The sequence below is a fragment of the Nocardioides sp. ChNu-153 genome (genome assembly GCF_030466625.1).
Lineage (GTDB): Bacteria > Actinomycetota > Actinomycetes > Propionibacteriales > Nocardioidaceae > Nocardioides.
Map to the genome: position 1 here is coordinate 1 of NZ_JADEVT010000015.1, position 41,454 is coordinate 41,454.

At 75.7% G+C, this 41,454-nt stretch carries 41 protein-coding genes and 1 pseudogene; 5 read left to right on the forward strand and 37 right to left on the reverse strand.

The window, feature by feature from the left end; all coding sequences use genetic code 11:
- Both INN71_RS15410 and INN71_RS15415 read right to left on the reverse strand, forming a co-directional pair.
- A pseudogene (locus INN71_RS15410) lies at nt 1-613 on the reverse strand (hypothetical protein); the annotation flags it as partial.
- Between the two features lie 271 nt (nt 614-884).
- Complete coding sequence (locus INN71_RS15415; protein ID WP_301801056.1) at nt 885-1,766, reverse strand: hypothetical protein; 882 nt, start codon at nt 1,764-1,766, stop codon at nt 885-887.
- Between the two features lie 95 nt (nt 1,767-1,861).
- On the opposite strand from INN71_RS15415, the gene INN71_RS15420 reads away from it, so the two are divergent.
- On the forward strand, nt 1,862-2,317 hold the full coding sequence (locus INN71_RS15420) for a DedA family protein (protein ID WP_301801058.1): 456 nt from the start codon (nt 1,862-1,864) through the stop codon (nt 2,315-2,317).
- Between the two features lie 5 nt (nt 2,318-2,322).
- The gene (locus tag INN71_RS15425; protein WP_301801059.1) at nt 2,323-4,125 is read left to right on the forward strand and encodes a DUF429 domain-containing protein; all 1,803 of its coding nucleotides are present in this window, start codon (nt 2,323-2,325) and stop codon (nt 4,123-4,125) included.
- A 52-nt stretch (nt 4,126-4,177) separates the two neighbouring features.
- Here INN71_RS15425 and yidD read toward each other — a convergent pair whose 3' ends face one another.
- The 11 genes from yidD to INN71_RS15480 form a co-directional block, all read right to left on the reverse strand.
- The gene (gene yidD / locus INN71_RS15430) at nt 4,178-4,618 is read right to left on the reverse strand and encodes a membrane protein insertion efficiency factor YidD (RefSeq protein ID WP_301801061.1); all 441 of its coding nucleotides are present in this window, start codon (nt 4,616-4,618) and stop codon (nt 4,178-4,180) included.
- A gap of 26 nt (nt 4,619-4,644) precedes the next feature.
- Entirely contained in the window at nt 4,645-5,322 is a 678-nt protein-coding gene (locus tag INN71_RS15435; protein WP_277501109.1) for an XRE family transcriptional regulator, read from the reverse strand.
- Nucleotides 5,323-5,385: 63 nt separating this feature from the next.
- Complete coding sequence (locus INN71_RS15440) at nt 5,386-6,648, reverse strand: allantoate amidohydrolase (RefSeq protein WP_301801063.1); 1,263 nt, start codon at nt 6,646-6,648, stop codon at nt 5,386-5,388.
- Nucleotides 6,645-7,760 (reverse strand): FAD-dependent oxidoreductase, encoded by a 1,116-nt coding sequence (locus INN71_RS15445; protein ID WP_301801065.1) that lies wholly within the window; start codon nt 7,758-7,760, stop codon nt 6,645-6,647. Before INN71_RS15445 ends, INN71_RS15440 begins: the two co-directional genes overlap by 4 nt.
- On the reverse strand, nt 7,757-8,404 hold the full coding sequence (locus tag INN71_RS15450; RefSeq protein ID WP_301801165.1) for a HutD family protein: 648 nt from the start codon (nt 8,402-8,404) through the stop codon (nt 7,757-7,759). Before INN71_RS15450 ends, INN71_RS15445 begins: the two co-directional genes overlap by 4 nt.
- Nucleotides 8,380-9,723, reverse strand: coding sequence for an FMN-binding glutamate synthase family protein (locus tag INN71_RS15455; RefSeq protein WP_277501106.1), 1,344 nt, complete (start codon nt 9,721-9,723; stop codon nt 8,380-8,382). Before INN71_RS15455 ends, INN71_RS15450 begins: the two co-directional genes overlap by 25 nt.
- A gap of 21 nt (nt 9,724-9,744) precedes the next feature.
- The gene (locus tag INN71_RS15460) at nt 9,745-10,467 is read right to left on the reverse strand and encodes a hypothetical protein (protein ID WP_301801067.1); all 723 of its coding nucleotides are present in this window, start codon (nt 10,465-10,467) and stop codon (nt 9,745-9,747) included.
- On the reverse strand, nt 10,455-11,381 hold the full coding sequence (locus INN71_RS15465; protein ID WP_301801068.1) for a hypothetical protein: 927 nt from the start codon (nt 11,379-11,381) through the stop codon (nt 10,455-10,457). The genes INN71_RS15460 and INN71_RS15465 overlap by 13 nt, the downstream gene beginning before the upstream one ends.
- 53 nt (nt 11,382-11,434) lie before the next feature.
- Nucleotides 11,435-12,775 carry a type III glutamate--ammonia ligase gene (gene glnT, locus INN71_RS15470; protein WP_301801069.1) on the reverse strand — a complete coding sequence of 447 codons (1,341 nt, stop codon included), beginning with the start codon at nt 12,773-12,775 and terminating at the stop codon, nt 11,435-11,437.
- 205 nt (nt 12,776-12,980) lie between these two features.
- A complete protein-coding gene (locus tag INN71_RS15475; protein WP_301801070.1) occupies nt 12,981-15,911 on the reverse strand; it encodes a lamin tail domain-containing protein in 2,931 nt (976 codons plus the stop codon).
- A 146-nt stretch (nt 15,912-16,057) separates the two neighbouring features.
- A complete protein-coding gene (locus INN71_RS15480; protein WP_301801072.1) occupies nt 16,058-16,306 on the reverse strand; it encodes a hypothetical protein in 249 nt (82 codons plus the stop codon).
- A 79-nt stretch (nt 16,307-16,385) separates the two neighbouring features.
- On the opposite strand from INN71_RS15480, the gene INN71_RS15485 reads away from it, so the two are divergent.
- Nucleotides 16,386-16,556, forward strand: a complete 171-nt coding sequence (locus tag INN71_RS15485) for a hypothetical protein (protein ID WP_277501100.1) — start codon at nt 16,386-16,388, stop codon at nt 16,554-16,556.
- 67 nt (nt 16,557-16,623) lie between these two features.
- On the forward strand, nt 16,624-16,845 hold the full coding sequence (locus INN71_RS15490) for a DUF3099 domain-containing protein (protein WP_301801074.1): 222 nt from the start codon (nt 16,624-16,626) through the stop codon (nt 16,843-16,845).
- Here the strand turns inward: INN71_RS15490 and INN71_RS15495 are convergent.
- From INN71_RS15495 to sigE, 17 genes are all read right to left on the reverse strand, one after another.
- Entirely contained in the window at nt 16,842-18,356 is a 1,515-nt protein-coding gene (locus INN71_RS15495; protein ID WP_301801075.1) for a PepSY domain-containing protein, read from the reverse strand. The genes INN71_RS15490 and INN71_RS15495 overlap by 4 nt on opposite strands.
- Nucleotides 18,357-18,503: 147 nt before the next feature.
- Nucleotides 18,504-19,121: a hypothetical protein gene (locus tag INN71_RS15500; RefSeq protein ID WP_301801077.1), complete on the reverse strand. Its 618-nt coding sequence runs from the start codon at nt 19,119-19,121 to the stop codon at nt 18,504-18,506.
- 83 nt (nt 19,122-19,204) lie between these two features.
- Nucleotides 19,205-20,569, reverse strand: a complete 1,365-nt coding sequence (locus INN71_RS15505; RefSeq protein ID WP_301801079.1) for an ammonium transporter — start codon at nt 20,567-20,569, stop codon at nt 19,205-19,207.
- Nucleotides 20,570-20,609: 40 nt separating this feature from the next.
- On the reverse strand, nt 20,610-21,608 hold the full coding sequence (locus INN71_RS15510) for a DUF3445 domain-containing protein (protein WP_301801082.1): 999 nt from the start codon (nt 21,606-21,608) through the stop codon (nt 20,610-20,612).
- Entirely contained in the window at nt 21,605-22,687 is a 1,083-nt protein-coding gene (locus INN71_RS15515) for a PDR/VanB family oxidoreductase (RefSeq protein ID WP_301801083.1), read from the reverse strand. Before INN71_RS15515 ends, INN71_RS15510 begins: the two co-directional genes overlap by 4 nt.
- Entirely contained in the window at nt 22,684-23,235 is a 552-nt protein-coding gene (locus tag INN71_RS15520; RefSeq protein ID WP_301801085.1) for a dimethylamine monooxygenase subunit DmmA family protein, read from the reverse strand. Before INN71_RS15520 ends, INN71_RS15515 begins: the two co-directional genes overlap by 4 nt.
- A 148-nt stretch (nt 23,236-23,383) precedes the next feature.
- The gene (locus tag INN71_RS15525) at nt 23,384-24,427 is read right to left on the reverse strand and encodes a DUF3445 domain-containing protein (protein WP_301801087.1); all 1,044 of its coding nucleotides are present in this window, start codon (nt 24,425-24,427) and stop codon (nt 23,384-23,386) included.
- The gene (locus INN71_RS15530; RefSeq protein WP_301801089.1) at nt 24,427-25,434 is read right to left on the reverse strand and encodes a PDR/VanB family oxidoreductase; all 1,008 of its coding nucleotides are present in this window, start codon (nt 25,432-25,434) and stop codon (nt 24,427-24,429) included. The genes INN71_RS15525 and INN71_RS15530 overlap by 1 nt, the downstream gene beginning before the upstream one ends.
- Nucleotides 25,431-25,985: a dimethylamine monooxygenase subunit DmmA family protein gene (locus tag INN71_RS15535; RefSeq protein WP_301801091.1), complete on the reverse strand. Its 555-nt coding sequence runs from the start codon at nt 25,983-25,985 to the stop codon at nt 25,431-25,433. Before INN71_RS15535 ends, INN71_RS15530 begins: the two co-directional genes overlap by 4 nt.
- 22 nt (nt 25,986-26,007) lie before the next feature.
- Nucleotides 26,008-26,403, reverse strand: coding sequence for a hypothetical protein (locus tag INN71_RS15540; RefSeq protein ID WP_301801092.1), 396 nt, complete (start codon nt 26,401-26,403; stop codon nt 26,008-26,010).
- A 184-nt stretch (nt 26,404-26,587) separates the two neighbouring features.
- Entirely contained in the window at nt 26,588-27,985 is a 1,398-nt protein-coding gene (pntB, locus tag INN71_RS15545; protein ID WP_301801094.1) for a Re/Si-specific NAD(P)(+) transhydrogenase subunit beta, read from the reverse strand.
- A 3-nt stretch (nt 27,986-27,988) separates the two neighbouring features.
- Nucleotides 27,989-29,548 (reverse strand): Re/Si-specific NAD(P)(+) transhydrogenase subunit alpha, encoded by a 1,560-nt coding sequence (locus tag INN71_RS15550; protein ID WP_301801096.1) that lies wholly within the window; start codon nt 29,546-29,548, stop codon nt 27,989-27,991.
- A gap of 291 nt (nt 29,549-29,839) precedes the next feature.
- Nucleotides 29,840-31,231: a hypothetical protein gene (locus tag INN71_RS15555; RefSeq protein ID WP_301801098.1), complete on the reverse strand. Its 1,392-nt coding sequence runs from the start codon at nt 31,229-31,231 to the stop codon at nt 29,840-29,842.
- A gap of 83 nt (nt 31,232-31,314) precedes the next feature.
- The gene (locus INN71_RS15560; RefSeq protein ID WP_277501433.1) at nt 31,315-31,563 is read right to left on the reverse strand and encodes a helix-turn-helix domain-containing protein; all 249 of its coding nucleotides are present in this window, start codon (nt 31,561-31,563) and stop codon (nt 31,315-31,317) included.
- Nucleotides 31,564-31,630: 67 nt separating this feature from the next.
- Nucleotides 31,631-33,115 carry a S1C family serine protease gene (locus tag INN71_RS15565; protein ID WP_301801100.1) on the reverse strand — a complete coding sequence of 495 codons (1,485 nt, stop codon included), beginning with the start codon at nt 33,113-33,115 and terminating at the stop codon, nt 31,631-31,633.
- Nucleotides 33,112-33,645, reverse strand: coding sequence for a hypothetical protein (locus tag INN71_RS15570; RefSeq protein WP_301801102.1), 534 nt, complete (start codon nt 33,643-33,645; stop codon nt 33,112-33,114). The genes INN71_RS15565 and INN71_RS15570 overlap by 4 nt, the downstream gene beginning before the upstream one ends.
- Nucleotides 33,646-33,649: 4 nt before the next feature.
- Complete coding sequence (gene sigE, locus INN71_RS15575) at nt 33,650-34,342, reverse strand: RNA polymerase sigma factor SigE (protein WP_277499768.1); 693 nt, start codon at nt 34,340-34,342, stop codon at nt 33,650-33,652.
- A gap of 272 nt (nt 34,343-34,614) precedes the next feature.
- On the opposite strand from sigE, the gene INN71_RS15580 reads away from it, so the two are divergent.
- Nucleotides 34,615-35,253, forward strand: coding sequence for an O-methyltransferase (locus tag INN71_RS15580; RefSeq protein WP_301801167.1), 639 nt, complete (start codon nt 34,615-34,617; stop codon nt 35,251-35,253).
- An 80-nt stretch (nt 35,254-35,333) separates the two neighbouring features.
- On the opposite strand, the gene INN71_RS15585 is transcribed toward INN71_RS15580, so the two are convergent.
- From INN71_RS15585 to dapE, 7 genes are all read right to left on the reverse strand, one after another.
- Entirely contained in the window at nt 35,334-37,010 is a 1,677-nt protein-coding gene (locus INN71_RS15585; RefSeq protein ID WP_301801107.1) for a M17 family metallopeptidase, read from the reverse strand.
- A gap of 15 nt (nt 37,011-37,025) precedes the next feature.
- A complete protein-coding gene (locus INN71_RS15590; protein ID WP_277499770.1) occupies nt 37,026-37,193 on the reverse strand; it encodes a DUF3117 domain-containing protein in 168 nt (55 codons plus the stop codon).
- A 161-nt stretch (nt 37,194-37,354) separates the two neighbouring features.
- Complete coding sequence (locus tag INN71_RS15595) at nt 37,355-38,173, reverse strand: M14 family zinc carboxypeptidase (protein ID WP_301801108.1); 819 nt, start codon at nt 38,171-38,173, stop codon at nt 37,355-37,357.
- 267 nt (nt 38,174-38,440) lie between these two features.
- Nucleotides 38,441-38,884, reverse strand: a complete 444-nt coding sequence (locus tag INN71_RS15600; protein ID WP_301801109.1) for a hypothetical protein — start codon at nt 38,882-38,884, stop codon at nt 38,441-38,443.
- A gap of 6 nt (nt 38,885-38,890) precedes the next feature.
- Nucleotides 38,891-39,241, reverse strand: a complete 351-nt coding sequence (locus INN71_RS15605; RefSeq protein WP_301801168.1) for a DivIVA domain-containing protein — start codon at nt 39,239-39,241, stop codon at nt 38,891-38,893.
- 75 nt (nt 39,242-39,316) lie between these two features.
- On the reverse strand, nt 39,317-40,051 hold the full coding sequence (locus INN71_RS15610; RefSeq protein ID WP_301801170.1) for a TIGR00730 family Rossman fold protein: 735 nt from the start codon (nt 40,049-40,051) through the stop codon (nt 39,317-39,319).
- Nucleotides 40,052-40,254: 203 nt separating this feature from the next.
- Complete coding sequence (gene dapE, locus INN71_RS15615) at nt 40,255-41,361, reverse strand: succinyl-diaminopimelate desuccinylase (RefSeq protein WP_301801110.1); 1,107 nt, start codon at nt 41,359-41,361, stop codon at nt 40,255-40,257.
- Between the last annotated feature and the right edge of the window lie 93 nt (nt 41,362-41,454).

Sequence of the window (41,454 nt, forward strand, 5' to 3'; positions counted from 1 at the left end):
GGGACGGGGGCGGCGCGTGAGCGGCAGTGGGGACGGGGGCCGGCGGCCCGACGGGGGTGGGCACGTCGCGGCGCGGCGGACCGAGCCGCGACGTGCGCCGAGCCGGTTGCGCCGGCCCGTGGTGCGCGACGGGCGGCGGTGCCGGGGCGGCGGCTGGGGCGACGGGTACGACCGCAGGCGCAGGCGCAGGCGCAGGGGCAGGCGCAGGGGCAGGCGGCGGGGCAGGCGGCGGGGGTACGACGGTCAGCGGCGCGGCGGCGGGCGCGACCGGTGGAGCGGGGTGCCGCGACCCGACCACCTCGTCGCGCAGGGCGCCGCCCAGGGCGTCGCGGTCGCGCGCGTCCGGGAAGGTCCAGCGCACCGGCAGCAGCCCGTGCACCTGCACCACCAGGCCGGTCGGGCCGACGGGCTCGGCCACGACCACCTCGCCGACGGGCCGGGCGAGGAGGTAGTCCGGGCCCTCGCTCCACACCAGCGCCCCCGAGCTGAGGCCGAGCACGCCGCGCACGCCCGCCCGCTCCACGCGCCAGAGGCGGCGGTCGGCGGGCAGGGAGGCGACGGCCGCGGCGAGGCCCGGCGCCCAGGCGGCGACGGCCGCGTCATCGACGTCCATGGGCAGCACCTCTCGTCCGGTGCTCGACATGATCGACCCGCCGGGCCCCTCCGGCGCCTCCGCGCCGCGGGACCAGAGGGGATCTTGTCGGCGCCTTGAGACGGGGGTCACACCTCGCGCCGCCCGTACGCCGCCGAGTCGTCGCAAACCGCGCGCCGTACGCCGCCGAGTCGTCGCAACCTGCACGCCGTTACCGACGACTCGACGCCCGCCCGCGTGCCGTTACCGACGACTCGACGCCCGCTCGTGCGCCGTCACCGACGGCTCGGGGTCAGCCGGTGGTGGCCGGCGCGCCGGCGGCGGGACGCGAGGGGGTCGCGGTCGCCGACGGCTGGCGCGTCGGGTTGGCCGTGGTCGGCTCCTGCGTCGGTTCCTCGTCGTCGTCGCTCCCGGCGTCGCCGTCGTCGCTCGTCGCGCCGTCCGACGGCTCCTGCGACGCGTCCCCGGTGGGCTCCGACGACCCGGTGGCCGACGGGTCCGACGTACCGGTCCCGGAGGTGGCCGGTGCCGCGGGGCCGCCGTCGTCGTCCACCGACGCGCCGCCCCCGCCCGTCAGCTGGGAGAACGACGTGCGCGACCCGCCCTCCGACCCGCCCGTGATCTCGGAGGCGGAGCGGCCGACGGCGAGCTCGATGACCGTCAGCACGAGCATCGCGGCCAGGAACAGCCCGGCCGCCCAGGTGGCCACCCGCTTCCACGGCACCGAGACCAGCAGGGAGTGGCGGGCGGAGGGGTCCGTCGTACCCCCGTCGGACGTGCCGTCCGCGGGATCGGAGGGGTCCGCGGCGCCGTCCGCGGCGCCCACCCGCTGGACGCGCGCGGTGTCGTCGGCGGGCGGGCCCGGGGGGTCGCCCTCGGCGACGTCCTGGGCGGCCACGTGGAGCACGAGAGGTGAGGTCGCGTCGCCCGGCTCGCGCCGCCGCAGCGGCACCTGCACCGCCAGCACCTTCTGGCGGCTGCGCTCCAGCGAGGCGGAGTAGAGGCTCGCGCTGACCGAGGCGATCACGCTGCCCAGTGCCGCGCCCAGGAGGGTCCCGACGGCGCCGAGCGTCGAGAGCAGGAAGGCCGAGGAGACGGCGGCGAGGGCTCCCGCGACCAGCTTCACCCAGTCGAGATCGAGCCGTGGGGTGGTCTGAGTGTCATCGTCCGGCATCGAGGTCGAGTATGCCCGCCGGGCCAACCGCGACGGGTCCCCCCGGGGGCCCTCCGGCAGCGGTCGGCGTGGCCCGGCGGTGTTGGATGAGACCCGTGCTCGACGACTGGCCCGTGGCCGCGACCTTCGCCTTCCTGTGGGCGGTCGCGACGCTGCGGGGCGGCGCGACGTACGCCCTCGGCCGGGGTGCGCGCGGCGCGTCGGCCCGCACCGACCGGGCGTCGCGGCTGCTGGCCCGCCCGGAGGTGGCGCGGGCGGAGCGGGTCGTCGGGCGCTTCGGCGCCCCCGCGGTGACGCTGTGCTTCCTCACCGTCGGCGTGCAGACCGCGGTGAACGCCGCGGCGGGCGTGCTGCGGATGCCGCTGGCCCGCTACGTCCCCGCCCTCGTCCTGGGCGCCGCCCTGTGGGCCACGGTCTACGTCACGGTGGGCCTCGCCGTGCTGTCCGCGGTGTGGGGCGGGCACCCCTGGCTGCTGCTGGTCGCCCTGGCCGTGGTGGTGCTCGTGGTCCGCGTCGTGCGCCGCCGCTGGCACCGCGACCTGGCAGGCTGAGCCCCGTGCACCTCGTCGGCGTCGACCTCGCGTGGGGGGAGCGGCGTCCCACGGGCGTCGCTGTCCTCGACGACCGCGGGCGCCTGCTGCACACCGCCACGGTCACCACGGACGCCGAGATCACGGCGGAGGTCACGCCGTACCTCGACGGGGACTGCGTCGTCGCCCTCGACGCCCCCCTGGTCGTCACGAACGCCACCGGCACGCGGCCCGCGGAGCAGGCGCTCAACGCCGACTTCCGCGCCTTCGAGGCGGGCACGCACCCCACCAACCGGGGCAAGCCGGAGTTCGCCGACGGCCCCCGCGCCGCGCGGCTGGCGCAGCGGTGGGGCCTCGACCTGGACCCGGGCGCCCGCCGGCGCGCGCTCGAGGTCTACCCGCACGCCGCGACCGTCGCGCTGTTCCGGCTGGGCCGCACCCTGAAGTACAAGCAGCGCCGCGACCGCACCTTCGCCCAGATGCGCTCGGAGATGCTGCGGCTGACCGAGGAGCTGGAGAAGCTCTCCCGCGCCCGCACCCCCCTGCTGCTCAGCCGGCGCCCCGTGTGGGAGTCGCTCGTCACCCTCGTCGAGCAGGCCACCCGCAAGTCGGAGCTGCGGGTCGCGGAGGACCAGCTCGACGCGGTCGTCTGCGCGTACGTCGCGCTCCTCGCCGTGCGCGAGCCCGAGCGCCTCACGACGTACGGCGAGCCCCGCTCCGGCGCGATCGTCACGCCCACGCTGCCCGAGGGTCTCGTGCCCGCACCGCGTCCCAGTCGCACCGAGCGGGCCCGCGAGAAGGCCGTCCAGGCCTACGCCGCGCTGCTCCCGACGACCCAGCGGGCCACCGACCAGGCCCTGGCGCTGGTGCGCGCGGCGCTCGACGACGCCGGCATCAACTACCTGTCGGTGACCGCGCGGGCCAAGTCGGTGGCGTCGTTCGCGGCGAAGGCGGCCTCCGCCGAGGAGGGCCGGCAGCGCTACGAGGACCCGCTGAGCGAGATGGCCGACCAGATCGGCGTGCGCGTCGTGACCTACCTGTCCAGCGACGTCGAGGCCGTGGCCGAGGTGCTCTCCGACGAGCTCGACGTGCTCGGTGACCGTGACAAGGGTCTGGAGACGGCGCGGGCCGGGCGGTGGGGCTACTCGAGCCGGCACCTCGACCTCACCCTGCCGGCGGCCGACACCTCCGAGGAGCCCGACCCCGCCGTCGACTCCCTCGGCGGTCGCATCATCGAGGTGCAGATCCGCACCGCGCTGCAGCACGCGTGGGCCGAGTTCGAGCACGACATCCGCTACAAGGGCGAGGTGCCGCCCGAGCACGCCTCCGAGCTGGACCGCCGTTTCACCCTCGCCGCCGGCCTCCTCGAGCTGGCCGACCGGGAGTTCTCGACGATCCGCGACCAGCTGCGCGGCGACCAGGTCGCCGGTGGCGCGGCGAGCGGCGTGTGGCCGGGTACGGCGGAGGGCCCGGACCGCCACCGGCTCACGGCGGGCGACCTCGCGGCGTACCTCGCCGGTCGCTACCCCGGCGCCGGCTGGTCGCGCACCGACCACTACGAGTGGATCGCGGGGCTGCTCGCCGAGCTCGGGATCACCTCCGCGGTCGACCTCGCCGCGACCATGGCCGCCGTCGACTCCGAGGCCGTCACACGGCGGATGGGCTACCGCTACCCCCCCGGCGCCGTGCGCCGCCTCGACGACGACCTGCTCGCGGCGTACGGCGAGCGGTACGTCGCGCTCGCCGGCAACGGCCACCGCGTCGACCTGCTGACCTCGCGGCTGGCGAAGCTCGGCGACCTCGCCGACCGGACCGAGCCCGGCGCCTGAGCCCCGCCCCCGTCCCGCCCCCGTCCCGCCCCCGTCCCGCGCGACGCCGCGGTCAGGAGCGGCAGACGTGGCCGGCGGCCCGGCACCCGGCGAGACGTCGACCCACGAGCACGCCTCCGCGCACGAGCCCGTGCGCGGACAGGGCCTGCAGCCCGTAGCGCGAGCACGACGGCGTCAGGTTGCACACCGGCGCGGCCCGGCGGGGCGAGACGTGGAGCTGGTAGGACCGCACGCCGCGGGCGGCGACGCGCGCCCCCCACGACCGGGGAGGCGGCGTGTGCGGGTCGACGGCGCCGGGGGCGAACGCGCCCAGCAGCGCCCGGAGCAGCACCGTCACCGTCATGACGCTCAGGCAGTCGAGCGAGGTGCAGCCGCAGTCGCTGCAGTCGATGCAGTCGTCGCGACGCTTCTTGCGCCGCGCCCGGCGCTGGCGCCGCACCGGGTCGTGCCGTCGCCGGCGCCGCCAGGCCTGCAGCCCGTCCCCCACACCCATGTCTCCCCCTCAGCCCCGGGCGACCGTCACAGGTCCGCCTCGGGGAACGCGATCACCGACAGGAACCGGATCGGCAGCTCGACGAGCTCCACCGGCCCGTGGGCGCCCTCGCCGTCCATCTGCAGCGAGTCGCCCGGGTGCAGACGGTAGACCGTCCGCGAGTGCGAGTAGTCCATGACGCCCTCGAGCACGTAGACGAACTCCGTGCCCGGGTGCTGGAACAGCGGGTAGGTCTCGCTGGCCGCCGTGAGCGTCACGTGCAGGCACTCGAGCCGCTTGTGCTCGCCGCGCAGGGAGCCGAGCAGCTCGTACTCGTGCCCCTCCTTCGTCCCGGCCCGCACGATCCGCGCGCCGGTGCCCCGCGCCACGAACGCGGCCGGCCGCTCGGCGTCGGCGCCGCGCAGCAGCGACGTGACGGGCACGTCGAGACCCACGGCGAGGCGCCCGAGCGTGGAGAGGCTGCACGAGGTCTGCGCGTTCTCGATCTTGCTGAGCATCGCCTTGGAGATGCCCACGCGCTCGGCCATGTCCCCCACCGACAGCCCGTGCTGGGTGCGCAGGCTGCGCACGTTGCGGGCGATCGCCTCCTCCAGGCCCAGCTGCTCCAGCGGCTCCGAGGGGTGGCGCTCGCGCGCGGTCCCCGCGGTGTTGCGCAGCAGCGCGCCCTGGTCCGGCCCGGCCCCGCGGTTCTCCTCGGTGGTCATGGGTGAACCCTAGGAGACCCGGCCGCTCCCCCGGCGGTGCCGGCCTCCCCGGCCTCCCCGGCCTCAGTCGCCCAGCAGGTCGGCGAGCACGTCGGCGAGGGCGACCGCGCCGGCCTCGGCGTCGACGTCCTCCACGTGCTCGTGCGGGGAGTGCGACACCCCGCTCGGGTTGCGGGTGAACAGCATGGCGGTCGGTACGGCGCCCGCCAGCACCCCGGCGTCGTGGCCCGCCCCGGTGGCGAGCACCGGCGCGCCCGGGAGCACGCCGCGGATCCGGTCCCGCAGCGCCCCGTCGAAGTGGACGGTGCCGCCGTACGACTCCTCCACCAGGGTCACGGTGCAGCCCTCCGCGGCGGCCAGCTCCTGCGCCCGGGCGTGCACCTGCTCCACCAGCGCCGCGGTCACGGCGTCGTCGGGGTGCCGGGCGTCGAGCCAGAGGTCGACGCGCGACGCGATGACGTTGGTGCCGCCGGGCACCGGCTGGAGGCGGCCCACGGTGGCGCGGGCGTCGTCGTACCGGGCCGCGACCTCGCGCACGGCGAGCACGACGGCCGCCGCGGCCACGAGGGGGTCGCGCCGGTCGGCCATCAGCGTCGTGCCCGCGTGGTTGCCCTCGCCCTCCACGACGAGGCGCCAGCGGCCGTGGCCCAGCACCGAGGAGCCCACGGCCACCGGCCGGTCGAGGTCGACCAGTCCCCGGCCCTGCTCGACGTGCAGCTCGACGAACGCCCCGATGCCGGCCAGCCGGCGCGGGTCGGCGCCGATGTGGGCGACGTCGAGCCCCGCGGCCCCGGCGACCTCGGCGAAGGTGCGGCCGTCGGCGTCGCGCAGCCCGCGGGCGCGGTCGGGGTCGACGGCCCCGGTCAGCAGGCGCGAGCCGAGGCAGGCGACGCCGAACCGTGCCCCCTCCTCCTCGGGGAACGCGACGACGGCGAGCGGTCGCTCCGAGCGCACACCCCGCGCGTCGAGCAGGTCCACGGCGGCGAGGGCGGAGGCGACGCCGAGCGGCCCGTCGTACGCCCCGCCGCCCGGCACGGAGTCGAGGTGGCTGCCGGTCACGACGGCGCTCGGTGCGCCAGGGCTGCCAGGGCTGCCGGGGCCGCCCCCGTGCCGCCACGCCCACAGCGCGCCGTTGCGGTCGGTCTCGACCTCCATCGAGCGGCGCTCGGCCTGCTCGGTGAACCACTCGCGCAGCGTCAGCTCGGCGTCGTCGTAGACGTAGCGGGAGTAGCCGCCGCGGGTCGCGTCGCGCCCCACGTCGGCGACCTCGGCGAGCAGGCCGGCGACACCCGGGCCGACCCCCGGGCCGACCCCTGCGCCGCTCACGCGCCCACCGCCGCGAGCCGGAAGGCGGGCGGCGCCGCGGCCGCGCCGGTAGCGACGTCGGCCGCCACCTGCCCGATCAGCGGCGCGAACTTGGCACCGTGGCCCGAGCACGGCGAGACGACGGTGATGCCGTCCGCCCCGTCCACGACGAAGTCCTCGTCGGGGGTGTTGGTGAACAGGCAGGTCGTCTCGGCGTAGGGCTCGGGCACGAGGCCCGGGAGGTGCTGCTCGACGTACGCGACCACGCGGTCGCGGTTGGCCGGGTCGACGACGCCGTCCGCCGCGGCCGCGGAGCCGACGACGCGCCCGCCGTTGTACTCGGCGACCTTCTGGCCCCGGAAGCCGGCGTCGCGGCCTCCGGGGAGCCCGTAGACCTGGATGCCCGGCGTCTTGTGGATGAACGTCGGCCAGGGCCGCGCCGCGTCGCGGTAGGGGAAGTGGAACGCCTGCTCCTGGCGCACCTGCAGCGGCGGCACCCGCCGGGCGAGCGACGCCGGCAGGGTCGCCAGCAGGTCGGGCAGCCAGCCGCCGGCGCTGACGACGACGCGGTCCGCCCGCAGCTCGGCGCCGGTCTCGGCCACCACCCGGAACCCGGCGCCGTCGCGCACCAGGCGGGCCACCGGCCAGCCGGTCAGCACCGTCGCGCCCGCCTCCTGCGCCAGCCGCGCCATGGCGAGCACGGACGTCTCGGCGTCGATGACGCCCGCGCCGGGGTGCCACAGCACGGGCGAGTCGAAGACCATCCCGGGCCACCGCGCCGCGGCCGCGGCCGGGTCGAGCAGCTCGTGCTCGACGCCCGCCGCCGCCAGCCGGGCGGCGAGCTCGACCGGCCGCCGCTCCGCACCGTGGTCGAGCGAGCCGCTCGGCGCGACGAGCTGCTGCCCGGCGAGGGCCTCCAGCTCGTCCCACGCCTCCCGCGCCCGCACGACCAGCCCCGTGTAGAAGGGGTCCGGGTAGCCGTAGCGGAAGATCCGTGCCGAGCCGTGCGAGCTGCCGTGCTCGTTCGCGGGCTCGGTGCGCTCGACGAGCACCACGTCCTCCCCGCGCCGGGCCAGCTGCCACGCCGTCGCCGAGCCCGCGAGCCCCGCTCCCACCACCACGTACGACGTCACCGTCGCCCTCCCGTCCTCACGTCCGTCTCCTCCGCAGGCCGCGGCGCTGCCACCGCGACCTCCACCACCGCGACCTCCACCACCGTGCACGTCCCCGCCGTCGCCACGGCACCCGCCCCGTCCGGCAGCAGCACCCGCCCGGGGCCGGCAGGTCCGTCCGGCGCCTCCCCCGACAGCGACCCCGCCAGCACCCACAGCGCGACGACGTCCGGGTCCCACTCGAGCCGGCCGGTCACGGTCCGGACCCGCATCCTCCCGCTCGCCCGCCCCCGCTCGAGCACGAGGTTGAGGTTGGCGACCGGGCCGGCCACCGGGGTCCCGTGGACCGGCACGTCGCCGGGGTGGGACACCACGACGCCCCGGGGCGCCGCGACCGCGCGCCCGTCGACGACGAGAGCGAGACCCTCGCCCGCGACCACGCAGGACCACCGCCGGGTCCCCGGCATCGGCGACCACGGCGCGGGTCCCGGTACGGCGGCCACGCTCACCCGCCAGCCCGCCGCGACGTCCGAGCGCAGCGCGCGGGTCGTCCCCGCCCCGTTCTGCCACGGCACCGCGGGCAGGTCCGCCGGGTCGACGACCCGGACGGTGCCGGTGCGGGCGCCCCCGCCGGCGGCGCTCAGCGGCCCTGGCCCGGCACCCAGTCGGTGCCGGCGAGCGGCACCCGCGCCATGGCCGCGGCCTCGATCGTGAGGGCCACGAGGTCCTCGGGCTCGAGGTGCGTCACGTGCGCCTTGCCGCAGGCGCGCGCGATGGTCTGCGCCTCCATCGTGAGCACTCGCAGGTAGTTCGCGAGGCGGCGGCCGCCCTCGACGGGGTCGAACCGGGCGGCGAGCTCCTCGTCCTGCGTCGAGATGCCGGCGGGGTCGCGCCCGTCCTGGTAGTCGTCGTAGTAGCCGGCCGCCGAGCCGATGGCCCGGTACTCGTCGTCGAGGCGCGGGTCGTTGTCGCCGAGGGCGACCAGCGCCGCCGTACCGATCGCGACGGCGTCGGCGCCCAGCGCGAGCGCCTTGGCCACGTCGGCGCCGTTGCGGATGCCGCCCGAGACGACGAGCTGCACGCCGTCCGCCTTGCGGTGCACGCCCAGCTCCTGCAGCGCGCGCACGGCCTGCGGGATCGCGGCCAGCGTCGGGATGCCGACGTTCTCGATGAAGACGTCCTGCGTCGCGGCCGTGCCGCCCTGCATCCCGTCGACGACGACCACGTCGGCGCCGGCGTGCACGGCGAGCTTCACGTCGTAGTAGGGCCGCGAGGCGCCGACCTTGACGTAGATCGGCTTCTCCCAGCCGGTGATCTCGCGCAGCTCCGCGATCTTGATGGTCAGGTCGTCCGGCCCCGTCCAGTCGGGGTGGCGGCAGGCGCTGCGCTGGTCGATGCCCTGGGGCAGCGTGCGCATGCCGGCCACGCGCTCGGAGATCTTCTGCCCCAGCAGCATCCCCCCGCCGCCCGGCTTGGCGCCCTGGCCCAGCACGATCTCGATGGCGTCGGCCGAGCGCAGGTCGTCGGGGTTCATGCCGTAGCGGCTCGGCAGGTACTGGTAGACGAGGTGCTTCGACTGCCCCCGCTCCTCCGGCGTCATCCCGCCGTCGCCCGTCGTCGTCGAGGTCCCGGCCTCGCTCGCGCCGCGGCCGAGCGCCTCCTTGGCCCGCCCCGACAGGGCGCCGAAGCTCATGCCCGCGATCGTGACGGGGATCGCGAGGTGCAGGGGGTACGCCGCGTTGCGGCCGCCCAGCACCACGTCGGTGCCGCACCGCTCGCGGTAGCCCTCGAGCGGGTAGCGGCTCATCGAGGCGCCCAGGAACAGCAGGTCGTCGAAGTGCGGCAGGGGGCGCTTGGCGCCGCCGCCGCGGATGTCGTAGATCCCGGTGGCCGCCGCCCGCTGGATGTCGTGGATCGTGGCGGGGTCGAAGGTGGCCGAGCGGCGCAGGCCGCGGCGCGCCAGGGCGAGGTCGTGGTCGTTCATCGCTAGGGTCCTCCGGGGCCGTCAGTAGGCCGACGCGTTGTCGACGTGGAAGTGGTAGAGCGTGCGGGCCGACCCGTAGCGGGTGTACGCCGCGGGGTCGTCGTCCTCGAAGCCCGCCGCCTTCAGCAGGGCCGCCAGCTCCTCGAGGTGCTCGGGGCGCATCTCCTTGGCGACGCAGTCGGCGCCCAGCGAGGCGACCTCCCCGCGCACGTAGATGCGGGCCTCGTAGATCGAGTCGCCCAGCGCCTCGCCGGCGTCGCCGCGCACGACGAGGCGGCCCGCCTGCGCCATGAAGGCGCTCATGTGGCCGATCGAGCCGCCCACGACGATGTCGACGCCCTTCATCGAGATGCCGCAGCGCGCGGCGGCGTCGCCCTCGACGACGAGCAGCCCGCCGTGCGCCGTGGCGCCCGCCGACTGCGAGACGTTGCCCCGCACGACCACCGAGCCGCTCATCATGTTCTCCGCGACGCCGACGCCGGCGTTGCCCTCGATGACGACGTCGGCCCGCTGGTTCATGCCGGCGGCGTAGTAGCCGACGTGGCCGGCGACCCGCACCTGGCGCGGGGCGTCGAGGCCGACGGCCACGGCGTGGGCGCCGCGCGGGTTCACCACGGTGACGCCCTCGTCGGCCCCGAGCGGGGTCTCGCCGGTGACCTCGCGGCCCTGGAGCAGCGCGTTGAGGGTGCGCAGCGGGGTGGTCGCGAGGTCGACCTCGCGGGTGGGGACGGTCAGCGCGTCCATGCGTAGATCCTCTCGGGCTCGGGCTCGAAGATGCGGGCCTGCGCGATGCCGGGCAGGCCGACGAGGGCGCGGTACTCCGACGCCACCGCGACCCAGTCGTCGTGCTCGGCGACGACGGCGGGCTTGCAGGCGATCGCGTCGCGCACGACGGCGAACGAGTCGCGGTCGGCGACGAGGAGCGTGTAGAAGCCGTCGAACGTCGTCGTCAGCTCCTTGAGCGCGGTGGCGACGTCGTAGCCCGCGGCGAGCCGGTCGGCGACGAAGCGGGCGCCGACCTCCGTGTCGTTCTCGGAGTCGAACTCCACGCCCGCGGCCCGCAGCTCCCGGCGTACCGAGGCGTGGTTGGCGAAGGACCCGTTGTGCACGAGGCACTGGTCGGGGCCGACCGCGTAGGGGTGGCACCCGCCCGGCGTCACGGCCGACTCGGTGGCCATCCGCGTGTGCCCGACGCCCTGCCAGCCCTGCGCCGCCGGCAGGCCGTAGGCCGCGGCCAGGTCGCGCGGGTGGCCGACGCCCTTGAGCACGGCCAGGTCGGTGCCGAAGCCCGCGACGAGGCCGTCGGGGTACGTCGCGCGCACCGCCGCGACGAGCGCGTCCGTGCCGACCTCCGCCGGCACGTGGGCCACGAGCGTCGGGCCCGCGTCGACGACCTCGACGGGCGAGCCGAGCGCCGCGGTGAGGGCGGCGACGGCCTCGGCGTCCGTCGTGCCGCTGCCCAGCCCGGTGGCGGAGGCTTCGGGCACGAACGACACGGTGACGTGGCCCGCGGGCGACCAGCGGGGGTCGCCGTGGACCGCGACGCCGGCGGAGTCCGCGCCCCGGTCCTGCATCTCGCAGAGCATGCCGGTGAGCAGCTCACCGAGCCGCGGGTGGAGCGCTGGGTCGCGCAGGTGCAACCCGACGATGCCGCACATGGGGGTTCCTCTCCGGAGGTGGTGGGTGGAGGGTGGTGAGGGGTGTCCCGGCCTCAGTAGGCCGTGAGGTAGTGGTCGACCTCCCAGGTCGTGACCTGGGAGTGCCAGGCGAAGAACTCCTCGCGCTTGGCGTCGGCGAAGTACGCCGCCACGCGGTGCTCGCCGTCGGCGGCCGCGTCGAGCGCGCCGGCGACGACCGGGTCCGCCTCGAGCGCCTCGACGGCGTGGAGGAGGGTGCGGGGCAGGGCCGGGCGGGTGGTGCCGTTGTCGCCGCCGACCGTGCCCGGGTCCAGGTCGCGCTCGATGCCGTCGAGGCCCGCCCCGAGGGCGGCCGCGACGGCGAGGTAGGGGTTCGCGGACCCGTCGCCGCCGCGCAGCTCGATGCGGTGGCGGTCGGGCACGCGGAGGAAGTGGGTGCGGTCGTTGCCGCCGTACGTCGGGAACCGCGGCGCCCACGAGGCGCCCGAGGTGGTGGAGACCGCCCCGGTGCGCTTGTAGGAGTTCACGCTCGGCCCGAGCACCGCCTGCAGCGCCGAGGCGTGCTCGAGGATGCCGCCCGCGAACGCGTAGGCCACCGGGCTCAGGCCCAGGCCGCGCGGGTCCTCGGCGTCGGGGAAGGCGGACTCCCCGTCGCGCCACAGCGACAGGTGCAGGTGCAGGCCGGAGCCGGTGCGGTCGGCGAAGGGCTTCGGCATGAAGGTCGCGACCATGTCGCGCTCCTCCGCGATCATCGAGATGAGGTAGCGCAGGGTGACGACGCGGTCGGCCGTCGTCAGCGCGTCGGCGTAGGCGAAGTTCTGCTCGAACTGGCCGTTGCCGTCCTCGTGGTCGTTCGCGTAGTTGCCCCAGCCCAGGTCGTTCATCGCCCGCGAGACGTCGGCGAGGTGGTCGTACATGCGGGTGACGCCGCGCGCGTCGTAGCAGGGGCGCGCCGCCCGGTCGCCGGGGTCCGCCGTCACCAGCGTGCCGTCGGCCTCGCGGCGCAGGAGGAAGTACTCCACCTCCGCCCCGACGTACGCCTCGAGGCCCTGGCTCTCGCGGAGGCGGGCCAGCACCGAGCGCAGGATGACGCGGGGCGCGAACGGCCACGGCCGGCCCTCGACGTGCGGGTCGCAGTGGACGATCGCCAGGCCCTCCTTGATGAAGGGCACCGGGGTGAAGCTGGCCGGGTCGGGGATCGCGACGAGGTCGGGGTCCTTCGGCTCCTGGCCCATCGACCCGACGGCGTAGCCGGCGAACCCGACCCCCTCCGTCTGCAGCTCGTGCACCGCCTCGACCGGCACGAGCTTGGCGCACGGCTTGCCGTTCAGGTCCACGAACAGCGCGAGGACGAACGTCGTGCCCGCCTTCTCGGCCAGCGTGGCGAGGTCCGCCGCCTCGGTGCTCTCCGTCATGTCGCGCCCCTCCACCTTGTCCACTGTAGTGAATCATTGTCCACGAGTAGTTAACAAGCGGCGCGTTGCAGGCGGGTTACGTCGACGTCACGACGCGGTGGCACCTCCCGGACGCGACGAGCCGCCACGGACCGGGGTCCGTGGCGGCTCGCGCGGCGGCCGTCGGTGACGGCGGCGGGTGGGTCAGGGGTGGATCAGGGGTGGGTCAGGGGCGACCGCTCGGCGTCGCCCACACCCAGAAGGAGCGCACGCTGGTGCGGTACGCCGGGTCGTCGGGCACGAACGTGACGACGACCTGGTAGCTGGCCTTCACCCGCGGGACGACCGGGGTCGCGACCGTGGTGCGGCTCCCGCCGTACGCGTGGGCGGTGGCCACCAGGCGACCGCTCCCCGCCTGGCGCAACGTCGTGTAGACCGTGCCGCTGACCCGCGCGCCGTCCTCGCCCTCGTAGTAGACGGCGATCGGCTTGGCGGCACCGGTGCGGGCGTAGCGCCACTGCGGGGCGGGCGTGATGCTCGACCCGGTGCCGAGGCTGCCCGGCGCCGGCACCTCGGGCTCGGGCTCGGGGTCGACGGGCCCGGCGGTGCAGGTGATGGCCCCGACGCGGAGGGCGTGGCCGCCGGTGCTGGAGTCGTCGGCCCACACGACCTCGCGCAGGCCGTCGGTGCAGCGCGCGACCGGCGCGAGCGCGAGACCCTCGTTCGCCACGTCCGGCATGCCCGCCGGGCGGTCGTAGGTGACGGTGGGGGCGAACGCCCCGGAGCCGTCCACCTCGAACAGCGTGGTGCGCCCGGAGCAGGCGTCGTCGCAGGAGACCCACACCGCACCCGTGGCCGGGTCGTGCTGCAGCTCCATGACGCCCGGGAAGCCGCTGGCGAAGGACGCGATCCGCGTGAACGAGCCGGAGGCGCCCAGCGCGTAGGCCAGCACGTCGCCGGTGGCCTCGACCCCGACGAGGAACACGCCGTCGGCGTCGGGGTAGCGCGCCGGGTCGTAGGCCGCGCCGGTGCTCTGGTCGACCAGGCCCTGCGCGACCAGCACGGACGACGGCACCCAGGTGATGCCCTCGAGACCGGCGTTGGCGCCGATGCCCGGCAGCTCCGGGGCCAGGTTCCACTCACCGGTGGCGCTGAGCGCGCCCCCGGCCGCGGCGGGCGCGTCGTACCGCAGGATCGAGGGGCGGCTGCCGCCCCCGTCGTTGTTCCGCTCGCTCGCCACGTAGAGGCCGTCGGGGCCGACCGTGACGCCCTCGGCGTCCACGTTGCCCGTGCCGTCGGCGTAGTGGAGCGCGCGGCCGCCGGTCCAGCCGGCGTCGGCGACCCACTGCTCGCCCGAGCGCACGAGGCGGTGCAGGCTGCCCGGGTTGTTCTGCACGGCCCACAGCGCCGCGCCGTCGGGCGCGAAGACGAGACCGCTCATGTTCTCGGCGTAGGTGCCGGCCGGGTCGGCCGTGCGCACCTCCGCCGGGCCGGGCCAGGCCTCGGCGACGACGTCGCCGGCGCACTGGTTGACCGCGCCGCGGGTGGGCGCGGCGGTCGCGGCGAAGTCGCCCGTGCCCTCGGGGCAGCGGCCCCAGGTGGTGGCCGCGTGCGCGGTCCACGAGGTGGCGTCCAGCAGCGCGCCGGTGGCGTCGAACAGGCGGGCGCTGTCGGCCCCGCCGAGGCCGAAGCCGCCGTCGCCGCCCTCCACGTCGACGACGTGGTGGCCGCCGGCGGGGATGACGGTGCCCGCGGGCACGGTACGGCGGTGCGTGTCGTCGTCGTCCGCGACGACGAAGCCGGAGACGTCGACCGGCGCGGCCCCGTTGTTGACCAGCTCGACCCAGTCGCCCGGCGTCCCGCCGCTCGACTCGACCTCGTTGATCCGCACCGGGGCGCCGCAGTCGTTGACCGCGCCCTTGGTCGGCGAGGTGGTGACCACCCAGGCGTCGCCGCACAGCCCGTACGACGTCGGGGCGTGGGCGGTCCAGGAGCGCTCGTCGACGACGGTGACGCCGTCGGGGGCGAACAGGCGGGCCTGGTCGGAGCTGCCGAGACCGAAGCCCAGGGTGGCCTCCTCGACGACGAGGAACCCGCCCGCCGGGGCGACCGAGCCCGCGGGCAGGACGGCCCGGTGGGTGGCGTCGCTGTCGCCGACGACGTACCCGGACAGGTCGACGTCGACCGTGCCCCGGTTGCGCAGCTCGACCCAGTCGCCCGGCGTGCCGCCGCTGGACTCGACCTCGTTGACGACGACGTCGGGCGTCGCGACCGGCACGGGTGCGTTGGCGGCACCCCGCGTGGCGGCGGCCGTCTCGGCGAAGGCGCCGGTGCCGTCGGGGTAGCGGCCCCAGGTGGTGGCGGCGTGCGCGGTCCAGGCGTGGCGGTCGACGAGCACGTCGCCGTCGAGCACGCGCGCCTCGTCGGCGCCGCCCAGGCCGAAGGTGGGCTCGACCACGTGGAAGGCGCCGGGCGCCAGCACGGTGCCGGCCGCGATGGTGTCGGTCCGCGCGTCGTTGTCGTCCTTCACCACCAGGCCGGAGAGGTCGACGGGGACGGTGCCGGTGTTGACCAGCTCGATCCAGTCCGGTCCGCCCGCGGGGTCGGACGACTCGACCTCGTTGATGCGCACCACGTCGGCCGGCTCCGCCGCGCACGCGTTGGCGGCGTCGCGGGTGGGGGCGGCGGTCGGCGTGAACGCGCCCGTGCCGTCGGCGCAGCGGCCGTAGGTCGTGGCGGTGTGGTCGGTCCAGGCGAAGGAGTCGACCGGGGTGTCGCCCTGCCCGGCGGGCAGGAGCAGGCGGACCATGTCGGCCCGCCCCAGCCCGAACCCCGTGCGCCCGGGCACGTCCTCGCTCACGTCGACCGACAGGTAGCCCCCGGCCGGGACGACGGAGCCGGCGGCCAGGGCGAAGTCACGGGTGTCGTCGTTGTCGAGCAACCGCCACCCGGTCACGTCGACCGGGGCGCTGCCGGTGTTGTGCAGCTCGACCCAGTCCGTCTCGCCGGTGTTCTGGGCGATCTCGTTGATGACGACGGTGCCGGCGGCGGCAGGGGCGGGGGTCTCGGCGGCCTGTGCACCCACGGGTGCGAGGAGGCCGAGGCCGAGGAGGGGCAGGGCGCCGAGTGCGGCGTACCTGGTCCGGGGGGCGGGCATGGGCGACCTCTCGACGGCGGCGGTGGGGCGTCGGTCAACGTCGCGCACCCGCCCCCGTCACCCGTGAACCCGCGGTGAACGGCCGCCCGGGGCCGCGGGAACGCTCGGCGTCGACCGGTCTGGACCGGTCGGGGGTACGGCGCCCCTCACCGCCACCGGTCGCGCAGCGCCGCGGCCACCATCAGGGCGCCGCCGAGCACGAGCACGCCGGCCACGAGGCCCACCGGCGCGCTCGCCCCGGACCCGGGACCGGCCCGCACGCCGACGGGCTCCCCCAGGTCGAGGGCGCCGACCAGCCCCGCGACGAGCACGCCGAGGCCCACCAGGACGAGCGTGGCGCCCGTGACGAGGGCCACCAGGGTGAGCAGGCGCCAGGCCGAGCGGGTACCGGTCATCCGACGACCCTCCCACGCCCCCGGGCCCGGTTGGGGGGTCGCGTAGTTTCGTGGAGACGTCCCCCCGACGACAGGAGTCGTGATGGAGAAGCGCCGGTTGATCGTGATCGCAGTGATCGTGCTGCTCCTCGTGGGCGGGGGTGCGATGGTCGCGATCGGCATCGGTCTCGGCGACGACACCGACGGCGAGGGCTCGCAGGGCGCCCCGGCAGCGCCGGTGGTGGCCGAGGCGCCCGCGCTGGTCGCCTGACCGTCCCGCCGTGATCCCGTGATCCCGTGACGCCCGAGTCGCCCGTGACCCGCTGCGCGGGGCCGCGATGACGCCGCAGGCGCGGCGGCGGGCGTACGTCGTCATGATGACCACCTGCCTGACCCTGTTCCTGCTGGCGGGCCTGGTGGTCCGGCACCACTCGACGACCGCCGCCGCCCTCCTGTGCGTCGTCGCGGCGGTGCTGCCGCCGGCGGCGGTCGTGGTCGCGAACCACGGCGCCGTCGCGGCCCACCGCCCGCCCCCGCCCGAGCCGGACCCCGACCGCTAGGCCGGGGTCCGGTCCCGCGCGCCGAGCGCGAGGTCGACGAGCAGGAACGCCGCGAGGCTGGCGCCGAGCACGGGCAGGAACCACCCGACGGCCACGGCCACCGCCCCGACGACCGGCAGGCCCCACCGCGGGAGCGCACGCCAGGCGCCCCGCCGTACGGGCCGTCCCGGGCGCAGGCGGTGCCCGCGGGTGGGGCGGCGCTGCCACCACATCCGGTAGCCGCCGACCACCATCGCGACGAGCCCGGCCGCGAGCACGAGCAGGGCGAGCTGGTTCGCCCACCCGAACAGGACCCCCATGTGCAGGTCCACGCCCCAGCGGGCCAGCTTGGCCATGAACGGGTAGTCGGCGAACCGCACGACGTCGACCACCTCCCCCGTCGCCGGGTCGACGGCCGCCGCGTCGGCCTGGGTGGGCCACCCGCGGTCGAGCTCCTGGACGACGTACGCCGCCCCGTCGGCCGGGTGCCCCATCTCCACCAGGCCGACGAGACCGGCGTCGCGCGCCGCGTCGTACGTCGCCTGCCAGCCGACACCGGGGGCGTCGTCGGCCGGGTGGCCGGCGTGCCCCGCGTGGTCGCCGTGGTCGGCGTGGTCGCCGTGGTCGCCGTGGCCCGCGTGGCCGCCACCGCCGGGCTCGTCGCTCCCCGCGGCCTCGAGGTCGGACACGACGGCGGGGGTGGACCAGTCGAGCGCCGCGCGCAGCTCGGTCACGTTCGCCCCGGCGAAGCGCGACCAGGTCAGGCCCGTCGCCGAGAGCACGAGGAAGCCGAGCACCAGCCAGGTCCCCAGCACGCCGTGGAGGGCGCGGGTGCGCTGCCGGGGCCGGAGCCCGTGCCGCCGCGGCACGAGCCGGTCCCGCACGGGCCGGGCGCCGGGGCGCCGGGCGCGCCGCACGCCGCCCCACCAGAGCCCCACGCCGGCCAGCGCGACGACACCGAGCCACGAGGCGGCGAGCTCGGAGTAGATCCGGCCGGGCTCGCCGAGGTGGAGGTTCCGGTGCAGCTCGCTGACCCACGTGCGGAACGGCAGGCTCCCGGAGGTGCCGTACGCCGTCAGCTCCCCCCGCACGTCGCCCGTCACGGGGTCGACGAAGACGGCGAGGCGCCGGCTGCGGTCGGCCTCCCCGGCGTCGAGGAGCACACGGGTGGTGGTGCCCTCCTCGGCGGCGGGTCGCACCGCGAGCAGCGGCAGGTCGGGCCGGGCGGCCCGCGCGGCGGCGACCTGCTCGTCGAGCGGGAGGGCCTCGCCGCGGGAGTCGGTCGTCAGCTCGTCGGCGTGCACGACCTGCTCCAGCTGGGGCGTCGCGGCGTAGAGCGCGCCGCTGAGCGCCGCCACGAGCAGGAAGGGCGCGACGAGCACGCCGGCGTAGAAGTGCAGGCGCAGCAGCAGCGGGCGCCACGTGCCCCGCGGCGGGTCGGCCGGGCGGGACGGGCCAGGTGGGACAGGCGGGGCGGTGGGGTCGGTCGGGTCGGTGACGGCTCCCGCGGGGCGGGAGTCGGGGATGGTCATGGGTCTCCTGGGAGGCGCGGTGGGCACGGCGGGGCACGGCGCGACCCCGGGGGTCGCGCCGGCGGCGGACGCGGTGCGGGCGCGGCGTCGTACCCCCGACGGGAGGCACCGGGCCGTCAGGGGACGGGGAGCGTGGTGCGGGTCGGGTCAGTACGCCGGCGCGCCGGGCCGCGGCGGGGCGCGTGGCGGCGTGGGCCGCAGGAGCACGAGGGCCGTGGCGGGGCGGGGGCGGGCGTGCCCGAGCGGGCCGCGCGGGCGACGGGCAGGCCCTGCGGCGCGGGCCCGGAGCAGCAGGACCCAGCGGCCGACGAGCCGGGCGACGAGGCGCCCGACGAGGCGGGTCACGGGGCGCACGAGGGCGAGGTCGAGCAGCGTCCACACCGCCCGCTCGCCGGCGGCGAGCCAGAGGCCCCCGACCGCGGCGGCGAGCAGGTGGAACGCCACCATCGCCAGGTCCCCGGCCCCGGCGTCGACCGGGGTCGGGTGGGCGTGCGGGGCGCCCGCCGGGCCGGGTGCGAGCACCATCAGCCCGAGGTGGGTGGCGGCCTGGCCGACGACGAGGAGCAGCGTGGTCTCCAGCGCGTCGACCCGCCGGCCGAGCAGCAGCGCGGACCCGGCGGTGAGCAGGAGCAGCAGCGGCAGCGCCGCGAGCGGGGAGGGCAGGGCACCGCCGGCGAGGGCGTGGCCGGCGCCGCCGGCCAGCAGCACGACGAGGGCGAGCACACCGCCGCGCGCGAGGCGCAGCGTCCAGCCCGTCGTCGTCACGGGCGCCATCCTCCCCGAGACGCCGCGCCGGCACGAACCGCAGGGGTCCGTGCCGGCGTGGGTCGGGCCGGACCGGGGTGGGGTCAGGCGGGGTCGCTCGCCGCGGCGCGGGACTCCTCGGCCTCCGTCCGGGCGGCGAGGGCCGCGATGCGCTCGGCGCTCGGCGCGCCCGAGAGCCGGTCGGCGCGGGCCTCGCCGAGGGAGCCCCCGGAGCGCTCGATGTCGTAGGCCGACTCGGAGTGCTCGGCGAGGTCGAGACCGGCGAACTCCTTCTCCTCGTCCACGCGCAGCCCCATCGTCTTGTCGAGCACCTTCGCGATGATCCAGGTCATCACGAACGCGTAGCCGCAGGTGGCCCCGATGGCGACCACCTCGCGCCACGCGATGTCCCAGCTGCCCCCGAACAGGACCCCCTTGATCCCCGCCGGCGAGCCCGAGTAGCCGATGAGCACGACGCACAGCGAGCCGACGATCCCGCCCATGCCGTGCACGGCGAACGCGTCGAGGCTCTCGTCGACCCCGAGCTTCGCCTTCCACGTGCAGGCCCAGGCGACGAACGCGCCGGACGCGACGCCCACGACGATCGCGCCGAGGGCGTCGACCGCGTCGGCCGACGGGGTGATGCCGACGAGGCCGGCGATGATGCCCGACGCCATGCCGAGGGTGGTGGGGGCGCCGTCGCGGATCTTCTCGACGAGGCAGAAGCCGATCATGCCGGTGGCCCCGGCGATGAGGGTGGTCATCACGGCGTACTGCGCGAGGAAGTTCGCGCCGCCCGCCGTACCCCCGTTGAAGCCGAACCAGCCCATCCACAGCAGCCCGGCCCCGAGCAGCACCAGCGGCAGGTTGTGGGGTCGCGAGCCCATGTTCTTGCGGGGGCCGAGCACCATCGCGAGGGCGAGCGCGCCGAGACCGGCGGACATGTGGACGGCGGTGCCGCCGGCGTAGTCGTGGAGGCCGAGGTCGTTGCGCATCCACCCGCCCTGGGTGCCCTCGCCGTCGAAGGCGAACACCCAGTGGCCCAGCGGGAAGTAGACGAGCGTCGCCCAGACGGCCGAGAACACCAGCCAGCCACCGAACTTCATGCGCCCGACGGCGCCGGAGGCGACGATCGCGACGGTGATGGCGGCGAAGAGGATGTAGAAGGCGAACCAGTAGGGGTCGACGAGCTGGGCCTCCCCGGGGTCCTCGTAGATCCCGAGGAACCCGAGGTAGCCGTCGGGGTTGCCGATGAGGCCCCAGCCGCCGACGGAGTCGCCGACGACGAGGCCGTGGCCGAAGAGGACGTAGAGCACGGTCACGGTGGCGAGGGTGCTCATCGTCATCATGATCATGTTGAGGGCGTTCTTGCTCCCCACCATGCCCCCGTAGAACAGGGCGATCCCGGGGAACATGATGATGACGAGCGCCAGGGCGGCGAGCATCCACGCGACGTCTGCTGCGGGCATGGGGGTGTCTCCTCGGGTGGGCGGCGGCGGGCCGCGGTGCTCAGTGGTGCGGGTGGTCGCGCAGCCACGCTGCGGCGCGATGGCGGTAGGTGGCGATGCCCTTGTAGTCGGCCATGTCCTCGGGGAGCTCCGCGATGACGTCGGCGGCCCGGGCCCGCCACGGCTCGACCCGGGCCAGGTCGGCGAGGGGCAGCAGGTAGCTGCGGATGAGGAACATGACGGCTCCCGACTCGGGGAGCCGCACGAGGTGCTGCACCTCGGTGCGCAGGTGCACGAGGCGACCGAAGGCGTCGTCGTCGACGGTGCGGACCATCGCACGGTCGGGCCCCCACTCCGGGTAGCGCTCGGTGGAGACGTCCAGCCGGCGCCCGATCGTGAGGGTCCAGTTGGTGCGGCGGTAGGTCTCCCCCGGCTGCAGGCCCTTGAGGAACTCGTGGGCGCGGGTGATGACGCCCTCGGGGTGGATGCGCGGCACCGGGCCGTGGATCTCGAGGAAGCTCATCCCGACGTCGAAGCCGAACGACCAGTCGGCCGCGAAGGTGACGACGCCCGCGTCGCCGAACAGGGTGCCGTCGCGCTGGTCGAGCAGCACGACGTCCTCCTGCACCTGGGAGGTGATCCACGCCAACGGCTCGGCGGGCAGCGTGGCGGGGTCGCCCAGCACGAAGGTGTGGTCGATGTCGAGCAGCCGGTTGCGCCAGCGGTACGACGGACGCGCACCCCCCGCGACGGGCTCCAGGTCGAAGGACCCGGGGCGGGCCAGGGCCAGCTCGCGCATGAGGCAGAGCATCGCGTCCCAGCAGGCGACGTCCATGTGGGGCAGCACGGCGTACCGCGACGGGTCCTGCTCGAGGATGGCGGCCCGCTCGTCGAGCTCGCGGTGGTACTCGGCGTCGACGTCGACGACCGCGTCCCCCCACTGGCCGGCGGGTGTCGTGACGACGCCCCGGGCGGGCTCGACGTTCGTGGAGTAGCGGTAGGTCGCGTTCGGGAACGGGAAGGGGAACCCGGCGACGAGGTCGGGGGCGGTGGACGTCACGGCGAGACCTCCAGGTGGGCGCGGCCCGTGGCCGGGTCGGGGAGCGCGCGGGAGACGCACGCCATGAGGCAGTCGCCGGCGGCGCGGGCGGCGTCGTCGAGGTAGAGGTCGCGGTGGTGCACCCCGGTGCTCGCGGCGGGCGCGACGCGCAGCCGGCACTCGCCGCAGACGCCCTGCCGGCAGAGGTGGGGCACGTCGTACCCCTGCTGCTCGAGCGCCTCCAGCAGGCTCGTGCCCGACGGCACCTCGAGCGTCGGGCCCCCGGTGACCGTGACGGTGAAGGGGTCGCCCGGGTCGAGGGCGGCGAGCCCGAAGTGCTCGAGGTGCAGCCGGCTCTCCGGCCAGCCCAGAGCGCGGGCCGCGGCGAGGACCGCGTCCATGAAGTCGGCCGGCCCGCAGGTGTAGAGGTGGGTGCCGATCGGCTGGTCGGCCAGGAGCGCCGGCAGGTGCGCGGCCAGCGCGGCCCGGCCGTCGAGCACCGTCACGCGGTCGCCCCCGAGCGCGCGCACCTCGTCGAGGTGGGCGCCGCGGCCCCCGCGGCAGACCTGCACCAGCTGCACGTCACGGCCCCACCGCAGCGCCGAGCGCAGGTGCGAGACGAGCGGCGTGATGCCGATGCCGGCGCCGACGAGGAGGTGGCGGGTGGCGCGCTGCACGGGCGGGAACGCGCTGCGCGGCGCCGTCGTCGTCACGGTGTCGCCCACCGCGAGCCCGTGGACCCACGCCGAGCCGCCGGCCGCCCCCTCCTGGGGGTCCCGGCGCAGCACGGAGACGGTGTAGGCGCTCGGGTGCACGGTCTCGCCCGTCAGCGAGTAGGCGTTGGCGAGCCGGCGCTCCCGGCCCGCGCCCGGTGGCACCTCGACGACGAGGTGGCTGCCCGGGGTCCACGACGGCAGGGCGCCCCCGTCGGGTCGGGCGAGCGACAGGCTGCGCACGCCCGGGACGCTGTCGTCGACGGCGACGACGACCAGCGCCAGTCGCTCGCCCGCGCCCAGCGGCGCCGGCAGACCGGGAGCCGGGAGAGCGGTGGGCGGGGTCGCGGTACGGGGAGCCGTCGGGGCCGGTGCGGTGGTGCTCACGCGGACTCCTCCCACGGCTGGTCCTCGGCGTCGACCATGAAGCCGAGGTGGTGACCGGTGCGCCGGGAGACGTGCTCGTAGACGAGGAGGGACCGCGCGCAACCGGGGCAGGCGACGACCCCGCCGGCCGCGACCGCGGCGGTCGTCGTGGCGGAGCAGTGGACGCACCAGACGGTGCGCACGTCGGCGGCCACGGCGCCGAAGCGCAGCTCGTCGTCGGCGAGCCCGGCGCGCACCGCGGCCGCGCGCACGGCGAGGCACGCCTCGGCGGTGCCGGCCACGAGCACCCGGTGGCCCACACGGGCGACCGCGAGGTCCGCGTGCAGGGCGTCGACGGCGACGGCGGCGTCGGCGCAGTCGTGCCGGTGGACGGGGGCCGCCCCCAGCTCTTCCTGCCACCCGGCGGCGACCGCGCGCACCGCCGTACCCGTCTGGCCGTCACCGGGGCCCACGACGAGGAGCGTGTGGGTGCGGCCGGTCGGGTCCGCGGGCTCGACGTGGGGCTCGCGGGCCCATGGCGGCACGCTGGTCGCGCTCGGGCTCACCATGACGTCCCTCCCCCGCTGCATCGTGTCCGGCGCCGGACGTCCGACGGTCGTGGTCCCCGAGGGCACCCAGTCGACAGCCCGCGCGTTTCGGGGGCGTGAAGGGGGCGTTCCGCGGTCGCGACACCGCGCGCACGGAGGGTGAGGTCGTTCACGTCGCGCTCCTCGGGTCGGGGGCGGTCAGCCAGGCCATCGCCGGCTCGCGGTAGTCGAGGAAGCCCTTGTAGGCGGCGACGTCGTCGGGCAGCTCGAGCACCACCCGGGCCAGCTGGTCGCGCCACGCCGGGACCTGGCGGACCTCCTCGAGCGAGGTCATGTGGGTGCGGATGTTGAAGGTGACCGCCCCCGTCATGGGGAGTCGCACGAAGTGCTCCACCTCGATGCGCAGCTGCAGGCGGCCCCAGTCCTCGTCGCGGACCAGGGCCGGGATGTCGGTGCCCCACGCCGGCAGCTCCTCGAGGCTGACGTCGAGCTTGCGGGAGCCGGAGGCCGAGAGCGTCCAGTTGATCCGCCGGTAGACCTGGTCGGCGGGCAGCCGGCGCAGGAAGTGCTCGGCCCGTGCCGTGACGCCGTCGCGGGTGAGGCCGGGCACGGGCTGGTGGATCTCGTCCATGCTCATCCCGACGTCGAACGACACCGACCACGCGGCCGCGAACGTGACGAGCCCGGCGTCGAAGTGCAGCCGCCCGTCGCGTTCCTTCACCAGCAGCAGGTCGTCCGGCACCTCGCGGCCCAGGAACGTCAACGGGTCGCAGGGCAGGCTCGCCGCGTCGCCCAGCACGAAGACCTGGTCGGTGCCCAGCGCGTGGTTGCGCCAGTGGAAGCGGTCCCCGGCCGGGACCGTGGTCTCCTCGAGCTCCATCACGTGGGGGTACGACGCGGCGAGGTCGCGCAGGTAGTAGACGAGCAGGTCCCAGCAGGCCGGGCCCATGCCGGGCATGACCCGCACCCGCGTCGGGTCCGCCGCCAGGATGCGGCGCCGCTCCGCCATGATCGCGCCGTACTCCTCCCCGCCCAGGTCGACGAGGTGCGCGCCCCACTCCCCGGCGGCCGTGCGCCGCACCACGCGGGCGGGCTCGACGTTGACCGAGTAGCGGAACGCGGTCAGGTCGTCGGGGAACGGCCACGGCAGGCGGGCCGTGTGGCCGCGGGTCGGGAAGGGTCGCGCCGTGGCGGGCCCGGTCGTGACGGTCATCAGAGGTCCACCTCGATCTCGGCCCCGGTGTGCCCGCCGCGCGAGACGCAGCTGAGCATCCGGTCACCGGCCTGCTTCTCGGACTCGGACAGGACGAGGTCGCGGTGCTCCAGCGCACCCGACCGCACGGGCACCAGGCACTCGCCGCACACGCCCTGGCGGCACAGGTTCGGCACGTCGTGGCCCGCCTCGAGCAGGGCCGTCAGCAGGCTCGTGCCCGGGGGCACGGCGAGCCGCTGCCCGGTGGAGGCGACCCGCGCGGTGAAGGCCACGCCGGCCTCCAGCTCGGGCGCCGTGAACCGCTCCAGGTGCACCCGCGCCTCCGGCCAGCCCGCGGCGGCGGCCGCGGCGACGTACGCGTCGAGCAGGGGCACCGGGCCGCAGGCGTAGGCGTGGGTGCCGAGCGGCTGGTCGGCGAGGCGCTCGGCGAGCAGGCGGGCCGTGGCCTCGACCGAGGTCGCCTCGTGGAGCGTGACGCCGGGGCGGGCCGCGAGGGCGCGCAGGTCGTCGAGGTGCGCGCCGTGCCCGGGCCGGTAGGAGTAGAGGACCTCGCAGGTGCCGCCCCAACGGGCGACCGCGCGGGCGTGGGAGAGCACCGGGGTGACGCCGATGCCGCCGGCCACGAGCAGGGCGTGGCGCTGGTCGTGGCGGGGCGCGAAGCTGGAGCGCGGGCCCTCGACCTCCACGAGGTCGCCCACGGCGAGCACGTCGTGCACCCAGTCGGACCCCCCGCCCTGGCCGCGCCGCAGCACCGAGACGGCGTACTGCCGCGGGTTCACCCCGTCGCCGGTCAGGGAGTAGGCGTTGCGCCCGCCGGCGCCGGTCGTGAGGACGAGGTGGGCGCCGGGCTCGTAGGAGGCCAGCACGCCCCCGTCGGGCGCCGCGAGCACCACGTGGCGCACGGCGTCGGTCAGCGACACGGTGTCGACGACCTGGAGCACCCGCACGCCGGTCGCGTACGCCGGGTGCAGGTGGGCCGGGTAGCGCTCGACGACGGGGGCGCTCACGCGAGCTCCCGGGCACGCGCGTCGGAGGCGAGGAAGCTGCCACGGGTCGCGGAGAGGTGCGGGTGGATCTCGAGGAGGCGGGCGCAGCCGGGGCACGTGGCCTCCCCGCCGTACGGCGCGTGCACCCGGTGCGTGTCGCGGCAGTGGGCGCAGTAGACGGGCAGGTCGGTGGGCAGCCCGGCGGCCGCCGCCGCGCCGTCCACGGCGAAGCTGCGCAGCTCGGCCTCCCCCGCGCCGTGGGTCCGGGCGAGCGCCAGGGCGAGGAGCACGTCGCACTGGCCGCCGACGAGGAGGATGCGCACCCCGGTGCGCGCCGCCACGAGGGCCGCGACGAGGTCGGACCGGCCGGTCACGACGTCGTCCGCCACCACCAGGCGCGTCGGTGCCTGCGCCTCGGCCGCCCGCACCCAGCGCGCGGCCACCTCGGCGGTGCGGGCCGCGGTGCCGAGGGCCACGACCAGGTACGACGTGCCGCTCGGGTCGACCGGCTCCGGCTCGACCGGCCACACGGGCAGGCCGAGCACGGGCCCGGGCGCCGTCACCGTGCTCACCGCGCCTGTCTCCCGGCCCGGCTCAGAGCAGGCCGGCGTCGCGGTCGCCGGCGTAGAACGCGAGGGCGTACGACGGCGTCGAGAACGCGATGCGCGAGCCCTTCGGGAAGAAGATGGCGTCCTTCGCCCGGGCGACCGTGCGCTGGCCCGTGTCGACGTCCTCGAGCAGGAACTCGCCCTCGAGCACGACCTTCATCTCGTCGTACTCGTAGAGGTAGACGAGCGGCTCGTCGGTGTGGCGCAGCTCGAAGAAGCCGGAGCACATCGAGCTGCCCTCGGGGTTCTCGTAGGTGTCGCCGATGTAGCCCTCGCTCGCCGGGAAGTCCGTCATCCGCGGCAGGCCCTTCCAGGCGTCCGCGGTGACGCGGAACGGGGCCTTGGCGGTGGTGCTCGGGGGTGCTTCGGGGCTGGTGGTCATGGGCCGCTCCGATCACGAGAGGAAACGATGTCTGCCGTGATGAAACCCAGGCGGTGTTTCCGACGTCGCGGCGCCGCGTAACGATCCCGTTTCCGCGGGGCCCGCCCCAGCCGGGGTACGACGACGCCCCCTCCACCCGGGGGGCGGAGGGGGCGTCGGGGCCGGGCCGTCGGGGCCGGGGGGCTCAGAGCGCGCGGAGGATGTCCTCCACGCGGTCCTTGGCGTCGCCGAACAGCATCTGCGTGTTCTCCCGGAAGAACAGCGGGTTCTGCACGCCGGCGTACCCCGCGGCCATGGAGCGCTTGAAGACCACGACGTTCTCGGCCTCCCACACGGTCAGCACGGGCATGCCCGCGATGGGGCTCGACGGGTCCTCGGTGGCCGCCGGGTTGACCGTGTCGTTGGCGCCGATGACGAGCACGACCGAGGTGGCGGCGAGGTCGTCGTTGATCTCGTCCATCTCGAGCACGATGTCGTAGGGCACCTTCGCCTCGGCCAGCAGCACGTTCATGTGGCCGGGCAGCCGGCCCGCGACGGGGTGGATGCCGAAGCGGACGTCGACGCCGCGCTCGCGCAGCTTCTTCGTGAGGTCGGCGACGGGGTACTGCGCCTGCGCCACCGCCATGCCGTAGCCCGGGGTGATGACGACGGAGGAGGCGTTGCGGAGCAGCTCCGCGGTGCCCTCGGCGTCGATCTCGCGGTGCTCGCCGTAGTCGGTGTCGCCCGCCGGGCCCGCCTCGATGCCGAAGCCACCGGCGATGACGGAGAGGAACGAGCGGTTCATCGCCTTGCACATGATGTAGCTGAGGTAGGCACCCGAGGAGCCGACCAGCGCGCCGGTGACGATGAGCAGGTCGTTGCTCAGCAGGAAGCCCGCGGCGGCCGCGGCCCAGCCGGAGTAGCTGTTGAGCATCGAGACCACGACGGGCATGTCGCCGCCGCCGATCGAGGCCACCAGGTGCCAGCCCAGCGCGAGGGCCAGGACGGTGACGACGACGAGCAGCCACAGCTCGCTGTCGATGACGTACCAGACCGTCAGCACGACGAACGCGACGAGCGCGCCCACGTTGAGCAGGTTCTTGCCCGGCAGCACGAGAGGCGCCGACTTGATCTTGGCGCTGAGCTTGAGGTTCGCGACGATCGAGCCGGTGAACGTGACGGCGCCGATGAAGACGCCGATGAAGACCTCGGCGTGGTGGATGTCGGCGAGCGCACCCGAGTAGTGCGGCGCCTCGAGGTGGCCGTTCCAGCCGACGAGCACGGCGGCGAGACCGACGAAGGAGTGCAGCAGCGCGATGAGCTCGGGCATGCCGGTCATCTCGACCACGCGGGCGCGCCACAGGCCGATGACGGCGCCGATGACCATGGCCACCACGAGGAGGACGACACCGAGGGCGTCGTCGGAGTCGATCGCGACGTCGGCCACGACCACGAAGGTCGCGACGAGCGCGATCGCCATGCCGGCGATGCCGTAGACGACCCCCTGGCGCGAGGTCTCGTGCTTGCTGAGGCCCGCGAGGCTGAGGATGAAGAGCAGGGCGGCGACGATGTACGCCGCGGTGGAGATGCTGAGGGCGTCCATCGATCAGTCCTTCGAGAACATGCTGAGCATGCGTCGGGTCACGGCGAAGCCGCCGAAGACGTTGATGCTGGCCAGGAGCACCGCGACGAACGCGAGGGCGCGCACGGCGGTGTCGTCGGAGGACAGCTGCAGCATGGCGCCGACGACGATGATGCCGCTGATCGCGTTGGTGACGCTCATGAGCGGCGTGTGCAGCGCGTGGGCGACCTTGCCGATGACGTAGTAGCCGATCACCACCGACAGCACGAGCACGGTGAAGTGCTGCGGGATGGGGTCCGGGGCCGTCGCGTTGACCGCGAACAGCGCGAGCACGCCGACGGCGATGGCGGCGTACCGACGCCGCGCCAGCGTCGCCGGCGAGGTCGGCGCCTTCTCCGGTACGGCGGGCGCGGCCGCCGCCGCGGGGGCGGCGGGCGCGGCGGAGACCTGGACCGGGGGCGGCGGCCACGTCTTCTCGCCGGCGCGCACCACGGTGACGCCGCGCTGCACGACGTCGTCCATGTCGAGGACGAGCGTGCCGTCCTTCTCGGGGGTGAGCAGCTTGAGCAGGTTCACCAGGTTGGTGCCGAACAGCTGCGAGGCCTGGGTGGGCAGGCGTCCGGCCAGGTCGGTGTAGCCGAGGATCGTGACGCCGTTCGCGGTGACGACCTTCTCGCCGGCGACCGAGCCCTCGACGTTGCCGCCCTGGGCGGCCGCCATGTCGACGATCACGCTGCCCGGCCGCATCGCGGCCACGTCGGCGGCCGTGATGAGGCGCGGGGCCGGGCGGCCCGGGATGAGCGCAGTGGTGACGATGATGTCGACGTCCGCGGCCTGCTCGGAGTAGATCTCGGCGGCGCGGGCGTCGTACGCCTCGCTCGTGGCCTTCGCGTAGCCGTCGGACGAGACCTCCTTGGCCTCCTCGGCGACGACGACCTCGAGGTACTCCCCGCCGATCGACTTGACCTGGTCCGCCACCTCGGGGCGAGGGTCCGTGGCGCGGACGATGGCGCCCAGGCTGGAGGCGGCGCCGATGGCCGCGAGGCCCGCGACGCCGGCGCCCGCGACGAGCACCTTGGCCGGCGGCACCTTGCCGGCCGCGGTCACCTGGCCGGTGAAGAACCGGCCGAACTCGTGGGCCGCCTCGATCACCGCGCGGTAGCCCGCGATGTTCGCCATCGAGGACAGCACGTCCATCGACTGGGCGCGCGAGATGCGCGGCACCGCGTCCATCGCGAGCGCGGTGATGGGGCGCGTCGCCAGCTTCTCGACCAGCTCGGGCCGCAGCGCGGGGCTGAGCAGGCTCACCAGCGTCGCACCCTCGGCCAGACGGTCGATCTCGGCGTCGGTGGGCGCGTTGATCTTCAGCACCACCGCGCTGCGCCAGGCATCCTCGGCCCCGACGACCCGTGCGCCGGCCTCGGCGTACGCCTCGTCGGTGAACGAGGAGGCCGCACCCGCGCCCGCCTCGACCACGACGTCGTACCCCAGGCCCACCAGCTGCTTCACGGTCGCCGGCGTGCCCGCGACCCTCGCCTCACCGGGCGTCGACTCAGCGACGATCCCGAGCTGTGACTGACTCATCCGATACCGGTCCCTCGTCAACCCGTGCGGGACGACGAGCCGTCCCGCCGGACGCGCGGCGCGCGACCTCGGTGCAGGTTAGGGGCAGACCGGCCCCGGAGCGGGCCGCCGTCCCGCCATCTTGAATCATGAGCATGGATTCGGGCCGATTGGATCGTTCCGAGCGGGTTACGTGAGACGCACGTCACGCGCCGGACATCCCGGCGACACCTCGGTACGACGAACGGTCGCCCCCGCGCGACGAACGGTCGGGCGGGGGCGTCCGGTCCGGGTGGTCTCGAGTGCGGTGCGTCAGCGCGAGGTGAAGGTGAACAGCTCGCCCGCGCCCACGACGTACCGCTTCGTCGTCGTGCCGACCTTGACCGCGACGACCTGCGAGGTGGTCGTGTGGTTGACGCCGACCACGCCGACGGTGCCGTCGGGGTTGCGGAAGCCGGCGACCGCCGTGCCCGCCACCGACGAGGAGACCGGCAGCACCCGGGCGCCGGGCTGGGCGGCGCGGGTGAGGTGGGCGAGCAGGTAGAACTCGGGCTGCATGCTGACGCTCGAGCCTTCGACCCGCAGGAGGCCGCGGCAGTCCTTGCAGCCCCAGCGCGAGCCGGCGTCGACCGGCCCGGAGGCGCCGTCGAGGGCGAGGTTCCACATCAGCAGGCCCGAGGAGCCGTTCGCCACGGGCGACGCGACGAGGTTCGCCATCTGCCAGGCGAACGAGCTCGCCCACCCGTCGGTCGTGCCGGTGCACTCGGAGATGATCCGGAACGGCGTGGGGCCGTTCATCTGGCCGGGCTGCCCGCCGTAGCAGTGGTACGCCGACCCGTCGAACGCGCCGGGCGCCCCGGCGACGACCTGGTCGTAGGCCCAGCGGTGCTCCCAGTTGTGGTCGCCGGCCCACAGCGCGACGTCGGCCGGCAGCGCCGGGCCCACCTGACGACCGAGCGCGGCCATCTGCGCCACCGACATGGTCATGGAGGCGTAGTCGGAGGAGTGCGCCGGCTCGTTGCCGAGCGTCAGCGCCCGCACGGGCACGCCGCGGGCGGCCAGCTCGCGGGTCTGCGCGAGGAGCAGGTTCCCGTACGACGGGACCGCCGCGTCCGCGAGCCCGCCCCCGCGCAGGGTGCCGCTGGTCTTCATCGCCGCGGGGGCGCTCCACGGCGTCGCGACGACCTTGAGGTCGGGGCGCAGCGGCAGCACGGAGGAGGTGACGGTGTCGATGGCGGCGAGGGCCTGCGCGGGCGGCGTGGCCCGCGTGCCGTCCCAGCCCCACGCCCACTGCGTCGGGGAGAAGTCGGTCGCGCTCAGCGGCAGCCGGAGCGTGTCGAGGCGGGCGCCGTCGGCGCGGGTGGGGTCGAAGAGCAGGCCGGCGGCCGCGGGGGCCGAGGCGAGCAGCTGCACGGAGGCGTCCGTCAGCGCCGCGCCGGTGCCCCACCACGTCTGCTGCGGGCGGGTCGTCTCGACCGTGAACGTGACGGTCGGCGTGCGGGTGGTGGTGGCCGCCACCGGCAGGAGTCGGCGGCTCGCCGCGGTCGGCGAGGTGACGACGAACGAGGTCGTCGGGGTGGTCACCGCGGCCGCCCGGGGCGTCGCGAGCGCGACCGCGTCCGACGGACCGGTCGCGGCGACGACGGAGGCGGACAGGAGCGACGAGAGGAGGGCGACGCCCAGGGGCGTGGAACGCAGACGCACGGGAGGAACCTCGGCTGGAGGGGGACGGGGCAGAACCTCCTATCGGCGCCGGGGGCCACGACCTGAGCGGTCTCGCTACCGGGTCAGGAACGCGCGTCGGCGTCGGCGCCGGCCGACTCCTCGACGTACGGGTGCGCGTCGACGAACTGGCGGGTCTCCGCGTACATCCGCTGGATGTAGGCCTCCAGCTGCTCGGACTCGACCCGCCACTGACCGCGGCCGCCGATCTTGATGGCCGGGAGGTCACCGCGGCGCACCAGCGCGTAGACCTGGGCGCTCGAGGTGTTGAGCACCTCCGCCACGTCGGCCAGGGTGAGGAAGCGGGCGACCATGGTGCCTACTCTGCCACTACCGCCGCGGCCGGCAGGCGCGGCCCGCACCCCGGCTGTGGAGAACCGCTCAGCCCGTCTGCCCGTCGAGCGTGACGTCGACCTCGCTGGAGGTCTCACCGCGGCGCACGGTCAGCGTGATGGTCTCGCCGGGGGCGTAGCTGCGGATCGCCACGATGAGCTCGGCGCCGCCCGTCACCGGCTGACCGTCGACCGCGGTGACGACGTCACCCTCCTCGAGGCCGGCCTCCTGGGCCGGGCTGCCGTCGTTGATCTGGTCGACCACGGCGCCCTGCCCCGTGTCCTCGCCGCCCACCATCACCTGGGCGCCGATGACCGGGTAGCTGGCCTCGCCCTCCTGGATCAGCTGCTCGGCGGTGCGCAGCACCTGCTCGGACGGGATCGCGAAGCCGACGCCGATGCTGCCGCCGGAACCCGTCATGCCGCCGGTGGTGGCGATGGCCGAGTTGACCCCGACGACCCGACCCTCGAGGTCGACGAGCGGGCCGCCCGAGTTGCCCGGGTTGATCGCCGCGTCGGTCTGGACCGCGTTGATGTAGGACTGGTCGTCGCTCGAGCCCGTCGTCACGGGCCGGTTCTTCGCGCTGACGATGCCGTGGGTGACCGTGGCCGAGAGACCGAGCGGCGATCCGATGGCGACGACGCCCTCGCCGACCACGAGGTCCTCGGCGGGGCCGAACGAGACGGCCTGCAGGTCCTGCGCCTCGTCGGCCTGCAGCACGGCGATGTCGTAGACCGCGCTGCGGCCGACGACCTCGACCTCGAACCTCCGGCCCTCGTCGGTGAGCACCTCGACGGTGCCGCCCTCGGCGGCGTCGGCGACGACGTGGTTGTTGGTGATGATGTGGCCGGCGTCGTCGAACACGAAGCCCGATCCCGTCGCGTCCTCGCCCTCGGCGGACGAGAATATCTGCAGCGTGCTGGGCAGCAGCTCCGCCGCCACCGCCGCCACGGAGGTGTTGTCGGCCTCCAGCGGCGGGGCCGTCGACACACCCTCCCCCTCGACGTCCAGGCTCGAGGAGGCGGCGCGCGGGCCGTCGTCGTCCTGCCAGGCGTCGTACGCCGCCGCGCCGAGCGCTCCGCCGCCCGCGCCGACCACGAGGGCCAGTGCCGTCACAGCGGGCCACACCCAGCCGGGCACGCGCCCGCGCCCGGCACGCTCCGCCCGGCGGCGCTCGCGCTCGGCCCGCCGGCGCGACGCGCGGTCCTCACCGGGCGCGGCGAGCGGGGCGCCGAACGCGGCGTACCCGTCCTGGGTCCCTCCGTGGGCCCCGTCGTGGGTCCCGTCGTGCCGGCCGGGGCGCGCGGGGAGGGCCCCGGTCTGCTGCCCGGGGGCGGGGTACCCGGCGTGCGGGTCGTGCGGGTCGTACTGGTCGTGCTGGTGCGGCGGGGAGGCCCGGTGGGCGTCGCCCGTCCCGCCGTCCGTGACGTCGCCCCCGCCGTGGGCCAGGGGGCGGGTGTGCTCGACGTCGTCCGCGCCGTCCCGGGGATCGTCGCGGGGGTCGTCGCGGAAGGGGTCGCGGGAGTCGCTCACGGGGTGGCACCGTCCTCGTCGGGCTGGGGAGACGTCGTCACGTCCGCCACCGGGGTGCCGGTGCCCGTGACCGGCGCCGGTCCGGCGGTGCGGGCCCGCAGCGCGTCCGTCACCTGCAGCAGGTTCGCCGTCGGCGGGCGGCGCTCGGCGGCGGGCGGCTGCGGGGAGACCCCGAGGGCCACGATCCCCAGCATCGCAGCGCCCACGGCGCCGCCGCCGATCGCGGCCACCGTCCACCGGTGGCGACGCTCGTCGTCGGCCGCGGGCGGGTTGGCCCACTCGGGCGCGGCGGCGTACGACGCCACGAGGCGGTCGGCGCTCAGGCGCCCCTTGAGGGAGTCGGAGACGCAGTCGGGGGCGGCCGTCGCCAGCGTCGAGAGGGTGCGCTTGACCCAGGCCTCCGTCTCGACCTGCTGCTGGCAGGAGGGGCAGTCGGCGACGTGCGCCCAGGCGCTCGCGCTGGCCCGCTCGTCGAGCCGCTCGTCGAGGAGGTCGCTGACCTTCGTCCCGAGGTGTCCGAGGAGGGTCATGACCTCACCGCGGCCCGGCCGGGACGACACGGCGGGCGACCAGGCCCTCCGCAGCGGTGCCGGTGACGCGGCGCGCGGCCTCGGCGGCCCCACGGACCACGGGCAGCGGACCGGTGCCGGGGCCGGCGTACCGGGTGCGGCCCGCCGACGGCGCGCGGTGCGCCAGCGCCTGGCGCAGCTGGGCGCGGCCGCGGTGGATGCGGGAGCGCACCGTGCCGAGCTTGACGCCGAGGATGTCGGCGATCTCGTCGTACGACATGCCCTCGATGTCGCACAGCACGACGGCGACACGGAAGTCGGGGGTGAGCTGGGCGAGCGCGTGCTCGACGTCGTCGTCGAAGGTGCGGTCGCCGACGGAGGTGGCCGGGCCGGGGACGGCGGAGGCGAGGGACTCGGCGCGCTCGGAGGAGAGCTGGTCGAAGCGCAGGCGCTGGCGGCGCCGGGCCTGGTCGAGGAAGAGGTTGGTCGTGATGCGGTGCAGCCAGCCCTCGAACGAGCCGGGGCCGGACTCGGTGAACGAGTCGATGCTGCGGAACACGCGCACGAAGACCTCCTGCGTGAGGTCCTCCGCGTCGTGACGGTTGCCCGTCAGGCGGTAGGCCAGCCGGAACACGCGGTCGGAGTGCCGGTCGACGACCTCGTCCCACGTGGGCGCCCCACCGGGGCGACCGGGACCGTCGTGGTCCACCTCGTTCACGGCATCCTCCTGGTTGTCCGACCGTTCCGACCCCACCTGGCGACGGAAGACGAAAATAGGCGGTCGTACTGAGAGGAACCTGTGAGGGGTCCCCCCTGTTCCCGCCGCGGCGGGCGTGGGGCGGCCCCCTCCGGCTCCCGGCCCCCGGTACCCCGTTCCCGCCGGTCGGGGCACGCGGGTCGAGGCGGTCCCCCGTGCCCGGCACGGCGTGGGCCCCGCGGGGCCGCGCGCCCACTAGAGTTCGACGCGCCACACGCACCCAGGAGGCCGTCATCACCACCCCGATCACCGCTGCGAGCTGGACCTACTCGGAGGAGTTCGTCGTCGAGGACGACGTGCTGGCCGCTGCGCGCGCCCGGGCCGAGGAGGTCGGCGTCGTGCCGGTGTCCCCCGGGGCCGGCGCCGCCCTGCGCTTCCTCGCGGCCGTGCTCGACGCCCGCGCGGTCGTCGAGATCGGCACGGGCACCGGCGTCTCGGGCCTCTGGCTGCTGCGCGGCATGCGCGCCGACGGCGTGCTCACCAGCGTCGACGTCGAGGCCGAGCACCAGCGCCTGGCCCGCGAGACGTTTGCCGAGGCCGGCATCCCCAGCCAGCGGGTCCGCGCCATCCCCGGCGCCGCGCTCGACGTGCTCCCCCGCCTCACCGACGGTCACTACGACCTCGTGCTCTGCGACGGCGACAAGCTGGAGTACTCGGCGTACCTCGTCGCCGCGCTCCGGCTGCTGCGTCCCGGCGGCGTGGTGGTCTTCGACAACGCGCTGTGGCACGACCGCGTCGCCGACCCGGCCAAGCGGGACGAGACGACCGTCGCCGTGCGCGAGCTCGGCCGGGAGGTCGCCGCGTCCGAGGAGCTCGTGCCCGTGCTCCTGCCCGTGGGCGACGGCCTGCTGGCCGCCAAGAAGGTCGGCTGACCCCCGCCGTACGTCGCGGCGCACCGCCCTGCCCACAGCCCCGTCGACGGCCCGTCCTCGGCCCCGCCGTCAGCGGGCCCTCAGCGGGGCAGCGCGGTCGGGTCGAGGCCGGCCAGCCAGTCGAGCAGCAGCCGGGCCCCGAAGCCGGTCGGGCCGGCCGTCCACTCGTGGGCGTCTCCCGCGGCGTCACCCACGGACGCGATGTCGAGGTGGGCCCACGGCCGGCCGCCCGTGAAGTGGCGCAGGAACAGCGCGGCCGTGATGGCGCCGGGCCCGCCGGGGGCGTTGTCGGCGTCGGCGACGGTGGAGGCCAGCTTCTCCTCGTAGACGTCGGCGAGCGGCAGGCGCCACAGGGGCTCCCCCACCGCGCGTCCCGTGGCGAGCAGGCCCTCGGCGAGCGCGTCGGACGTGGCGAACAGCCCGCCCGTGCGCTGGCCGAGCGCGACCTTGCCGGCGCCGGTCAGGGTCGCGATGTCCACCAGGATCGCCGGGTCGAGCTCGTCGACCGCGTAGGCGAGGGCGTCGGCCAGCACGAGGCGGCCCTCGGCGTCGGTGTTGGTGACCTCGGTGGTGCGCCCGCCGTAGTGGCGCAGGACGTCGCCCGGGCGCAGGGCGTCGCCGCCGACCGCGTTCTCCGCCGCCGCCACGAGACCGGTGACGCGCACGGGGCAGTCGACCGCGGCGAGGGCGGCCAGGGTGGCGATGACGACGCCACCGCCGGTCATGTCGCGCTTCATCGTGCGCATGCCCTCGGCCGGCTTGAGGGAGAGACCGCCGGAGTCGAACGTGATGCCCTTGCCCACGAGCACGACGCGGGGCAGGCGGCGGGCAGCGGCCCGCGACGTGCCGCGCGGCACGTAGTCGAGCCGCACCAGGCAGGGTGGCGTGGCCGAGGCGCGACCGACGGCGGCGATGCCACCGAACCCGCGGCGCTCCAGCTCGGGACCCTCGACGACCTCGACCTGCAGGCCCTGGGCCTCGGCGACGCCGCGGGCCTGCGCGGCCAGCCAGGCCGGGGACTTCACGTTCGAGGGCACCGTCGCGAGCAGCCGGGCCAGCCACGCGGCGCGGGCCACGGCCGCGGCCCGGTCGACGACGGGGACCAGCGGGTCGGGCAGCCCCGCCAGCACGACCGTGCCGACGGGGGTCGACGCGGGCGCGGAGGCGCCCCAGGTGAAGGAGAAGGAGCCGAGCGTCAGCCCGGCGACGTGCGCGGTGACGGCGGCGTCGTCGTCCGTCACGGCCGCGACGGTCGACACCACCCGGTCGCGCCCGCGGCAGGCGCGGCCGATCGCTGCGCCGGCCCGGCGCAGGTCCGCGGGCGAGCCCGCCCCGACGCCCGCCAGCAGCAGCAGGCGCGGCACGGCGTCCTCGTCGGCCGGGTCGAGCAGGGGCACCCGCGTGATCTCGCCGGCGGCACCGCTGGCGCCGTGCGCCTCGAGCAGGACGAGCAGGTCCAGCGACCAGCGCTCCGCGACCTCGGGCCCGCCGGGGCCGACGACCGGGCCGGTGGGGTCGGTGTCGGCGTCGCTGTCGGCGGCGGCGTCGACGGGTGCGTCCGTCGTGCTCTCCCCCGGCTCGCCGCGCAGGACCGGCACGACGATCGTCGTGCCGGTCCGCGGGGCGTCGTGCTCGGCCGACCCGTCAACGGGCGCGTCGTCCCAGACGTCGGCCAGCGCCGCCACCACGAGGACGGTGGGCGGCTCGGGCTGGGACGGCAGGCCGTCGAGCGGGAGTCCGGTCAGGGGGGAGGGCACGGCGGGAGGCACGTGTCAGGCGACGACGGCCTTGAGGGCGTCACCGAGCTCGCCCGCCTCGACGGCGTTGAGCTCGACGACGAGCCGGCCACCGCCCTCGAGGGGCACGCGCATGACGATGCCGCGACCTTCCTTGGTGACCTCGAGCGGACCGTCACCGGTCCGCGGCTTCATCGCCGCCATCCGTGCACCTCTTTCTCTTGGTGGATCGAACCGTCGGCGCGTCGGCGACGGAGCGGCCGGTGGGTGGGCCGCCGACCATTATCCCCCATCCGCGCGCGAATCCCCGGAAGACCTCACAGGTCGTCCCGGGTTCGTGCGGCGCGCCGACCGGGGTGGGGCGCTCAGGCTGCGCCGGCGGAGCGCTGCAGCAGGGCCGCGATGCGGCGCGAGGCGTGGGTGCGCATGTAGGTCGCGTCGGGGTTCGTGCCGTACTCGACGGTGAGCGCGACGCCCGGGTAGTTGTTGTTGAACCAGCCCGTCATCGTGCCGTGGCAGACCCCGCCGCAGGTGAAGCGCTTGCCGGGCAGGTCGAGCGTCTCGGCGGTGGCGCGGGCGAAGCTGGGGAACTTGGTGTCGAGGTCCACGCCGTTCAGCGGCTGGTGGAAGCTGAGGATCACGTCCGGCTGGATGCGGCTCAGCAGCCGCACGGCACCGGCCGTCTCGGGCTCGGAGACGGGGCGCGGGCCCGAGTAGTAGTTGCCCGTCAGGCGACGCCAGTCGTTGTCGAAGTTGCGGTTGAGGTCGACCCCGCGGGCGTTCTGGCGGTCCCGGCGCAGCAGGCCGTCGGGGTTGTACGACGGGACCACCCACAGGTTGACCGCGCTGAAGCGACCCGCCGCGGCGAGGTCGCGCAGGCCCGGGTAGACGGGGCCGACACCGCGCTCGTTGCCGTGCATCCCGATGACCACCACGGCGGTGAACTCGGCGTCCCAGTTGCCCATGCGGTGGGCCACGAGCGGTCGCCCTTGGACGGAGGTCCCGTAGGTCCACGACGCGAACTGCTGCGCGGCCGCCGCCTGCGGGACGACGGCGGCGGGACCGGCCGTGGCGCGCGGCGCCGCCTGGGTGGCCGGCGTACCGGCGAGGAGGACCGCGCACAGCGCGGCCACGACCGCGGCCAGGAGGAACGGGGACCGTGTGCTGCGCGGCGACGACGTCACCGGCGCATCGTGTCACAGGTCACCCGCCGCGGGGAGGGCCCGCGAGGGCCCGCGCCCGGCCCTCCGGCGTGCTGGTGCGCGGGGACGTGGGTGGCGGGTTCCCCGGTGCACCGGGGAACCCGCCACTTCACACACGAAACTTTCACCCGGAAGTGGCGGGTTGCGGCGTCAAGTGTTGTGGCGAGGCGATTCCCGGGCTGGTACGGCGGCGCGTGCGGGTCGGCGTACCCGCTGCGGGTGGGCGTCACCGCCGGGGCGACACCCGCCTCAGACCGACCCGGAGAGATAGGCGAGCGTGAAGACGACCGCCGACGCGGCGACGCCGAGGTGGCCCAGCAGCGCGAGGCCGAGGCCGACGAACCAGCCGCGGTCGCGGGCGTCGGAGTGGCGACCGCGGCTGGGCAGCCAGCGGCCCAGCAGCAGCAGGCCGGCCCAGCCGGTGATCCACCACAGGCCCAGGCCCACGACGCCGAGCAGCGAGTGCCAGGTGGCGCCGTCCTGGTCGACGAGGAGGAACACCACCCACAGCAGGCCGCCCGCGAGTCCCGCGCCCGTGTGCACGTCGAGGAGCCACGGCGAGACGCCGTGGCCGTGGCGCGGGCCCTGCCGGGCGCTCGTGGACCTCCGTCCGAGGACGCGACGGGTCAGCAGCACCACCACGACGGCGAACGCCGTGAGCAGGTGGACGGCCAGCGGGTCGGGAACGGGCACGGCGGCTCAGTGTGCCGCACGCGGCGGGTCGTCGTCATCCGCGGGAGGAGCGGCGGGAGCGGCGACGGGGCCAGCGACGGGGCCAGCGACGGAGGAGGTCGCCGGCCGGTACAGGTCCAGGCCGTCGCGCTCGGCGGCCAGGCGGGCGAGGAGCGCGTCGACGTCGGCCGGCCGGTAGCCGCGCAGGACGAGGGGGAAACGCACCCGCCGCAGGTCGTCCGCGGTCAGCGGCCCCTGCGCCGGCAACCCGCTGTCGGGTCGGTCACCGTGCTCCCGGGCCAGCGGGGTGCCGTGGCCCGCCGCGACCGCGGCCGCGCCCACCATGGCAGCGACGGCGAGCACCGCGAAGACCCACATCACCGGGGCCCACCTCCTGGTCTCGTCTGCGGTCGGGCCGCACGCCCGGCCACCCGCACGGCTGCGGCGTGCGGCTCACTCAGGGTAGGAGCCGGCCGGTCGCGACGAGGAACCGCCCTCGAGACGGTCGACCACGATCCGCACCGCCTCCTCGGGGTCGTCGGTGAGGTGCAGCTGGTCGAGGTCGCTGGCGCGGATCTTGCCGTCGGCGAGCACGACGTCGCGCATCCAGTCGATGAGCCCCTGCCAGTACGCCGTGCCCAGCAGCACGACGGGGAACTCCGTCACCTTCTGGGTCTGGATGAGGGTGAGCGCCTCGAACAGCTCGTCCAGCGTGCCGACGCCGCCGGGGAGCACGACGAAGCCGCTGGAGTACTTCACGAACATCGTCTTGCGGGCGAAGAAGTAGCGGAAGTTGATGCCCTTGTCGACCCACGCGTTGAGCCCGGTCTCGAAGGGCAGCTCGATGCCGAGGCCGACGCTGACGCCGCCCGCCTCCGACGCGCCCTTGTTGGCGGCCTCCATGGCGCCCGGCCCGCCGCCCGTGATGACGGCGTACCCGGCCTCGACGAGCAGCCGCCCGACCTCCTCGCCCTGCGCGTAGTGCGGGTGGTCGGTGGGGGTGCGCGCCGAGCCGAAGACGCCGATGGCCGGCCCGAGCTCGGCGAGCGCCCCGAAGCCCTCGACGAACTCGGCCTGGATGCGCATCACGCGCCACGGGTCGGTGTGCACCCAGTCGGCCTCGCCCGTGGAGTCGAGGAGGCGCTGGTCGGTGGTCGTCAGGTCGACCTGGCCGCGGCGCAGGAGCATCGGGCCGCGGCGCTTGATGCGCTCGCGGAGCGGCACCGCCGCCGTCGGCACCCGCTCGGGACCGGTGGGCATCGGCTCGCGCTGCCCGCCCGAGGCATCCGGCTCGGCCGGGTCGGTGGACCCGGTCAGCTCGGTGTCCGGCGCCGGCCGGCCGTGCTCATCGTCGTGCTGGTCGTCGTGCTGGTGGTCGTGCCCGTGGTCGTTCACGCCGCTCCCCCGTCCTCGCCCAGCCAGGTGCGCAGGGCCTGCTCGCAGTGCACGACGTCGGCGGCCGGCACGAACTCCTCCTGCTTGTGGGCGTACATCGGGTCGCCCGGGCCGAAGTTCACCGCCGGGATGCCGAGCGCGGTGAAGCGCGCGACGTCGGTCCAGCCGAACTTGGGGGCGACGTCCCCGCCGACCGCCTCGACGAACGCCGCGGCCGCCGGCACCCCGAGCCCCGGGAGCGCGCCGGGGGCGGAGTCGGTGAGCGTCACGTCGTACCCGGAGAAGACCTCCTCGACGTGCGCCAGTGCCTCGGCCTCGCTGCGGTCGGGCGCGAAGCGGTGGTTGACGGTGACGACGCACTCGTCGGGCACCACGTTCCCCGCGACGCCGCCGGAGACGAAGACGGCGTTGAGGCCCTCGTGGTACTCCAGGCCGTCGATGACGGGGCGCCGGGGCTCGTACGCCGCGAGCCGGGCCAGCACCTCGCCGGCCGCGTGGATCGCGTTGACCCCGCGCCACGAGCGGGCCGAGTGGGCGCGCTCGCCGCGGGTGCGGACCTCGACGCGCAGCGTGCCCTGGCAGCCGGCCTCGACGGCGGCGTTCGACGGCTCCATGAGGATGGCGAAGTCGGCGGTGAGCAGGTCGGGGTCGGAGGCGGCGAGCTTGCGCAGTCCGTTGTGCTCGGCCTCGATCTCCTCGGCCTCGTAGAGGATGTAGGTGACGTCGCGGTTCGGCGCCGCCAGCTCGGCGGCGAGCTTGAGGATGACGGCGTCGCCGCCCTTCATGTCGCACGTGCCGAGCCCGTGGAGCAGCTCGCCGTCGGGGGTCTGCTCGCGGCGGTGCGGCAGGTTGTCGTTGACCGGCACCGTGTCGAGGTGGCCCGCGATGACCACCCGCTCGGCGCGCCCCAGGTCGGTGCGCGCCACCACCGTGTGACCGCGCCGGGTCAGCGTGAGGTGCGGCAGCCCCGTGAGGGCCTGCTCGACCGCGTCGGCGATCGCGCCCTCGTCGCGGCTGACGGACTCGATGTCGACCAGCTGCGCCGTCAGCGTGACCACGTCGGCGCCCAGGTCGAGGCGGGGTGCGGGGGGCGGGATGGGCATGGGGGTCATCCAACCAGGCGGGGTGGCGGGGTGCCCCGGGGACCGGGGGACCCCCCCCGGCACGCCCCAACCAATCACCCCGCAGGGGGGGGG

Coding starts and splice junctions, on each gene's coding strand:
- INN71_RS15415 (WP_301801056.1), bottom strand. CDS start 1,766: ATGCCGGACGATGACACTCAGACCACCCCACGGCTCGATCTCGACTGG.
- yidD (WP_301801061.1), bottom strand. CDS start 4,618: ATGGGTGTGGGGGACGGGCTGCAGGCCTGGCGGCGCCGGCGACGGCAC.
- INN71_RS15435 (WP_277501109.1), bottom strand. CDS start 5,322: ATGACCACCGAGGAGAACCGCGGGGCCGGGCCGGACCAGGGCGCGCTG.
- INN71_RS15455 (WP_277501106.1), bottom strand. CDS start 9,723: ATGAACGACCACGACCTCGCCCTGGCGCGCCGCGGCCTGCGCCGCTCG.
- INN71_RS15460 (WP_301801067.1), bottom strand. CDS start 10,467: ATGGACGCGCTGACCGTCCCCACCCGCGAGGTCGACCTCGCGACCACC.
- INN71_RS15465 (WP_301801068.1), bottom strand. CDS start 11,381: ATGTGCGGCATCGTCGGGTTGCACCTGCGCGACCCAGCGCTCCACCCG.
- glnT (WP_301801069.1), bottom strand. CDS start 12,775: ATGACGGAGAGCACCGAGGCGGCGGACCTCGCCACGCTGGCCGAGAAG.
- INN71_RS15475 (WP_301801070.1), bottom strand. CDS start 15,911: ATGCCCGCCCCCCGGACCAGGTACGCCGCACTCGGCGCCCTGCCCCTC.
- INN71_RS15480 (WP_301801072.1), bottom strand. CDS start 16,306: ATGACCGGTACCCGCTCGGCCTGGCGCCTGCTCACCCTGGTGGCCCTC.
- INN71_RS15490 (WP_301801074.1), top strand. CDS start 16,624: ATGACGCCGCAGGCGCGGCGGCGGGCGTACGTCGTCATGATGACCACC.
- INN71_RS15495 (WP_301801075.1), bottom strand. CDS start 18,356: ATGACCATCCCCGACTCCCGCCCCGCGGGAGCCGTCACCGACCCGACC.
- INN71_RS15505 (WP_301801079.1), bottom strand. CDS start 20,569: ATGCCCGCAGCAGACGTCGCGTGGATGCTCGCCGCCCTGGCGCTCGTC.
- INN71_RS15520 (WP_301801085.1), bottom strand. CDS start 23,235: ATGGTGAGCCCGAGCGCGACCAGCGTGCCGCCATGGGCCCGCGAGCCC.
- INN71_RS15525 (WP_301801087.1), bottom strand. CDS start 24,427: ATGACCGTCACGACCGGGCCCGCCACGGCGCGACCCTTCCCGACCCGC.
- INN71_RS15540 (WP_301801092.1), bottom strand. CDS start 26,403: ATGACCACCAGCCCCGAAGCACCCCCGAGCACCACCGCCAAGGCCCCG.
- pntB (WP_301801094.1), bottom strand. CDS start 27,985: ATGGACGCCCTCAGCATCTCCACCGCGGCGTACATCGTCGCCGCCCTG.
- INN71_RS15550 (WP_301801096.1), bottom strand. CDS start 29,548: ATGAGTCAGTCACAGCTCGGGATCGTCGCTGAGTCGACGCCCGGTGAG.
- INN71_RS15560 (WP_277501433.1), bottom strand. CDS start 31,563: ATGGTCGCCCGCTTCCTCACCCTGGCCGACGTGGCGGAGGTGCTCAAC.
- INN71_RS15570 (WP_301801102.1), bottom strand. CDS start 33,645: ATGACCCTCCTCGGACACCTCGGGACGAAGGTCAGCGACCTCCTCGAC.
- INN71_RS15590 (WP_277499770.1), bottom strand. CDS start 37,193: ATGGCGGCGATGAAGCCGCGGACCGGTGACGGTCCGCTCGAGGTCACC.
- INN71_RS15605 (WP_301801168.1), bottom strand. CDS start 39,241: ATGTGGGTCTTCGCGGTGCTCGCCGTCGCTGCCATGGTGGGCGCGGCC.
- INN71_RS15610 (WP_301801170.1), bottom strand. CDS start 40,051: ATGCTCCTGCGCCGCGGCCAGGTCGACCTGACGACCACCGACCAGCGC.
- dapE (WP_301801110.1), bottom strand. CDS start 41,361: ATGCCCATCCCGCCCCCCGCACCCCGCCTCGACCTGGGCGCCGACGTG.